The organism is Acinetobacter sp. ANC5681, assembly GCF_023488045.1.
Lineage (GTDB): Bacteria > Pseudomonadota > Gammaproteobacteria > Pseudomonadales > Moraxellaceae > Acinetobacter.
The window spans coordinates 1-57,671 of sequence record NZ_JAMFKZ010000015.1 but is presented as its reverse complement, the minus strand read 5'-3'; the positions used below and the strand labels follow the sequence as shown (position 1 = coordinate 57,671).

The 57,671-nt window shown below is 39.9% G+C and carries 50 protein-coding genes, 4 tRNA genes and 3 pseudogenes (1 of these 57 running past the window's edge); 12 read left to right on the top strand and 45 right to left on the bottom strand.

The genetic code is table 11. From position 1 onward, the window contains the following. The 12 genes from nuoM to ndhC all read right to left on the bottom strand — a co-directional run. Positions 1–1,327, bottom strand: partial view of an NADH-quinone oxidoreductase subunit M gene (nuoM, locus tag M5121_RS10100; protein WP_087536827.1) — the 5' portion only. Its footprint begins 272 nt before the window's first position; 1,327 of the gene's 1,599 nt are visible here — the first part of the coding sequence; the start codon lies at positions 1,325–1,327; its stop codon lies off the left edge, out of view. 1 nt (position 1,328) lies between these two features. Beyond that, positions 1,329–3,224, bottom strand: coding sequence for an NADH-quinone oxidoreductase subunit L (nuoL, locus tag M5121_RS10095; protein WP_005218109.1), 1,896 nt, complete (start codon positions 3,222–3,224; stop codon positions 1,329–1,331). Next, positions 3,221–3,529, bottom strand: coding sequence for an NADH-quinone oxidoreductase subunit NuoK (nuoK, locus tag M5121_RS10090; protein WP_004638057.1), 309 nt, complete (start codon positions 3,527–3,529; stop codon positions 3,221–3,223). The genes nuoL and nuoK overlap by 4 nt, the downstream gene beginning before the upstream one ends. Beyond that, the gene (nuoJ, locus tag M5121_RS10085) at positions 3,529–4,047 is read right to left on the bottom strand and encodes an NADH-quinone oxidoreductase subunit J (protein WP_171063546.1); all 519 of its coding nucleotides are present in this window, start codon (positions 4,045–4,047) and stop codon (positions 3,529–3,531) included. Before nuoJ ends, nuoK begins: the two co-directional genes overlap by 1 nt. Beyond that, a complete protein-coding gene (nuoI, locus tag M5121_RS10080) occupies positions 4,047–4,589 on the bottom strand; it encodes an NADH-quinone oxidoreductase subunit NuoI (RefSeq protein ID WP_004663751.1) in 543 nt (180 codons plus the stop codon). Before nuoI ends, nuoJ begins: the two co-directional genes overlap by 1 nt. 18 nt (positions 4,590–4,607) lie before the next feature. Further along, the gene (gene nuoH / locus M5121_RS10075; RefSeq protein WP_004663752.1) at positions 4,608–5,624 is read right to left on the bottom strand and encodes an NADH-quinone oxidoreductase subunit NuoH; all 1,017 of its coding nucleotides are present in this window, start codon (positions 5,622–5,624) and stop codon (positions 4,608–4,610) included. 3 nt (positions 5,625–5,627) lie between these two features. After that, entirely contained in the window at positions 5,628–8,312 is a 2,685-nt protein-coding gene (gene nuoG, locus M5121_RS10070; RefSeq protein WP_249571096.1) for an NADH-quinone oxidoreductase subunit NuoG, read from the bottom strand. A gap of 11 nt (positions 8,313–8,323) precedes the next feature. Then, the gene (gene nuoF, locus M5121_RS10065) at positions 8,324–9,649 is read right to left on the bottom strand and encodes an NADH-quinone oxidoreductase subunit NuoF (RefSeq protein ID WP_249571095.1); all 1,326 of its coding nucleotides are present in this window, start codon (positions 9,647–9,649) and stop codon (positions 8,324–8,326) included. Next, complete coding sequence (nuoE, locus tag M5121_RS10060; RefSeq protein WP_018677953.1) at positions 9,646–10,155, bottom strand: NADH-quinone oxidoreductase subunit NuoE; 510 nt, start codon at positions 10,153–10,155, stop codon at positions 9,646–9,648. The genes nuoF and nuoE overlap by 4 nt, the downstream gene beginning before the upstream one ends. 12 nt (positions 10,156–10,167) lie before the next feature. Next, on the bottom strand, positions 10,168–11,955 hold the full coding sequence (gene nuoC / locus M5121_RS10055) for an NADH-quinone oxidoreductase subunit C/D (RefSeq protein ID WP_004952445.1): 1,788 nt from the start codon (positions 11,953–11,955) through the stop codon (positions 10,168–10,170). Positions 11,956–12,043: 88 nt separating this feature from the next. Then, a complete protein-coding gene (locus M5121_RS10050) occupies positions 12,044–12,721 on the bottom strand; it encodes a NuoB/complex I 20 kDa subunit family protein (RefSeq protein WP_004881335.1) in 678 nt (225 codons plus the stop codon). 6 nt (positions 12,722–12,727) lie between these two features. After that, on the bottom strand, positions 12,728–13,279 hold the full coding sequence (gene ndhC / locus M5121_RS10045; protein WP_004663758.1) for an NADH-quinone oxidoreductase subunit A: 552 nt from the start codon (positions 13,277–13,279) through the stop codon (positions 12,728–12,730). Positions 13,280–13,689: 410 nt separating this feature from the next. On the opposite strand from ndhC, the pseudogene M5121_RS10040 reads away from it, so the two are divergent. Beyond that, positions 13,690–13,869: pseudogene (locus tag M5121_RS10040) on the top strand (GGDEF domain-containing protein); the annotation flags it as partial. 122 nt (positions 13,870–13,991) lie between these two features. Then, entirely contained in the window at positions 13,992–14,348 is a 357-nt protein-coding gene (locus tag M5121_RS10035) for a hypothetical protein (protein ID WP_087536821.1), read from the top strand. A gap of 88 nt (positions 14,349–14,436) precedes the next feature. Here the strand turns inward: M5121_RS10035 and bfmS are convergent, their stop codons facing one another. Then, positions 14,437–16,077 (bottom strand): sensor histidine kinase BfmS, encoded by a 1,641-nt coding sequence (gene bfmS / locus M5121_RS10030; protein ID WP_249571094.1) that lies wholly within the window; start codon positions 16,075–16,077, stop codon positions 14,437–14,439. 40 nt (positions 16,078–16,117) lie between these two features. Continuing rightward, positions 16,118–16,834: a response regulator transcription factor BfmR gene (gene bfmR / locus M5121_RS10025; protein ID WP_004655457.1), complete on the bottom strand. Its 717-nt coding sequence runs from the start codon at positions 16,832–16,834 to the stop codon at positions 16,118–16,120. A 545-nt stretch (positions 16,835–17,379) separates the two neighbouring features. On the opposite strand from bfmR, the gene M5121_RS10020 reads away from it, so the two are divergent. The 7 genes from M5121_RS10020 (at position 17,380) to M5121_RS09990 (ending at position 26,012) form a co-directional block, all read left to right on the top strand. Beyond that, positions 17,380–20,211 (top strand): ribonucleoside-diphosphate reductase subunit alpha, encoded by a 2,832-nt coding sequence (locus tag M5121_RS10020; RefSeq protein WP_249571093.1) that lies wholly within the window; start codon positions 17,380–17,382, stop codon positions 20,209–20,211. 71 nt (positions 20,212–20,282) lie between these two features. After that, positions 20,283–20,411: a preprotein translocase subunit YajC gene (locus M5121_RS10015; RefSeq protein WP_081407499.1), complete on the top strand. Its 129-nt coding sequence runs from the start codon at positions 20,283–20,285 to the stop codon at positions 20,409–20,411. 24 nt (positions 20,412–20,435) lie between these two features. Further along, entirely contained in the window at positions 20,436–20,900 is a 465-nt protein-coding gene (locus M5121_RS10010) for a hypothetical protein (RefSeq protein WP_004682967.1), read from the top strand. A gap of 41 nt (positions 20,901–20,941) precedes the next feature. Beyond that, complete coding sequence (locus M5121_RS10005) at positions 20,942–22,225, top strand: ribonucleotide-diphosphate reductase subunit beta (RefSeq protein ID WP_249571092.1); 1,284 nt, start codon at positions 20,942–20,944, stop codon at positions 22,223–22,225. Between the two features lie 335 nt (positions 22,226–22,560). Beyond that, positions 22,561–24,201 carry a malate dehydrogenase (quinone) gene (mqo, locus tag M5121_RS10000; RefSeq protein WP_249571091.1) on the top strand — a complete coding sequence of 547 codons (1,641 nt, stop codon included), beginning with the start codon at positions 22,561–22,563 and terminating at the stop codon, positions 24,199–24,201. Between the two features lie 75 nt (positions 24,202–24,276). Beyond that, entirely contained in the window at positions 24,277–25,518 is a 1,242-nt protein-coding gene (locus tag M5121_RS09995; RefSeq protein WP_249571090.1) for an MFS transporter, read from the top strand. A gap of 38 nt (positions 25,519–25,556) precedes the next feature. Next, positions 25,557–26,012, top strand: a complete 456-nt coding sequence (locus tag M5121_RS09990) for a hypothetical protein (protein WP_249571089.1) — start codon at positions 25,557–25,559, stop codon at positions 26,010–26,012. Between the two features lie 273 nt (positions 26,013–26,285). On the opposite strand, the pseudogene M5121_RS09985 reads toward M5121_RS09990, so the two are convergent. From M5121_RS09985 to rpe, 15 genes and pseudogenes are all read right to left on the bottom strand, one after another. Further along, positions 26,286–26,579, bottom strand: a pseudogene (locus M5121_RS09985) (integrase core domain-containing protein); the annotation flags it as partial. A 295-nt stretch (positions 26,580–26,874) separates the two neighbouring features. Beyond that, positions 26,875–26,951, bottom strand: a tRNA-Pro gene (locus M5121_RS09980). 17 nt (positions 26,952–26,968) lie between these two features. Then, a tRNA-His gene (locus M5121_RS09975) sits at positions 26,969–27,044 on the bottom strand. A 38-nt stretch (positions 27,045–27,082) separates the two neighbouring features. Next, positions 27,083–27,159, bottom strand: a tRNA-Arg gene (locus tag M5121_RS09970). Between the two features lie 69 nt (positions 27,160–27,228). Continuing rightward, positions 27,229–27,305, bottom strand: a tRNA-Pro gene (locus M5121_RS09965). 132 nt (positions 27,306–27,437) lie between these two features. Next, complete coding sequence (gene nadA / locus M5121_RS09960; RefSeq protein WP_004914354.1) at positions 27,438–28,502, bottom strand: quinolinate synthase NadA; 1,065 nt, start codon at positions 28,500–28,502, stop codon at positions 27,438–27,440. Between the two features lie 145 nt (positions 28,503–28,647). Continuing rightward, positions 28,648–29,868 (bottom strand): bifunctional glutamate N-acetyltransferase/amino-acid acetyltransferase ArgJ, encoded by a 1,221-nt coding sequence (argJ, locus tag M5121_RS09955; RefSeq protein ID WP_004914356.1) that lies wholly within the window; start codon positions 29,866–29,868, stop codon positions 28,648–28,650. Between the two features lie 349 nt (positions 29,869–30,217). Beyond that, complete coding sequence (locus tag M5121_RS09950) at positions 30,218–30,706, bottom strand: methylated-DNA--[protein]-cysteine S-methyltransferase (RefSeq protein ID WP_249571088.1); 489 nt, start codon at positions 30,704–30,706, stop codon at positions 30,218–30,220. An 18-nt stretch (positions 30,707–30,724) separates the two neighbouring features. Further along, on the bottom strand, positions 30,725–31,042 hold the full coding sequence (locus tag M5121_RS09945) for a DMT family transporter (protein ID WP_087547900.1): 318 nt from the start codon (positions 31,040–31,042) through the stop codon (positions 30,725–30,727). Between the two features lie 172 nt (positions 31,043–31,214). Continuing rightward, positions 31,215–31,760 carry a hypothetical protein gene (locus M5121_RS09940; protein WP_249571087.1) on the bottom strand — a complete coding sequence of 182 codons (546 nt, stop codon included), beginning with the start codon at positions 31,758–31,760 and terminating at the stop codon, positions 31,215–31,217. A gap of 2 nt (positions 31,761–31,762) precedes the next feature. Further along, complete coding sequence (locus tag M5121_RS09935) at positions 31,763–32,266, bottom strand: 3'-5' exonuclease family protein (RefSeq protein WP_249571086.1); 504 nt, start codon at positions 32,264–32,266, stop codon at positions 31,763–31,765. 82 nt (positions 32,267–32,348) lie between these two features. After that, the gene (locus tag M5121_RS09930; RefSeq protein WP_249571085.1) at positions 32,349–33,248 is read right to left on the bottom strand and encodes a copper resistance protein B; all 900 of its coding nucleotides are present in this window, start codon (positions 33,246–33,248) and stop codon (positions 32,349–32,351) included. Next, the gene (locus M5121_RS09925; RefSeq protein ID WP_249571084.1) at positions 33,235–35,175 is read right to left on the bottom strand and encodes a copper resistance system multicopper oxidase; all 1,941 of its coding nucleotides are present in this window, start codon (positions 35,173–35,175) and stop codon (positions 33,235–33,237) included. The genes M5121_RS09930 and M5121_RS09925 overlap by 14 nt, the downstream gene beginning before the upstream one ends. 68 nt (positions 35,176–35,243) lie before the next feature. After that, positions 35,244–35,663, bottom strand: coding sequence for a hypothetical protein (locus M5121_RS09920; protein ID WP_249571083.1), 420 nt, complete (start codon positions 35,661–35,663; stop codon positions 35,244–35,246). Positions 35,664–36,028: 365 nt separating this feature from the next. Continuing rightward, positions 36,029–36,715, bottom strand: coding sequence for a ribulose-phosphate 3-epimerase (gene rpe / locus M5121_RS09915; RefSeq protein WP_005158714.1), 687 nt, complete (start codon positions 36,713–36,715; stop codon positions 36,029–36,031). Between the two features lie 178 nt (positions 36,716–36,893). Between rpe and M5121_RS09910 the strand changes: the two genes are divergently transcribed. Continuing rightward, a complete protein-coding gene (locus tag M5121_RS09910; protein WP_249571082.1) occupies positions 36,894–37,169 on the top strand; it encodes a DUF2218 domain-containing protein in 276 nt (91 codons plus the stop codon). A gap of 27 nt (positions 37,170–37,196) precedes the next feature. Here the strand turns inward: M5121_RS09910 and fghA are convergent, their stop codons facing one another. The 7 genes from fghA to M5121_RS09875 all read right to left on the bottom strand — a co-directional run bounded on the left by fghA (position 37,197) and on the right by M5121_RS09875 (position 43,320). Then, positions 37,197–38,042 carry an S-formylglutathione hydrolase gene (fghA, locus tag M5121_RS09905; RefSeq protein WP_249571081.1) on the bottom strand — a complete coding sequence of 282 codons (846 nt, stop codon included), beginning with the start codon at positions 38,040–38,042 and terminating at the stop codon, positions 37,197–37,199. Then, the gene (locus M5121_RS09900) at positions 38,011–39,456 is read right to left on the bottom strand and encodes a C13 family peptidase (protein WP_249571080.1); all 1,446 of its coding nucleotides are present in this window, start codon (positions 39,454–39,456) and stop codon (positions 38,011–38,013) included. Before M5121_RS09900 ends, fghA begins: the two co-directional genes overlap by 32 nt. A gap of 202 nt (positions 39,457–39,658) precedes the next feature. Beyond that, positions 39,659–40,468: a class I SAM-dependent methyltransferase gene (locus tag M5121_RS09895; protein ID WP_249571079.1), complete on the bottom strand. Its 810-nt coding sequence runs from the start codon at positions 40,466–40,468 to the stop codon at positions 39,659–39,661. Further along, positions 40,468–41,289, bottom strand: a complete 822-nt coding sequence (locus M5121_RS09890; RefSeq protein WP_249571078.1) for an undecaprenyl-diphosphate phosphatase — start codon at positions 41,287–41,289, stop codon at positions 40,468–40,470. The genes M5121_RS09895 and M5121_RS09890 overlap by 1 nt, the downstream gene beginning before the upstream one ends. Before the next feature lie 8 nt (positions 41,290–41,297). Next, complete coding sequence (gene tsaB / locus M5121_RS09885; RefSeq protein WP_249571077.1) at positions 41,298–41,996, bottom strand: tRNA (adenosine(37)-N6)-threonylcarbamoyltransferase complex dimerization subunit type 1 TsaB; 699 nt, start codon at positions 41,994–41,996, stop codon at positions 41,298–41,300. A 145-nt stretch (positions 41,997–42,141) separates the two neighbouring features. After that, positions 42,142–42,669: a gamma carbonic anhydrase family protein gene (locus M5121_RS09880; protein ID WP_249571108.1), complete on the bottom strand. Its 528-nt coding sequence runs from the start codon at positions 42,667–42,669 to the stop codon at positions 42,142–42,144. A 36-nt stretch (positions 42,670–42,705) separates the two neighbouring features. Then, positions 42,706–43,320 carry a CoA pyrophosphatase gene (locus tag M5121_RS09875; protein ID WP_005158738.1) on the bottom strand — a complete coding sequence of 205 codons (615 nt, stop codon included), beginning with the start codon at positions 43,318–43,320 and terminating at the stop codon, positions 42,706–42,708. 120 nt (positions 43,321–43,440) lie between these two features. Between M5121_RS09875 and M5121_RS09870 the strand changes: the two genes are divergently transcribed. After that, on the top strand, positions 43,441–43,989 hold the full coding sequence (locus M5121_RS09870; RefSeq protein WP_005158740.1) for an NUDIX hydrolase: 549 nt from the start codon (positions 43,441–43,443) through the stop codon (positions 43,987–43,989). Positions 43,990–44,027: 38 nt separating this feature from the next. On the opposite strand, the gene filF is transcribed toward M5121_RS09870, so the two are convergent. The 6 genes from filF to filA all read right to left on the bottom strand — a co-directional run bounded on the left by filF (position 44,028) and on the right by filA (position 52,444). After that, positions 44,028–46,040 carry a putative pilus system protein FilF gene (filF, locus tag M5121_RS09865; RefSeq protein ID WP_249571076.1) on the bottom strand — a complete coding sequence of 671 codons (2,013 nt, stop codon included), beginning with the start codon at positions 46,038–46,040 and terminating at the stop codon, positions 44,028–44,030. Between the two features lie 19 nt (positions 46,041–46,059). Beyond that, positions 46,060–47,223, bottom strand: coding sequence for a putative pilus assembly protein FilE (gene filE / locus M5121_RS09860; RefSeq protein WP_249571075.1), 1,164 nt, complete (start codon positions 47,221–47,223; stop codon positions 46,060–46,062). Next, positions 47,223–48,887, bottom strand: a complete 1,665-nt coding sequence (gene filD / locus M5121_RS09855) for a putative pilus system OmpP1/FadL family transporter FilD (RefSeq protein WP_171063550.1) — start codon at positions 48,885–48,887, stop codon at positions 47,223–47,225. The genes filE and filD overlap by 1 nt, the downstream gene beginning before the upstream one ends. A 12-nt stretch (positions 48,888–48,899) precedes the next feature. Then, on the bottom strand, positions 48,900–50,015 hold the full coding sequence (gene filC, locus M5121_RS09850) for a putative pilus system protein FilC (protein ID WP_249571074.1): 1,116 nt from the start codon (positions 50,013–50,015) through the stop codon (positions 48,900–48,902). A 45-nt stretch (positions 50,016–50,060) separates the two neighbouring features. Next, the gene (gene filB, locus M5121_RS09845; protein ID WP_249571073.1) at positions 50,061–50,894 is read right to left on the bottom strand and encodes a putative pilus system C39 family peptidase FilB; all 834 of its coding nucleotides are present in this window, start codon (positions 50,892–50,894) and stop codon (positions 50,061–50,063) included. A gap of 353 nt (positions 50,895–51,247) precedes the next feature. Then, positions 51,248–52,444, bottom strand: coding sequence for a putative pilus system protein FilA (filA, locus tag M5121_RS09840; RefSeq protein WP_249571072.1), 1,197 nt, complete (start codon positions 52,442–52,444; stop codon positions 51,248–51,250). 518 nt (positions 52,445–52,962) lie between these two features. On the opposite strand from filA, the gene M5121_RS09835 reads away from it, so the two are divergent. Then, complete coding sequence (locus M5121_RS09835) at positions 52,963–54,312, top strand: anthranilate synthase component I family protein (protein ID WP_249571071.1); 1,350 nt, start codon at positions 52,963–52,965, stop codon at positions 54,310–54,312. Between the two features lie 13 nt (positions 54,313–54,325). Here the strand turns inward: M5121_RS09835 and hisC are convergent, their stop codons facing one another. The 3 genes and pseudogenes from hisC to M5121_RS09820 form a co-directional block, all read right to left on the bottom strand. After that, complete coding sequence (gene hisC / locus M5121_RS09830) at positions 54,326–55,411, bottom strand: histidinol-phosphate transaminase (protein ID WP_249571070.1); 1,086 nt, start codon at positions 55,409–55,411, stop codon at positions 54,326–54,328. A gap of 64 nt (positions 55,412–55,475) precedes the next feature. After that, positions 55,476–56,765, bottom strand: a complete 1,290-nt coding sequence (hisD, locus tag M5121_RS09825; RefSeq protein ID WP_005158794.1) for a histidinol dehydrogenase — start codon at positions 56,763–56,765, stop codon at positions 55,476–55,478. Between the two features lie 131 nt (positions 56,766–56,896). After that, positions 56,897–57,511: pseudogene (locus M5121_RS09820) on the bottom strand (DUF4272 domain-containing protein). Between the last annotated feature and the right edge of the window lie 160 nt (positions 57,512–57,671).

The window sequence follows — 57,671 nt, the reverse complement described above, 5'->3', positions numbered from 1 at the left end:
GACCGTAAAGACCTGCAAATACTAAACTTACTGCAGCAATGATTGTGAATGCAGGATAAGCTTTGAATGAACCCATAAGAATTAAGAATTCACCAATAAAGTTACCTAGACCAGGTACACCGACAAGTGCTGCAACAAAGAACATCAAGAAGAATGGTAAATATTGCAGTTGACCACGAAGACCACCCATTAAGCGTAGATCACGTGTGTGTAAACGCTCATACACTTGACCCGACATAATGAACAATGCAGCAGATGACAAACCATGTGCCAACATCATGATCATCAGACCTTGGAAAGTCAGAATATTACCTGCATAGATTGCAAGTAAAATGAAACCCATGTGTGAAATAGACGTATACGCAAGCAGACGTTTCATGTCTGTTTGTTGGTACGCTAAGAATGCACCGTAGAAAATACCAATCAGACCCAAAATGATTGCAATATCAGCAAACTGAGCTGAAGCTGCTGGGAAGAATGGAATTACGAAACGAAGTAGACCGTACGCTGCTGTCTTAATCAAAATACCAGCCAAGTCCACAGAACCCGCTGTTGGTGCTTGTGCATGCGCATCAGGTAACCAACCGTGTAATGGGAATACAGGTAATTTAACTGCAAAACCAACAAAGAAACACAACATAAATGCATATGCAACTTCTGGTGGTAAGTGGTTTGCAACAGCCAATAAGTAGCTGTAATCAAAACCAATCATACCTGTCATCATATATCCATAGACCACTAAGCCTAAGATACCGATTAACATGATCAAACCAGCAATTTGTGTGTATAAGAAGAACTTGGTTGCAGCATAAACACGTGAACGACCATTCGAGCCTTTATGACCCCATAACGCAATCAAGAAATAGATTGGTACAAGCATCATCTCCCAGAAGAAGAAGAACAAGAATAAGTCAATTGCAAGGAATACACCGATAACCCCACCTAAACTCCAAAGGAGGTTTAAGTGGAAGAAACCAACATTCTTTTGAATTTCACCCCATGAACAACCAACAGCAAGTACACCAAGTAATGCTGTAAGTAAAACCATGAGTAGAGATAAACCATCCACAGCCAAGTGAATGCTAATACCCAAAGACTGAATCCACGGGAGATGGAATTCAGCTGCCCACGTTGGGACTTTACCGCCCAACTCGTAGCTATATGTACCAGTTTGCCATAGTGCAATACCCAAACCAAAGGTAATGAGCATACCAATCAAGGCAATCCAGCGTGGCAAATGTTGGTCAAATTTATCAACCAACCAACAAATAAAACCAGCAATGAAAGGAACTAAAATCAGTGCGGGTAAAATTAAATTGTTTTCCATTTTATTTCCCCACAACCTGAATCACGATCAAGATCATCAATAACACCACTACACCGAGTGACATGCTTGATGCGTATTCACGCAATGAACCTGTTTGACGCGAACTTGTAAAGCTATTACCACCTTTCACAAGTGCAGGTAGCACTAACCATAAACCATCAATTGGATCACGACCTAAGATTTTCGCAATCAATAAATATGGTTTTACAAAAACGATGTCATACAAAGCATCAAAACCAAATGCGGTACGGCAAATGTGCGCTAAACCAGAACCCAAAGACGTTTGAGCAAATGATTTAACCGCACCATACGCAAAGGCAAATAAGAAAATACCAACAACCAAACCAACAAGGGCAACACCACTTGCTAAATGTTCTGCATGTGCAACGGCTTCTTCTAAAGCTTCAGGAACAACAAAGCTTGGAATACTTGCAGCGGTCAATAATTTTGCAACAGGTGCTTGTAAGAAATAACCAATACCTGTTGATAAGGTCGCAAGAATTGCAAGCGGTGCCCAGTAAGTCACGCCATGAATGGCATGTGCATGGGTTTTTTCTTCGCCAAAGAATACCACCCAGATTAAACGGAAGGTATAGATAGACGTTAAGAATGCGCCAGCAACACCGACCCAATACAACGTGTTATAAAGTGGAAGGTTTGCAATCGTAGACTGTGCATATACTGCACCTAAAATCGCATCTTTAGAGAAGAAGCCAACTGTTACGATTGGAAGTGCAGCTAATGCGCCACCACCGATGACAAAACACCAGAATACGAATGGAATCTTTTTACGTAATCCACCCATTTTGAAAATGTTTTGTTCGTGATGACATGCAAGAATTACGGCACCCGAAGAAAGGAACAATAACGCTTTGAAGAATGCGTGAGCAAGCATATGGAATAAACCAGCTTGATACGCCTCAGCACCCACCGCCATAAACATATAACCGAGCTGACTCATAGTTGAGTAAGCCAAGATACGTTTGATATCGGTTTGAACCAATGCAGCAAAACCAGCTACAAGTAAGGTTACTGCACCTGTAATCGAGATGAACTGCATTACTTCTGGTGCCATTTCCATCACAGAGAACATACGGCAGCATAAGTACACACCCGCTGTCACCATCGTTGCAGCGTGGATCAATGCAGATACTGGTGTAGGACCAGCCATCGCATCAGCTAACCAAGTTTGTAATGGAATTTGCGCTGATTTACCTGCTGCACCTAAGAACAACATCAATGCTGTCCAAATCGACAATGATGAGCTTTGCGTCATCACAGTCGCTGCATGCTCAACAATGTACTGTGTATTCAACGTACCAAACTGTTGATAGAGCAAGAACAATGCGATGAGTAAGAAAACATCACCCACACGTGTTACGGTGAATGCCTTGATTGCTGCCCAACCATTTGCAGGGTTTGAGTAGTAGAAACCAATCAAGAGGTATGAACACAGACCTACGCCTTCCCAACCTAAGAACAATAACGCCAAGTTATCGCCGAGTACCAACAACAACATGCTGGCAACGAACAGGTTGAAATAAGAGAAGAAACGTGCGTAATCTTCTTCACCACGCATATACCATGATGCAAAGATGTGAATCAGGAAACCAACACCTGTGATCATACCAGTCATCAATAATGACAAACCATCGAGGTGCAAGCTGATGCCTGGCTCAAAACCGCCAACACTGAACCACGTCCATAAGTGTTGAACAAAAACAGTTTGGCCACTGCTGGTAAATGCAAGGCCAGCGATTAAAGCAAATAAGGCAGATAAACCAACTGAACCGACACCAATAATGGCAGCGACATTTTCAGACAGTTTGTTACGCCCTGCCGCTAACAGGATAAAACCAATGAGCGGGAATAAAACGGTTAAATATAATGTACTCATCCGCGCATCTCACTAGCAGCATCCACATCCAAGTGATGGAAGCGATGATAAAACTGAAGGACGATCGCAAGACCAATACACGCCTCTGCCGCAGCAAGCGTTAGGATCAAAATGAACATCACTTGTCCATCTGGTTGAGCCCAAACACTACCTGCCAAAACAAATGCCAATGCAGCAGCATTCATCATCACTTCAAGGCTCATTAGCATAAATAATAGGTTGCGTCGCACCATTACACCGTAAAAACCGAGTGCAAAAAGGATGGTTGCAACAATCAAACCATGTTCTAAAGGGATGTGTCCCATTATTCTTTATCCTCTTCTGCACTTGGTTCACGTTTGCCAAGGTGATATGCAGCAACTAAGGCTGCAAGCAATAACATCGCGGCAACTTCTACCAATAATAGATAGTGAGTAAATAATGCTTGACCGACTGCTTTAGGACCTACAATTTCTGTACCTAATGGTGCAGAAATTGTGGTGTATTCTCCACCCAACATCCAAACCAAAACCAAGCCCAATAAGAAACTCATTAATGCAGGATATGCCCATGCATCAGAAGTTAACCATTTACGTTCTTGTTCAACCGTATCTTGTCCAAGGTTCAACATCATGACCACGAAGACGAACAACACCATGATTGCACCCGCATAAACAATAATCTCAAGTGCACCAGCAAAAGGCGCACCCACGATCATGAAAATACCAGCAACAGCAAGTAAAGAAACGATTAAACTTAAAAGAGCATGTACGGGATTCGTATTTGTCACAACACGTATTGTCGATACGATGGCCACAAGTGCCATCAAATAAAATGGCCACATCATGGTAATAAGCTCCGTACATCAACTGGTGCACTTTCTTTTTGTGCCTGACCTTTTTCCTTACCATTTACTGCCATACCAGTGACACGGTAGAAGTTATAGTCAGGATATTTGCCTGGGCCAGAAATCAATAAGTTTTCTTTTTCATAAACCAAGTCTTGGCGTACATATTCAGCAAGTTCAAAATCTGGAGTCATCTGAATTGCAGTTGTAGGACAAGCTTCTTCACACATACCGCAGAAAATGCAGCGTGAAAAGTTGATACGGAAAAATTCTGGATACCAACGTCCATCTTCTTTTTCCGCTTTTTGTAATGAAATACAGCCAACAGGACATGCAACCGCACACAGGTTACATGCCACACAACGCTCTTCCCCATCTGGATCACGCGTCAAGATGATACGACCACGAAAGCGTGGAGGCACAATTTGTTCAGCTGGTACTTCTGGATATAAAATCGTGTCACGTTTACGTGTTACATGGCTAAACACCATCCACAACGAACGGACAATCGATCCAAATCCAGCTAGAATTTTATACATTTTGTACTCCTTGCTGTCCTAGGCCTGATTCATCAGAATCACAGCACCAGTCACTAACAAGTTGACCAACGCCAATGGCAAACAAACTTTCCAACCAAAATTCATTACTTGGTCATAACGTGGACGCATCAAAGAACCACGCGCTAATACAAACATCATTACAAAGAATGCTGTTTTAATCACGAACCAAAAAACTGGTGGAACAAATGGAATTTCTAAATTAAATGGTGCAAGCCATCCGCCGAAGAATAACGTTACGATCAGTGCAGAGATTAAAACCACGTTCACATATTCCGCAACGAAGAACATCCCCCACTTCATCCCACCATATTCAACGTGATAACCTTCCGCCAATTCTTGCTCAGCTTCTGGTTGATCAAATGGATGACGATGCGTCACTGCAACACCAGCAATAACAAAGATAATGAAACCAATGAATTGTGGAATAACAAACCAAACATCACGTTGAGCTTCAACGATTTCACGTAGGTTGAATGAGCCTGCAATCGCAACCACACCCATCAATGAAATACCCAAGAACACTTCATAAGAAATAGTTTGAGCAGCAGAACGAAGACCACCGAGTAACGAGTATTTGTTGTTAGACGCCCAACCACCAAATAGCACTGCATAAACTGCGATACCCGCCATTGCCATAAAGAACAATAGACCGATACTCATATCCGCAACGCCCAGTGTAGGACTTACTGGGATGACCATAAACGAAAGTACCGCAGTTGCCATCGCAACTGCTGGTGCTAAACGAAAAGTCAGCTTGTCGGCAAACTTTGGTGTCCAGTCTTCTTTGAACATGATCTTGAGCATGTCGGCAACGATCTGGAACATACCACCCGGACCAACACGGTTTGGACCATAACGGTCTTGCCATAACGCCAAGAGACGACGCTCAATAAATGACATTAACGCAGCAACCAAAACCACCACCAACAGGATCACAACTGCTTGAATCACTGAATAAGCGATTGGCCAGTTCTCAGCCCAAAGTGGCGTTTGACGTATAATTTCTTGATTCATGAATTACACTCCTACTGCCACAGACACAGGCTCTGCCAATGAAACGGTTGGTGCTAGACCAATTGGATAACCAATATAGCCTGTTGGTAAATATTCGATGACCTGTACAGGTAAGCTGATGCTCGTTTCGCCTGCTTTCACGGTAATACGTTGACCATCTTGAACATTTAAGCGCGTCGCATCTTGTTCACCCACGGCAAACATCGCTTCAGGAATACGTGATTCCATTGCTGGTGTTTTAATGGTGAATTCACCAGAACCAAAGATATGGTGCATTGGCACAAGACGGAAACTTTCAGGGTTCACTACAACAGCAGTTGGTGCCACATAGCTACGTGCAGGACGTTTAGCTAAACGATCAAATAGACGCACACCTGAATCACCGCCTTTTAAGTGACCACCCACTTCATCTTGGTATTTATTCCAAGCTTGTGGTGAGTTCCAACCGGCAGCCCATGCGAAAGGTACTAAAGATGATGCTGTCTGATTACCCACATAACCTTCCATAGAGAATGTTAATGCTGAATCTGGGTCGGTTGGTTGTTTTGGCTCGTGAATCGATAACGGCGCACGCATTGCAGTACGACCTGAGTAACGACGTGGCTCACGTGCAATTTTCAAACCATGAACACGATAACCTGCATCTGGTGCCACATCTTGAATGGCTTCAAGCACAGGAACATTCTTCACGATGTCATCAATCACATCATCAAGCAGTGTCCAATCTACAGCTTTGCCTTTGAGACCAGTCTCAACGGCATGTAACCAACGCCATGATTCTTTGATCGCATATTCAGGCTTGTAGTAGCTTGGGTCATACACTTGATAGAAACGTTGTGCACGGCCTTCTTGACTCACTACAGTGCCATCACCTTCAGCAAAACTTGCTGCTGAAAGAACGATGTCTGCAAGTTTCACGGTCTCAGTTTCGCTGTGATCCAATACGATCACAGTTTCAGCTTTATCAAGTGCAGCTTTTACTTGAGCGACTGGCAAACGACGAGTTAGGTCATTTTCAACCACAACTATGGCATCATAGTCTTGTGCAAAAGCTTGTTCTAAACTTAAACCACCGAATAATGCTAAGCCCATTGAGTTCACTTCAGGAACAGTCAACGACAGCCCTGCATTTTCGCCGAGATTTAAAGCGACTTGAGCCGCAGCTTCCATGATCGCAGGATCTTGTAAACTCGTACCAGAAATGATCAAAGGCTTTTTCGCTGCTTTCAAGGTATCTGCAATAGTCTGTGCAAATGCTTTTGCATCATCAGCCAAACCAGAAAGCGCTTCGCCTTTAACAGCAGCCGCAACCGCGAAACCTAAACGTGCGATGTCATTTGGTGATGCAACTACTTCACCCGTTGCCACATCCGCTAAACGTGTTTGCGTTGCAGCAAGAATATAGATTGGAGATTTAGCATCTTGACCAATACGTTGTACAGGCTCTGCCAACCAATCGGGTGTACGTGTTTTAGCTGCCATTTCTTTGGCTTTATTTTTCGCTGCTTGGCGAACCGATAAAGCCATACGTGGTGCTGTTTGCGTTAAGTCTTCACCCAAGATTAGAACTGCATCATAGCTCTCAATTTCACGCATGTTCGGGTTATAAATACCCTGTGTTTGCATGATTGAAGCAGCTAACTCAACCAAGTTCTGCTCTTTTTGAGACATACCTGTTGAATAGTTGGCTTGACCAACAAGTTGGCGAAGTGCGTAGTTTGATTCCAAGCTTGCGCGTGGCGAACCAACACCTAATACTTTTTTGCCTTTTAGTTGAGCAATGACTTGATCAAGTGCTTGATCCACACTCACGGTTGTAACAGCGTCACCATTACGGAACTGTGGTTGACGTGGACGATCTGCACGATTCACATAACCTGTACCGAAACGACCTTTATCACACAGGAAGTATTGGTTTACTGAACCATTAAAACGGTTTTCAACACGACGGATTTCGCCATAACGCTCACCCGGTGAGATGTTACAGCCCGAAGAACAGCCATGACATACGCTTGGAGCATACTGCATATCCCATTTACGGTTATAACGTGCTGAATGCGTCTTATCGGTAAATACACCAGTTGGGCAGACTTCAGTCAAGTTACCAGAAAATTCAGACTCTAAAGTTCCTGATTCTGGACGACCGAAATAAACACGTGATGCATTGGCATAGACACCAAAGTCTGTACCACCCGCATAATCTTTGTAATAACGTACACAACGATAGCACGCAATACAGCGGTTCATTTCATGTGCAATAAATGAACCCAACTCTTGGTTATGATGGGTACGCTTCGTGAAGCGATAGCGACGACGGTCATGTTGCGTCATCACCGTCATATCTTGTAAATGACAGTGACCACCTTCTTCACAGACTGGACAGTCGTGTGGGTGGTTGGTCATCAAGAATTCGACGATTGATGCACGAAAATCCGTTGCTTCTTTGTCTTCAATAGAAATAAAGGTATTGTCGGCAGCTGGTGTCATACAAGACATGACTAAGCGCCCACGTGTATCTTCCGCATTATTATATTGCGTAACAGCACATTGACGACAAGAACCAACAGAACCTAAGGATGGGTGCCAACAAAAATACGGGATGTCGATACCAAGGCTGAGACATGCTTGTAGCAAGTTTTCAGAGCCATTGACTTCATACGATTTTCCATCGACATGAATTGTAGCCATAGTCGAATTCCTTAAGCTTGTTCTACGTCAAGAGCAGAAGCATGGGTTTTAACCTTTGCTTCAAACTCATGGCGGAAATATTTTAATGCGCCCATAAGCGGCTCCATCGCACCCGGTGCGTGAGCACAGAAAGTTTTACCGATCCATAATTTACGAGTCAGTTCTTGTAAATGATCGATATCTTCTTTCTTACCTGTACCTGTTTCGAGTGCTTTCAGCGCTTTGACTGCCCAAGGTAAACCATCACGGCACGGTGTACAGAAACCACATGATTCACGTGCAAAGAACTCTTCTAAGTTACGCGTTGCAGAGACCATACATTGGGTTTCATCAACCACCATCAACAAACATGTTCCTAAACGTGAACCTGCTTTCATGATGCTTTCAGCGTCCATTGGCAGGTCAATATGTTCAGCCGCCAAGAAATCTGTTGATGCACCACCTGGCAACCATGCTTTCAAAGTGAGACCATCACGCATACCGCCCGCATGATCTTCAATCACTTCGCGTGCAGTTGTACCAAAAGGAAGTTCCCAAAGTCCTGGGAATTTCACCTTACCTGATGCACCATAAATCTTAGTACCTGGATCTTTAGACTTATGTGCAGAAAGGTTGATATACCACTCTGGCCCACGCAACATGATTGCTGGCAAGTTGTTATAGGTTTCAACGTTATTCACAATCGTTGGACGACCCCAAGCCCCTGCAACTTGCGGGAATGGCGGCTTAGTACGCGGATTGGCACGACGACCTTCAAGCGAGTTAATCAATGCAGTTTCTTCACCACAGATATAACGCCCTGCACCCGTGTGAACATACATCTCAAAGTTCCAGCCCGTACCAAGGATGTTTTCACCCAAGTAACCTTTGGCACGAACTTGCTCTAATGCTTCATTTAAGTATTGAGCTGCTTCGATGTATTCACCACGAATGAAGATATAACCATGCGTTGCTTCAAGGGTATAACCTGCAATCAACATACCTTCGATCAATTGATGTGGAAGTTTTTCCATCAACAAACGGTCTTTGAATGTTCCAGGTTCCATTTCATCAGCATTACAGATCAAATAACGTGGACCACCATCATTTGGCGCCATCAACGACCATTTAATTCCAGCTGGGAAACCTGCACCACCACGACCTTTAACCGTCGCAGCTTTAATCACGTCAAGTACATCTTTTGGTGGCATGCTGAGCGCTTTTTTGAAGCCTGCATAACCGTCTAAAGCTTCATAGTCATCAGCACTACGAACAAATTCCTGTTTACTCAAACGCCAAGTGAGTGGATGAGTTTCTGGATTACCGTCGCCATAAATTGGTTTTGGTTCAGTATTCATACATACTTCTCCAATAACTGTTTAACTGATGACACATCCACTAAACCGTGAGTATCTTCATCAATCATTAACGTTGGACCTTTATCACAGTTGCCTAAACAGCAAATTGGGAGCAAGGTGAAACGACCATCTGCTGTGGTTTGTCCATACTGAATGCCTAACTCTCGCTGAAATGCTTCAGCTAAAGTTTCTGCACCCATCAAGAAACATGCAATTGAGTCACACAATAAAATCACGTGACGACCCACAGGTTGGCGATAAATACGGTTATAGAACGTTGCTACACCTTCTAAATCAGCCACGCTCATACTTAACAATTGTGCAATTGCATTCATTTGAGCATCATCTACCCAGCCATTACGGCGTTGTACACCCTTTAACGCATCAAGTGATGCTGCACGAGGGTACGGATAGTGATCAATGTGATGTTCAATTTCATGGATTTCTTCAGTCGTCAAAATCCCTTCAACATTCACACGAGGTTTTTTATCAGTCAAAATCATCATAATCGTTTGCCCCTAGCGATCCACGTCAGCCATAACCACGTCAATGGTCGCCAAATAAATGATCAAGTCAGAAACTAAACTGCCATTAATCACAGAAGGCATTTGCTGCAAATGCGTGAAGGTCGGTGTACGAATACGCGTACGGTAACTCATGGTTGACTTATCTGAAGTCAAATAATAAGTACTCGCACCTTTCACCACTTCAGTCATAAATGATGACTCACCTGCAGGCATGACAGGACCCCAAGATACGCTCAAGAAGTGCGTAATCAAGGTTTCAATATCTTGTAATGTCTTATCTTTTGGTGGTGGAACAGCCAGTGGATGATCCGCTTTATAAGGACCAGATGGCATGTTGTCCAAGCACTGTTGAATGATTTTTAGTGATTCAGTAATTTCACGGAAATGCACTAAAACACGCGCATATGCATCGCCTTCATACTCAACTGGAACATCAAAGTCGAAGTTCTCATAACCACTGTATGGACGATATTTACGGACATCAAAATCAATACCAGTTGCACGTAAACCAGTACCTGTCACACCCCAAGCTAACGCAGACTTAGCATCGTATTGCGCTACGTTACGCGTACGACCGATAAATACTGAGTTTTTAAGTGCAGCTGTGTAGTACTCGTTCAAACGTTTCGGCATCCACTCTAGCAACTCTTTAACAAGTTTTTGCCAGTTGTTTGGAAGGTCATGCGCCGTACCACCGATACGGAACCATGCTGGATGCATACGGTAGCCCGTAATCGCTTCAACGATGTCATAGACTTTCTGACGGTCTGCGAACATATAGAATACAGGCGTCATACCACCAGCATCCTGAATCGCTGTACCACAGAATAATAAGTGGTTATTGATACGGAACAATTCGTTCAACATCACACGAATCACTTGCGCACGCTCTGGTACTTTAATCCCTGCGAGTTGCTCAACTGCCATTACATATGGCATGTTTTGCGCACAACCACCTAAGTAGTCAACACGATCCGTATAAGGGATGAATGAATGCCAAGTTTGACGTTCAGCCATCTTTTCCACACCACGGTGGTGATAACCGATATCAGGCACACAGTCTTTGACTTCTTCACCGTCCAACTGTAAAACCACACGGAAAGCACCATGTGCAGATGGATGGTTAGGACCTAAGTTGAGGAACATGAAGTCTTCATCAGCGTTACCGCGTTTTAGACCCCAGTCTTCTGGTACGAAACGTAAGTGTTCTTGTTCGAAATCTTGTTTCGCTTGATCTTGCATATATGGCGTATATTCTGTCGCACGCGCAGAATATTCTTTACGCAACGGATGACCTTCCCAATAAGTCGGCAACAAGATACGACGGAGCATTGGATGCCCTTCGAAATTGATCCCGAACATATCGTAAGCTTCACGTTCGTACCAGTTGGCATTTGGCCAAATATTGGTTGCCGTTGGAATGTTTAAATCATTTTCATTCAACGCAACTTTGATACGGATATCACTATTACGCTCAAGCGATAATAGATGATAGAACACTGTGAAGTCAGATGGAGGCAACCCATCACGGTGAACACGTAAACGCTCATCAACCGCAGACAAGTCAAACAGCATCACATAAGGACGTTCCACTTTACGGAGGAACATGAGGACTTCTTGCACGCGTGCGCGCTCAACCCAGACAGTTGGAAACTCTTCACAAGTCGCCTGCACGTAGAAGTTCTCACCAAATTTGGTTTTGAGCTCTTCTACAATTGCAAATGCTGGGCGTGAATCAACCTGAGTCGATTCTGGCATAGCAATGTCAGTTTCAGCCATTGGCTTGGCTTCCTATTTAATACAAATTCTGTCAATTTCCACGATGACCATATCCAATAAGCGATATGTCAAAAACTCATCGTTTAAATTATTTAATTTCATCCATAGAGCGTAGGTTTTTTACCGCAATACGATCAGCATTTTTACGGTCACGTTCTGGCATCATCTTTGGCTTATAAACAGGCTGAAGATCATCACCAATCACCGCTGAAAGTGGACGGCGCTCTAGTTGAATTTGGTCTTGAAGTAACATCAATGCTTGGATCAATGCTTCTGGACGAGGTGGGCAACCTGGGATGTACACATCAACAGGAATAATTTTATCGACACCTTGTACTACAGAATAGATGTCGTACATACCACCAGAGTTCGCACAAGCACCCATAGAGATGACCCATTTAGGCTCAAGCATTTGTTCATACAAACGTTGAATTACAGGTGCCATTTTGACAAAGCAGGTTCCTGCAACAATCATTAAATCTGCTTGACGTGGTGAAGCACGAATAACCTCAGCACCAAAACGAGACAAGTCATGTACACCAGTTAAAGTCGTCGCATATTCAACATAACAGCATGATGTACCGAAGTTAAAAGGCCATAAAGAGTTTTTACGTCCCCAGTTCACTGCGGTATGCAACACATCTTCAAGACGTGTCATCATCACACTTTTATTCACTTCTTCCTCAAGAGGATCAGTTACGATTTGACGATCTTGTAATGGATACTGATCGGCATCTGGATTCGCACGGGTTAAAGTATATTTCATCCCGACTTACTCCTGTTCAAATGATGATGTAGTCGGTGTTTTAGACTTAACACGACCAGAAGACTGTGCTGGAATATGACCAGTAGGATCGACAACAAGCTCTTCAATATTATTGAATCGAGTAATGTCAGCAATATTCATATTCGGTGAACCAATTTTTGTTGTCACACCAGCAGATTTACGACGATCTACAGGTGCCCAATTCAGCGCGCCTACAGAAATTGCATAAACCAAAGCGATCAAAAGATCGACAACAAAAATAACGACCGTGGTAAATCCAAACCAACCTACTTCACGAACTGATGTCGACCATGCGTAGAGGTAAAGAGCTTCCAAGTCAAAGACAACGAAGAAAATTGCAACTAAATAGAATTTGGCTGACAAGCGGATACGAGCACCGCCCGCACCAACTACACCTGATTCAAACTGCTCTTGCTTCGCACGCCCCCATGCTTTACCCCCGAGGAGTAAGGGAACTGTAAGCATAAAAACGCAAAGAAATGTAACGCCGATCACGAAGGCGATAATCGCCCAATCGTATGGAGTAATGGCACTCATGCGGGGATAACTCCTGGCAGGCCTATTTTTAACAAAGAATGTATGTATTGGCCTTCAAATACACCAAACACAAAATTAATCCCGCCAATTGTACCTGATTTCTAATTTCTCATGCTAGTTGAAGCGCTTTAGTCTTTAGGATGATTTTGTTGATTAATTTCCTGATACGACCTAGATCGCTACAAATTCACCCTTAAAAATCGAATTATCAAATCGACTAACCAATGTTAATCATTTTTTTCTTTATTCTTGCGCCAAAAATATCCGCAACTTGTCATCAATGCTCAAAAATATTGCAGCATGAACTAAATCATTGCATTGATACAAATTTGTGCTGAAAATTTAAACAAAATTTATATAATAGCCCGACCTAATTTCCCCCAAAGAAAAGTGTCAGCATAGGGGCTGTTCATGCCTGTGCCGAACAGATTCGCCGACACATGAGCCAAACTCCTATTTCAATTGATCAATAGCAGCATTTTTTCATTCAGCTTAGCATTGGCCTGTGCATTTGCACGCCCGAAAATCACCAGCCGATTGAGCATTTATTCAAGCAGGCGGACAATGCGCTTTACCACGCAAAAAGATAGGGCCGAAATCAGGTTGTCATTTCGACATAATATGTTGCAATTCAGCTACATGCTTTAATTAACTTTATACACTATTTGGCTGAGAGATCGATATTCTAAAAGTAGCAAACAAGGAGAAAAATATGCATTTAGAATATACACATGACTCAGATTATTTCTTTTTTTCACAGCTGCTGATGCGGCACATTGAAAGTTATATTCGAAAACACCCTGATGCTGATAATGCAATTTTCGACCTAAGAGATATCTATGAAGTCTTTAGAGAAGACTTTGCGGCAACAACAACCAATCTTGAAAGTATTCTAAACATTGCTGATAGCTATAAAGTTGAAACATTAAATGGCGATCAACCATTGATTAAAAGTTATAAAATAGACGTAAAAAATAATTCATTACTTCTGGATTTTAATATAGATGCACTGAATGGCTTAAGGTCTGGTCATCCATTAATCGAACCTGATTCATCTATTCATGAATAAGCAATATTTATGCTTCATAAAAAATTAAAGCCAAAGCTTGATGCTTTGGCTTTCTTATATTTTTCATACAAGTTTAAATGAATTAAAACTATTTTTTTATGTTTTGTTTATAACGCTTCGCTGGCCATGTCATGGTAAAACGTGCGCCACCTAAGTTAGGGCTTTGATCTACCATAATATCTCCACCGAACCAATACGCGATACGACTCACGATTGATAAACCCAAACCATACCCACCTGATGAGCGTGTACGACTATCATCCAAACGAGCAAAGGCTTCAAAAATACGTGCGCGCTCTTGCTCTGGAATGCCTGGCCCATCGTCCTCTACACAGACATATGCCTTACCATCAGCACGAACACCACCACTAATTCGAACTTTATGATCGCAATAACGAACGGCATTTCCAACCAAGTTTTGTACCACACGATGCAAATAGCGACGTTCAGCATCTACAGATAATGACAACGGCGGTGCAATTAACTCAATTTCTTTTTGAGTCTTCAGTGCTTCAGTTTCCATTGCAACCTGATCGAGTACTTCGACCAGCACAAGGTCCTCAAAGTCCAAAGATGGTGTACCCTGCTCCAGTTTAGCATAGGTCATGATCTCATCAATCAGGGTATTGAGTGCCTCAATATCCTTATCAATCATCTCCACCTGCTGAATACGGTAACTATAGTCATCTTCTTCTGCTAGCATCTCCATACCAAAGCGGATACGCGCCACAGGCGTTCTGAGTTCATGCGACACTGCGCGCATTAATTCCCGTTGCGCCTCAATCAGGCGCTGGATATGGTCTGACATATTGTTATAACTTGATGCCAAATTTGCCATTTCATCTGTGCCTTCAATCGGAACACGTAATGACAGGTCACCCGATTTCATTTTATTCAGGGCATGACGAACCTGACGAATTTTCCGCTCAAGCGGTAGAATTAAACCGTAAACACCTAGACTTAATAAGAATAAGCTAAATAAGGTAATACCTGCTGAAAGCTGAAAAGGCATCCAATTAAACATTGGAACTGGACCTAAGATAAGAACTTGTGCAGGATGATTTGGCATTGGAGAAACAATTGAAATCGTTGTACCACGTACAGTTGCACTATCCTTATATAACAGAATACTTTGGTCTTGACGTAAACGACCGATTTGCTCTGAATCTAGATTAATATCTTTAATATTGGCAATCGTAATCGGATAGTAAAAATGTTTTTTAATTCTTTCTAAATATTCACGCTCTTGCCCCGGATAAAAAATCAAATAATCCAGTACAAAAATTGGCAATGCCTTCATTTGGCGCTCGCCGAGCTTATCCACTTTGATATAAAGATAATGTTTCGCATCATCTTTCAGACCAATAATGATATAACCCACACCATTATTGGCATCATAACGAACCACCGATTTCTGCTCAGCAATACGCTTTTTCTCAGTACGAGAAAGCTCTACACGTGCTGCATCAACATAGTAGATTGGAAGTTCTAATAAATCGGAAGCATCAGAAATCCAATCTAGCTTTTGTTGTTTTTGAGGCTGTCGAGATACCCCCTCACTGATGACATATGAAATACCATCCGTCAGATATTCACGATATTCTTGCGCGCGTTGATAGTTGATGACCTGTACCAGCAAATAACAAAATGCGGCAACAACAACAACTAAAACCACTAATCCAGCATAAATTCGCAAGAAAATGCTGTTTTTTAGTACTCGACTTACCATAAGGGAAATAAATCCAAGCTAATTTAAAGCAAGATGCAAATTATATCCCGTTAGTTTCTTTAACGAATAAATAACCTTTGCTACGCACAGTTTTGATACGTTTTGGATTTTCTGGATCATCACCAATTTTTGGACGAATACGTGAAATACGCACATCGATCGAACGGTCTTGACCATCGTATTCAATACCACGGAGACGCTCAAAAATATCTTCACGAGATAAGATGCGCCCTGCGTTTGAAGCTAGCAACCACAACAAGTCATATTCAGCGCTCGTAAAATCAACCAGCTCACCGTTTAAAGTCACTGAACGGCCACCGTTATCAATCACGAGATCATCAAACTCGATACGTTGAGCAACTTCGTCTTCAACTGTTTTATCAGTACGACGTAATAAAGCTCGAATACGAGCTAATAAAACACGTGGTTGAACGGGTTTAGCAACATAGTCATCTGCACCCATTTCTAAACCAAGTACCTGATCCATATCTTCTGTACGCGCTGTCAACATCAAGATCGGTTGATGGTAATGTGGACGAACTTCTCGACAAACGGTTAAACCATCTGCACCTGGTAACATCACATCCAAGACAACTAAATCTGGTTGCTCACTGATAATACGGCGAATCGCACGATTACCATCTGTTTCGACCCCAACTTCTAAACCGTTACGAATCAAATACTCTTGTGTTAAGCGAGCTAAACGTTCGTCATCTTCAACGATCAAAATTTTTGGTAACTTTTCTTCTTGGCTCATTTGTATGCCCCTACAATTAGAGTGAATCTATCTATAAAAATCTGACAGATACGTTGGTTTATGTTTTGCAATATACACACGTTTACATTGTAAACAAGTAGGCGTTCACCAAACTGATACACGGCTAAGCACTTTTGTTATATTTTTATTAAAATTATGAATTTTAATATATTTTTTAATTTCATCTGCTTTTTCCGACAGAATGAATTTTTAGTATAGATTTTGTGCCAATGTTAAACAATCTGTTTCTTTCTTCACCCAAAATAATTTAAGTGTTTGTTTTTTGACTTATCCACAGAGTTATCTATAAGCCTTTTTTAATGGCTTTGTTATGCTATGTGTCTGTGAATTCAGCAGTTAAGACATGAAAAAAAAATTACCAAAATGTCAAGGATTGATCTGCTGTAAAAAATCCCGTATCTTGTGTTGAAAATAAACTTTAACCACTAAGTATTGTGTTTATCCCTCAAACATCGTGGCATACATTTTGCTCGATTCAAACGGTCTATGAACATAAAAATAGATGATAATGGAGCTATGCTGACATGAGCATCATCACTTCTACTCCTGGTCAAATTCAGGTAATTAAGCGCACTGGTGAAATCGCGTCTTTTAATGCCGAGAAGATTTCTGTTGCGATCGGGAAAGCCTTTTTAGCTGTTGAAGGTCAACAAGGTGCTGACTCTAGTCGCATCCATGACCGTATCACTCAATTAACAGAGATGGTACTCAATACGTTTAATCGTCGTTTACCTTCTGGCGGTACGATTCATATCGAAGAAATTCAAGACCAAGTTGAATTAGCACTGATGCGTACAGGCGAGCAAAAAGTTGCACGTGCCTACGTTATTTATCGTGAACAACGTGCCACTGCTCGTCAGCAAGCAGGTGCGAACCATCATCCTACCCTTCAAATCACTGATGCTCATGGACAGCTCCAACCATTAGATCTCGGTGCACTCACAGCGACAATCGAAACAGCAAGTGAAGGTTTGGAGGGGATTGATGTTCAAGCGATCGTCGATGAAACCGTTAAAAACTTATACAACGGCGTAAAAGAAAGCGACATCGCAACAACCATGATGATGGCGACACGTACTCGTATCGAGCAAGAGCCAAACTACACGTATGTAACTGCACGCTTATTACGTAATGAGCTAGTGAGCACAGGTTTAGAGTTCTTAGGTCTATCTACAGACACATTGGAAAATGATGCTTTAGAAACTTTCTTGAAGAAAGGGATCGAGCTTGATCTTCTTTCTGCTGATCTTCTTAACTTCGATCTTGCAAAATTGGCAGCAGCGATCCAACCAGAACGTTCAAACCAGTTTACTTATTTAGGTCTACAAACTTTATTTGACCGTTACTTCATTCATTCAAATGGCGTACGTTTCGAATTACCGCAATTATTCTTTATGCGCGTATCGATGGGCCTATCGCTCAATGAAGAAAATAAAGAAGAACGTGCAATTGAGTTCTATAACTTATTGTCTAGCTTCGACTATATGGCTTCTACGCCAACCTTGTTTAACTCTGGTACATTACGCCCACAATTATCAAGCTGTTATTTAACAACAATTGGTGATGACCTATATGACATTTATGGTGCAATGCGTGACAACGCGATGCTCTCAAAATGGGCGGGTGGTTTAGGTAATGACTGGACACCTGTGCGTGCTTTGAACTCGTATATCAAAGGCACAAACGGTAAGTCTCAAGGTGTTGTACCTTTCCTAAAAGTTGCCAACGACACAGCTGTTGCAGTGAACCAAGGTGGTAAGCGTAAAGGTGCAGTCTGTGCTTACTTAGAAACTTGGCACTTGGACGTTGAAGAATTCCTAGAGCTACGTAAAAACACAGGTGATGATCGTCGCCGTACACATGACATGAACACAGCAAACTGGGTTCCTGATTTATTTATGCAACGTGTATTTGAAGATGGTGAATGGACATTATTTACTCCTTCTGAAACACCAGACTTGCATGATTTAACTGGTCCTGAATTTGCTGAGCGTTATGCACACTACGAAGCTGTAGCAAAACAAGAAAACATGCTGCATAAGAAAGTACGTGCGAAAGATTTATGGCGCAAAATGCTTTCGATGTTATTCGAAACAGGTCATCCGTGGATCACATTCAAGGATGTATGTAACCTGCGTTCACCACAACAACACGTTGGCGTGGTTCACTCATCGAACTTGTGTACTGAAATTACATTGAACACAAGCCAAGATGAAATCGCGGTCTGTAACTTAGGTTCGATTAACCTTGTACAACACGTTCAAGGTGGTGTGTTAGATCGTGAGAAATTAGCTCGTACCATTAAAACCGCAGTACGTATGCTCGATAACGTCATCGACATTAATTACTACGCTGTACCACAAGCGAAAAATTCGAACATGAAACACCGCCCTGTGGGTATGGGTATCATGGGCTTCCAAGATGCACTTTATGAAATGGGCATTGCTTATGGTTCAGATGCAGCAGTCGATTTTGCTGATGAATCAATGGAAGTAATCAGCTATTACGCAATCGAAACGTCTAGTAACTTGGCGGTTGAGCGTGGTACTTACGAAACATTTAAAGGTTCATTGTGGGATCAAGGGATCTTGCCAATCGACTCTTTAGAAATTGTTGCGAAATCTCGTCCAGAGCGTATGTTCGAAGTTGATCGTACACAACGTTTAGATTGGGATAGCTTACGTGCCAAAGTTCAAAAAGACGGTATGCGTAACTCGAATGTGATGGCAATTGCACCTACTGCAACGATCTCTAACATTTGTGGCGTGTCTCAATCAATTGAGCCAACATTCCAGAACTTGTATGTGAAATCTAACCTTTCTGGTGAATTCACTGTAATCAACCCTTACCTTGTTCGTGCATTAAAAGAACGTGGTCTGTGGGATACTGTGATGGTGAATGACCTGAAACACTTCGAAGGTTCAGTACAAAAGATTGCACGTATTCCTGAAGAATTAAAAGCAATCTTCGCAACTGCGTTTGAAGTGGATACACGTTGGATCGTAGATGCTGCATCTCGCCGTCAAAAGTGGATCGATCAAGCACAGTCATTGAACCTTTACATCGCTGGGGCGAATGGTAAGAAACTGGACATCACGTATAAGATGGCATGGTTACGTGGTCTTAAAACCACGTATTACCTCCGAGCTTTAGGTGCAACATCTGCTGAGAAATCAACAATTAATACTGGTGCACTGAATGCAGTAAAACCAGCGACAATTGAAGCACCTATCGTTGCGGCTCAAGCAGTTGAAGAGAAAAAACCTGAAGTTCAAGTTGAAGAGGATTTTGCTACGGCTGCGCCTGTACCATTGGCGTGTTCAATCGATAATCCAGATTGTGAAGCTTGTCAGTAATTAGATCTTGGAGAAACCCTTCTTAAATAAAGTAGGGTTTATTTAAGATTTAAAGGAAAGAGGCAAAGATTATGTTGAATATTAGCCATAACTACATGTTAGGACTAGCTGTTTTAATCTTTGCCTTTATTTTCTTTTATGTACCAATGGTCTATGCATTTTTAGCCATTCGGAAACAGCAGCGTAAGCAAGATCAATAAAGTGCTTTATTGGGAAGTAGAGCTATGCTTCAAACTGATTTAGAACGATATGCTAATGCTCCTGCTGTTTTAGTACAGATTTATGTCGATCGGATAGTACTTCATTATCCATCTTCTACAGAATATCTAACTGAATGTGCACAGTTTTCACATCCACGTTCGTTATTAGGTGATTTTAGTATCGCTGAAACTACATTAACGCAGTTACTCAAACGTGGTGGTGGCGGTTTTAAGTATTTAGCTCCTTATATGTTTATTCAAGCAATGGAGCGAATGGAATTTGGTTTAACACAAGTAGAAATACGAGCATTACAAGAGCTAGGGCTAAGTAGCGGGGCAAGAGCGATTGCCATTTATGATGAAACAGGCAAATTATTAACGCCAAACTCACTTCCCGCAACTATCAATCTCAAACGTTTAGCGATGATGGGATTGATTATTACCCTTTTTGTTTTGCTGTGTTTCTTATGCGCCATTTTCATTTTTTAAAACTGCAATGTAAATAAATTAAGATTATAGTGAGATTAAATATGTCTATCCTTAGCTGGGACGATTTTGAAGATGATACGCAAAAACCGACTGCACATGAACACAAGTCTGCGTCCCTCGACTCGCAAAAAACGGTTAATACGCAAGTGGTATCTGATTCAGAGCAACCATCGCCGCGCGTGGCAGTTGCACAACCCACTGGAACCAGTACCATCCGATCAACAAATCCAACCGATTCGTTGGCTCGAGCATCTCAAGCCTTAGAAAACCTTGATGTTGCACCAGGCTTAGAAGAGCTTGAAATGGGTGCACAGCGCGTACAAGTTGATGATAAAGCTATGATCAACTGTCGTGCCGACTTGAACCAACTTGTTCCATTTAAATACGAGTGGGCTTGGCAAAAGTATCTTGACGGGTGTGCAAACCACTGGATGCCGCAAGAAGTGAACATGAACCATGACATCGCGCTTTGGAAGTCTGAAAATGGCTTAACAGAAGATGAGCGTACCATTGTCATGCGTTCTTTAGGTTTCTTCTCCACTGCAGATTCGTTGGTTGCAAACAACTTGGTATTAGCAATCTATCGCCATATTACAAACCCTGAATGCCGCCAATACATTTTGCGTCAAGCATTTGAAGAAGCGATTCACACGCATGCTTACCAATACTGTATCGAATCTTTAGGTATGGACGAAGGTGAAGTCTTCAACATGTATCGTGAGATTCCAAGTGTTGCACGTAAAGCATCATGGGGCTTGAAATATACACAGTCATTAACTGATCCTAATTTCCATACAGGAACACCAGAAAACGACCAACGTTTACTTCGTAACTTGATCGCATTCTACTGTGTGCTTGAAGGAATCTTCTTCTACTGTGGCTTTACTCAAATCTTGAGTATGGGTCGTCGTAACAAGATGAACGGTGTTGCTGAACAGTTCCAATACATCCTACGTGATGAATCTATGCACTTGAACTTTGGTATTGATATGATCAACCAAATCAAGATTGAGAACCCTCACCTTTGGACTGCCGAATTCCAACAAGAAGTCATTCAAATGATTCTTGAAGGTACAATGCTTGAGATCGAATACGCACGTGATACGATGCCACGTGGTGTATTGGGTATGAATGCAAGCATGATGGAAGAATACTTGAAATTCATCTGTAACCGTCGTTTATCGCAACTTGGTTTACCAGAGCAATTCGCTGGTGTAACAAACCCATTTGCATGGATGTCTGAGATGATGGACTTGCGTAAAGAGAAGAATTTCTTTGAAACGCGCGTTACGGATTACCAAACTGGTGGTGCGTTAAGCTGGTAAGGTCATTTACCGAGTGGAAAAAGGCTGTCATTAGACAGCCTTTTTTAATGGTTATAAATATCAAATGTCCCTTTAAGCTACAAAACTTAGATTGACTAGAACAAGAAACAATAAGACCTATAATCTACCATTCAAAATGACTTGAATAATACATATTGCAACATTTGGTATACCAAAATCCTTTCTATTTTAAAGTAAAATTCACGAACTTTTTCTCCAAACATCAGTCAAGACAACCCTTTTACTGATGTGCCTTGATTGCGCCAATTCTTATTGAAATCCTTTCTCTCTATATTACCCATATAGGGAGTCATTTAATTTTTAAGGTAAATTGAATGAAAAAATTCTGGAAGTATTTATTAGTACTATTACTGGTACTAATAGTGATTGCTATTGCCTTTCTTTTTAGACCGATTACGTCTAAGGCAATTAAAACGAAAAATGATGAAACTGTTGTTGATGCTGTATTGGTCGGCGGTGGAATCATGAGTGCCACACTTGGTACTTACCTCAACGAGTTACAACCTGACTGGAACATCCGCATGTATGAACGTCTTGATGCAGTCGCACAAGAAAGTTCAAATGGCTTTAACAATGCGGGTACAGGACACTCTGGCTTTATGGAAATGAACTATACCGAAGAAAAAGACGGTAAAATGGACATCTCTAAAGCGGTTAAAGTGGCAAGCCAATTCGAAATTGCTAAGCAATTCTGGGCTTATCAAGTGAAACAAGGTGTATTAGAAACACCAAGTACATTCATTAACCCAGTACCACACATTGCATTCGTATGGGGCGATAACGTGAACTTCATGGAAAAGCGTTATGCTGCCATGATTCAAAATCCGTTATTCGCTGGCATGAAATTGAGTGAGGACAAAGCCGAAATTCAGCAGTGGGCACCATTGGTGATGGACGGTCGTGATCCTCAGCAAAAAGTGGCTGCAACTCGTATGGACGTTGGTTCTGACGTGAACTACGGTGCAATCACCAAGCAATTGATTAACAATCTCGAGAAAAGTCCAAACTTTAAACTCAGAACTTCGACTGAAGTCACTGGGATTAGTAAGAATGACGATAATACTTGGTCTGTTGCATTCAAAGATATCAAATCTGGTGAAGTCAGTCATGTAAAAACACGTTTCGTGTTTATTGGTGCTGGCGGTGCTGCAATTAAATTATTGCAAATGACTGGTTTACCAGAAGCGCAACAATATGCGGGTTTCCCTGTGGGTGGTGAGTTCCTTGTGACTGACAATCCTGCGGTAACAGCAAAACACACAGCCAAGGTCTATGGTCGTGCTGATCTGGGTGCACCTCCAATGTCTGTTCCACATATCGATACCCGTTATATCGACGGTAAAAAATATGTGTTGTTTGGCCCATTTGCAACCTATTCAAACAAGTTCCTAAAACATGGTTCACAGCTTGATTTGCTTGCATCGACCAACAAAAACAACGTCTTGCCTATGGCTGCAATTGGTCTACAAAATGCTGATCTTGTTCAGTATCTGGTAAGCCAAGTGTTAATGTCTAATGCAGATCGTTTCAACGAGTTGAAAAAATACTACCCTGAAGCTGATCCTAAAGACTGGCATTTACAACAAGGTGGTCAACGCGTTCAGATCATCAAAAAAGAGCCAGGCAAACCTGCTAAATTGCAATTCGGTACAGAAATCTTTGCATCTAAAGACAAGTCTGTAACTGCATTGTTAGGTGCTTCTCCGGGTGCATCTACATCACCTTACATCATGCTTAACTTGCTTGAAAAAGCATTCCCTGAGCAGACTAAAGGTGTATGGAATGACAAATTGCATGAGATCGTACGTTCTTATGGTAAAGACCTTTCAACAGATCCAGCGTTGTTAGATCAAATCCGTCAATACTCAAGTGCAACTTTGGGCTTGAATTATACGACTCCAGCAAACTTAGTTCCTGCTAAGAAAGTAGAAAAAGCTGAAGCTGTTGCTCAATAAGTAACGCTAAGTACATCAAAAAGGGAGGAGTTTTGGCTCTTCCCTTTTTCTCATTTTGTCTTTTATTTTTATACTATGCCTTCTGCTGCACCCCACTCTGCTTTTGCTGCATTTACCAGTCGTGACTTTAAGTTATTGACTCTCAATCAATACTGCCTGACTTTTGCGGTGCTGATTCAAGAGGTGCTGATTGCCTTTCATTTGTATCAAATCACCAAAAATCCACTTTTCCTCGGTTTACTCGGGATCATGGATTTTTTACCTTTTCTGGCGCTGTCTTTATGGGGTGGTTATATTGCTGATCGTTTTAATCGGCAGCGTATTTTACAAATCAGTTTTAGCTTTGCCATCCCCTTATCGATTGCTTTGTGGATCAGTTTTGATCTTTTCCACACCCAAACCATCAGTGCAAATTTATTATTAATCTCATCCTTGAGTATTTTATTTTTATTTGGCTGTATTCGCGGCATATACAGTCCCTGTTTTAATTCTTTACGTCCTTTTGTCGTACCCGAACATTTGTATACTAATGCAGCAACTTGGACCAGCATGTGCTGGCAAGCTTGCGGCATACTTGCACCCGTGGTTGGCGGTTTTCTATTGGCGCATCTAGATTTGGATATTACTTTTAGCGTCATCGTGGCACTTTTTTTAAGTGGCAGTATTGCCCTCTGGTGTTTGCAAAAACGAGATTTTCCTCAAATCCAAACAGAATCGGTAACTCAAAGTCTAAAAGACGCACTACAATTTATTTTTAAAACCAAAATTATTTTTTGGGCGATGTTTCTCGATCTCGGCTCTGTTTTCTTTGGCGGCATCATCGCACTACTGCCCATTTTTGCCCAAGATATTTTGCATGTCGGTGTCGATAATTTTGGTCTATTACGCGCTGCGCCTGCATTTGGTGGCTTGGTCATGATACTGATCTTGGTGCGTTACCCGCCCAAATCCAGACCGTGGCAGATCATGCTGATTGCCGTCACTGGCTTTGCACTATGCACCTTGTTATTTGCTGTTACCAGACACCTCTATTTTTCGATCGCAGTTCTCATTATTATGGGGGCATGTGACAGCATCAACATAATTATCCGTCAAACGATTCTGCAACTGATTCCACCCAAGGACATGCTTGGACGTGTCGCTGCCATTAATGGCATCTTTGTCACGTCCAGTAATGAACTGGGTGCATTGCAGTCCAGTGTGATGACACGCTTTTTTAGCGTGGTGCCCGCTATGTTGATTGGCGGTTCACTGTCTTTGTTCTGTGTGCTACTGACCAAGATCAAAACCAAAGATTTATTGAAGTTTCGTTTTTAATCCCCCAAACAAACAGCTATCTAAAAAACCAATATCATATGAAACATACTTTGCCCGAATCTTCAGGCCCCTCCAAATTTATTATTTTTTCCGTTTTTGTATGGCTAGTGCTGTTGTGGCTACAGTCGACCTATATTGTCATTATCGGGGGGCAAGCCTATCTGTTCTGGACTTCTTTGGGTCTGTTGATTCTGAACGTACTCAGCTTGCGCCCCAAGATCTTAAAAAATCGAATTGCTCTGGCCATCACTGCCGTATTACTGGTCTATCTGCTGTTTAACTCGCTGTTTTGTACCTATTTGATGATTGCCTTCTATTGTATTTTCTATCTCTATTCAGGCGAATATAAAAATAAACGTGCCATTAAGTTGATCAGCCTGTTTTTGATCATGATCGTTTTCGCAATCTACCAAAGCCAATCACTGCATGAACTGAAAGGCCACTATGCCCCTTACGAAACGGGCGAAACATGGCAAAAATATGGTGCGCTATAAACCCTAACATTTATGTTTTTTGTGTTCTTGATCAAATCATTTTTTCTATATGTAACCATAAACTGAAGTGTATCCTGCAAAGTCAGTTGAGCAGGTTTAGTGCCCTATAGAAATTGATATTCGTGTCCTGTAAGATTAGTTTTGTGATCAAAATATCTTGATTGCGTTACTACACCGACTTTCTGTAATTGTTTTTCTAATTCAAGTGCTTGTTATTCTGTACTAGCTCAAACCTGATCTGACAGTTACCCATTTTTTATTGTGCCTGTCAGGTTAAATTTGAGCTAAATTCTTCTCAGCCCAAATCCGTTTTCCATCAAGTAAAGTTTCAAGTGGTGTACGACCACAGCACATTTTTCCTTGATGAGTCCGTTCAGTATTATAGAATTTCAGCCAATCGTCTAGATCAACTTGTAATTCTTCCAATGAGCTATAAAGCTTCGTCCTAAACGTAATTTGATAGAACTCCTGCAAAATCGTCTTATGGAAACGCTCACATATACCATTTGTTTGCGGGGAAGCCGCTTTTGTCTTCGTGTGATCAATATCATTGACTGCCAGATACAACTAACTCATAGTCATGCTGTTCTATACTCATCGCCTAATGCTTTATCGACATGTACGGCAACCATGAGTTCACCCATCTTTCCTTTAAAATGGGGCGATTTCAAATAAGTAAGAACAGCTAAAATAATAATGATAAAAATAAAATAGAAAAGCATCTCTTCCCAATCACTTATAGTTTTTGAAGTTTAAAATAATGAATCTAATACGTTATAAATATTATATTAATAACATAACCAATTAATTCAGACGTAAAAAAACCGCTGATTAGCGGTATTTTATCTCATCTTTAAGATGATGGTCGGAGCAGTAGGATTCGAACCTACGACCCCCTGGTCCCAAACCAGGTGCACTACCAGGCTGTGCTATGCTCCGATTACTCTATAAAAGAGTGGGGTGAATGACGGGATTCGAACCCGCGACAACTGGAATCACAATCCAGGGCTCTACCAACTGAGCTACATCCACCATAACGTTTGGTTCTATGTACCAAGCTACCAACTAAATGGCGCGCCTGACAGGATTCGAACCTGTGACCATCCGCTTAGAAGGCGGATGCTCTATCCAACTGAGCTACAGGCGCATAACGATGATAATACTATCAAGCGATACTTCGCCGATCTTAAAATAATGTTTTTCAACATCTTTTAAATGGTCGGAGCAGTAGGATTCGAACCTACGACCCCCTGGTCCCAAACCAGGTGCACTACCAGGCTGTGCTATGCTCCGATTTATCTCAGCTTTTATTGTATCGCACATCGTGCGGTACGGTGTGCATTCTAGGCTTGACGTCGCATCACGTCAACACCTAGTTTTAAAAAAAATGATTTTTCCTTATCAAATGTATATTTTACAAGCATTTTAACGCTTTAGAGAAGCACTAAAGTTCAACATTCGATCGAGTGGTAATTTTGCGCGTTCAGCCAATGCTGGATCGACGTGTATTTCTTGATCAGCATGTTGTAACACGTGCAAAATACCATCCAACTCATTCATTGCCATCCAAGGACAATGTGCACACGAACGACATGTTGCACCCTCACCCGCCGTTGGCGCTTCGAATAATTCTTTATCTGGTGCTGCTTGCTGCATCTTGTAGAAAATACCGCGATCAGTAGCTACGATCATTTGTTTATGCGGTAAAGTTTGCGCTGCTTTGATCAATTGCGAAGTACTTCCCACTGCATCTGCAATATCTACTACAGATTCAGGCGATTCAGGATGAACTAAAACTGCTGCATCAGGATATAGTGCTTTCATTTGTGCAATACCACGTGCACGGAATTCTTCATGTACGATACACGCGCCATCCCATAACAACATATCAGCACCCGTTTTCTTTTGGATGTAACGTCCTAAATGCTGATCAGGTGCCCAAATAATTTTTTCACCCAAGCTATCAAGATGCTCAATAATCTCGACTGCACAGCTTGAAGTTACCACCCAGTCAGCACGTGCTTTCACAGCTGCCGAAGTATTGGCGTACACCACGACAGTATGATCGGGATGTTGATCACAGAATGCTGTAAACTCATCTACTGGACAACCTAAGTCCAAAGAACAGGTTGCCTCAAGTGTAGGCATTAATACTGTCTTTTCAGGAGATAAAATTTTTGCTGTTTCTCCCATGAACTTTACCCCAGCAACTACGAGAGTTGATGCAGCATGATCACGACCAAAGCGCGCCATTTCTAGAGAATCAGAAACACAACCACCTGTTAATTCTGCAAGCTCTTGAACATCAGGATCACAGTAGTAATGTGCAACAAGAACAGCATCACGCTTTTTAAGCTCAGCTGCAATTTGTGCGAACTTTTCTTGTTTCACTTCTGGGCTGAGGCTATGGTCCTTTGGCTCACCCAAACGATCTAAATGCGCCTGCACAATATTTTTGGCTTCGTTCGCAATTAAATTCGCATCATTCATAAAACGTCTTCTCTATCCTGCGTGCTTGCATCACAGCAAACATATAACGTGGGTATCTAGGGTGATCATTTGGGATGAATCACTTCGTCCACACATGAGTGATATAAAAAAAGCCCCACTGTGGAGGCTTTATTATAACGCATATTTACGAACGATAATCGGCATTAATTTTGACGTAGTCATAAGAAAAATCACAGGTATAAACTGTGTCTTTCGCTTCACCTCGTCCTAAATCAATACGAATCGTGATTTCTTTCTCAGCCATCACAGCAGCGCCTGCTTCTTCGGTATAGTCAGGATTCGCACCACCATCCAAGCAAATCTGTACATCACCTAACCACACTTGAACCTTACTGCTATCTAAGTTTGGAACACCTGCTTTACCAATCGCCATTACAATACGCCCCCAGTTTGGATCAGAAGCGAACAAAGCTGTTTTAATGAGTGGTGACTCAGCAACACTATAAGCAACATCACAACACTCTTGGGTATTGGCTCCGCCTTCCACCTGTACCGTAATGAATTTAGTTGCACCTTCACCATCACGAACAATCAATTGTGCTAAACGATTCATAATACGCGCAAGTACATCCAGCACTTGTTGGTAACGAGGGTCATCTTGTGACTCAATTTCTGCGCCACCAGCTAGACCTGTTGCTACAAAGATACAAGAGTCATTGGTTGAAGTGTCGCCATCAATTGTGATGCGGTTAAACGAATGCTCGACAGTCGTTTGTAAAAGTTGCTGAACAAGTACTTTTGATATTGGTGCATCTGTTGCAACAAAGCTCAACATGGTTGCCATGTTCGGGCGAATCATACCCGCACCTTTACTGATTCCAGTCATGGTGTATGTCACACCATCAAGCTCAAACTGTTCAGATGCACCTTTCGGAGTAGTATCTGTGGTCATAATGCCAGAAGCAGCTTCAGCCCAACGATCCGCATTTAAATCATTTAATGCAGGCTGAATACCTTGAACTAAACGCTCAATCGGAAGTTGCTCACCAATTACACCTGTTGAAAATGGTAAAATCTGATTCGCTTGGACACCTGCTAATTCCGCTAATTTGGCACAAGTTGTTTCTGCATTTTTATAACCTACAGTTCCTGTTGCCGCATTTGCATTACCAGTGTTAATAATCAAATAACGTGGTGTATTTTCTGCCAAGTGTTTTTTACTAAGCAAAACTGGCGCAGCAGCAAATGCACTTTGAGTAAATACACCTGCTACATTTGAACCTTCAGCAAATTCAAAAATGACTAGATCTCGTCGATTTGGATAACGTACATACGCCTCAGTTGAGCCAATTTTTACACCCTGCACCACATGCATAAGTGGCATTGTTACGTCACCAACAGCCATTTTTAAACTTCCATTCAATTTGTTATGAAAAAGAAAATGAATACATACCCTATATATGAGACTCGGAAAGTTCATCTACAACCTGCGTGGTATTTGTAATATCCCGTTTCTGCGATAGATAAAACAAATGCAGCAAGTGAACAGGTTTTGTAGATGACAATGCCTTTGGTTACTTTGGGCGAAACCAAAGTAACTCGAACCGAAGGTTATTCCTAATATTGGATTACGCTAAGCAAGACACCGCCTCGCCAATAACTGAGTTACGGTTCAAGTCATAAAATATGTGGATTCATATCTGTTAAGTAGCTTATTCCAAAAAGCAATGAAAATCGAGTATTAACAATACAGATTATGGAATTTGACTTTGCTCTAAACTGAGTAAAATCTGCTTCTTATCCAACCCACCAGCAAAACCAACCAATGCCCCACTCGAACCAATCACCCGATGACACGGCGCAATAATCGAAATCGGATTCTTACCATTGGCTGCCCCAACAGCACGCACTGCTTTTTCATTACCAATCTGAACGGCTATTTCCTTATAACTACGTGTTTCGCCATATGGAATAGTTAATAAAGTCTGCCAAACCTGTTGTTGAAAATCTGTCCCTTGAAAGTCCAAAGGTAAATCAAATTGCTGACGTTGCCCTGCAAAATACTGTTCTAATTGTTTTTTAACTCGAAGTAACATCGGATGTTGATGATCTTCTATCAGTTCAGCCAGTCGAACTCGTTTATGATCTTCATTGTCCCACATCACGGCGACCAGTGCATGATCATGAGCAACCAGTTTTAATGCACCCACAGGAGAATTCATGTACATATACACCAGTTGCATTACACTCTCCTTAAACCATTAATTTGATGACAATTTCATCAGCATTAAGCCAGATACAATTAATATTGCAGCAATCATTCGCATCGCAGTCATTGGTTCATTTAAAACCATGATGCCAACAATAAATGATCCTATCGCACCAATTCCCGTCCAAACCGTATAAGCTGTACCCAAAGGCAACGATCGCATTGCAATTGACAACAATACGACACTTAAAATCATAAAAATGAGGGTCACGATACTTGGCGTTAGCTTGGTAAAACCCTCAGACATCTTCATTGAATATGCCCAAATAATTTCAAAAATACCCGCCAAAATTAAAATTGCCCATGCCATTTTTCACACTCAACCTTAACAAGAGTTGGGTCGTCCCAACATGATGCTTTTGAAGTGAGGTCGTCCTCTTAGGAAAAGCAGTGTACTGTAAAATTTCGAGATTATGTGAAAGGTTATGTATGGATTCCAGTGCAGTATTTTAAAAATTAAAAGCTTTATCTAAAGTTAAGATTTACTGCCATGAAATCTGATCGACCTGCATTAGCTCACATGCCCCGTTTCCTGTATCTTCACGGGATAAAGAACTTTTCCAATGCCAGCCATCTTTTGTCTGGATTTCGATTAAAGAACCCTTTAAATAGACTAAATCATCTTTTTTAATTTTTTTCATTTGAGATGCGACATAAGCATTGGCAGGAACCAGATGCATATTGGCACTATGCGTTGCGATTTCTCGCAAAGAAATAGGCGGTTGATGATCTATACGCCAGTGATACCAACGATTACTTTGTGATACATCAATTTGTTTATAGATCTGCGGATTTGCCATATCTCCCCAACCAACAGCAATATCCATTGGTGAAAATTCAGCTTCACGCCCTAAATTGTAGTCTTCTCTAGAAAGCACACGAAATGCGCCTTCATAACGCTCTAATGCATTAATTTGTACGCCTTGTTGAGTGGTCATTTGACTAATATTTGGCGCTGGTTTTAATACCTGTGTCCAAACCAACCATGCGATAGCCAATCCTAGTGGGCCATACATCCATCTTGGCATGCTTAATTATCCTTCTTTCCTTGTAAGCATTTTATCCATTGCTTTAAATGATTGAAGCATGAAATTAAAAAACGACCTAAAACGCTTAAATAACTATCCTGTGACTCATTTTTATGCTCCTGTAAAGTTGCAGTATCTGTATTCAAAGTATTCATTTCTAAAGGTTCATAATGTGACAAAGTTTGTTGTAACTCAGCTCCCAAGCTCAAGCGAATTAGAGCAATTGTCACCTCATCAATTCCATAATGATGATATAAAGTTAGATGACGTGTATCCAAATCAATACTATGTTCAACTAAAATTTCAGCAAATGGCAATAATGCTTTTCGAATCCGTTGTACTTCCACCAAACTACTCATGTGTGGAATATAATAAAAACTGACTTTCATACTGCCATCACGTGGAACAGCGTCAAATTGAGTTATCAAATTTTGTGTTTTTTCTCTCCGACTTAGAGATTCATTTGCTTTATCAGTTATTAAATTGTCTTGTTGTTCTAAAGCCATTTATGCACCATGAATGACTCAAAAAAGATACTGTCAGTATAAACCAACAGTATCTCAGGGAAGTGACTTTTTAGACAAAGTATCAGAACTTTAGCGTTAATCCCGTAGCATATAACCAACCCTTTTCACTTTCAGAAGCAGCTTGCCATGGTGTTTGCTCCGCACCTTTATGATAAGCATATGCTACATCTACAAAAGGCATAAGTTTTTTATTGATCTCATAACGCGTTTGCAGGCCTATCTGAAGTTTAGATAATCCAGATTTATTTGCATAACTTGACTCATCATTGAATATTACATCTGCATTCAAATAAGGTTGAGCAATCAACTTTTGCGTAAATAATACATCCCGTGTTGTTTCTAAACTCAATTGCCAGCGTTGGTTTTGTCCTGCATAAATATAGGCTTCGGTTTCAAAAAAATACGGCGCTAGACCATGTAATCCCAATACCGCGTCCCATTGATTTTTATCATGCTTTTGCTCAGGCTGATATTGATAACGAACACCTGTTTGTACATCCCAAAAGTCAGCAACATTGCGGCTGTATAACAGCTTTGTTTCGGTTTGAGTTTTTTCCGATTCTGCTTTTTCAACATGTGCTTGAATGAATATTTTATTTTTATCACTTCCCACCCATGTTTTTAGCTCAGTACTGGCACTGCCTCGACCATTGTCATCAACGATCCATGCATTTTTAATCGCTGTGGCTTGATAAATTTGTCCACCATGTTCACGATGATGATCATGTGTATCATGTTGAATATCAGATGGTACTTGCTTTAATTCAGGTTGATGTTCTGAATGATCAACAGGAGATGATGTCTCCATCAATATATTCTGTTGTACCGACTGATCCATTTGCATCATTTGATCATGCCCCTCATGTGCAGATGCAAATACACTCAAACAAGAAACCATGCCACCAATTGCCAATAATTGTGTATAGCGTTTCATCGTAGAAGCTTGCTTAGTGATGTGCATGGCTCGCTCCTTGAGTAGGTTGAACGGACATAGTTTGTGAAACGTTACTGCCATCGACATTTGCGACAATCAATTTACTCATCATGCCCGCACTCATGTGGTATAACAGGTGACAATGAATCGCCCATTCACCGAGCTCATCCGCAGTCAGTAGAGCTGTAACAGTTTTGCCCGGCGGCACGATCACCGTATGTTTATTTGGCATATCCTGCGGTGCCTGACCATTCTCCAACTGCATAAACATGCCATGTAAATGCATTGGATGCGCCATCATACTTTCATTCACAAATTTGAGACGGATACGTTCGCCATAACGCACGGTTAAAGGTTTGAAGTCAGGATCACTAAACTTTTTACCATCAATCGTCCAGATGTAACGCTCCATCGTGCCCCCAAGACGAATCACCAATTCTCGCTCTGCTGGACGACTATAACGCTCAGGTTGTGATTGCAACGACTTCAAATCTGCATAAGTTAAGGCTTTCTGACCGATTGGTGTTGCTGCATTCGCCCAGCCCTGAACGGTATCTGAAGTTGTTTTTTCAGAAGATACCACCATCTGGTGTTGGCTATGATCTGAGGGCGTTGCTGAAGCTGACATATCCATCTGACCGTGTGCACTATGATCCATACCCGACATGTTCATCTGACCATGTGAACTATGATCCATTTTCGACATGTCCATTTTTTCATGTGAGCGATGATCCATCGCTGTTTTTTGCATCGGTGTAACTGGTGCTTTACCGTGAGGTATCTGATGCTGACTATGATTCATATTGGCCATATTCACTGGCTGATCTGAACCATGGTCCATTTTGCTCATATCCATCTGACCATGCGAACCATGATCCATGCCCATATCTTCCATCGTCAATAATGCACGTGGGCGCGCTTTAGGAATCTGAACCTTTTGCGTATTCGGTGTCATGCTATTGTGCAATGAAGCAATTGCAAAACCAGAACGGTCGATTGATTCAGCTTCAATTTGATAATGTGCCTGCTTAGGTTCCACTAACACATCATAAGTTTCTGCTGTACCAATACGAAACTCATCCACAGGAACGGGTTTCACTGGCTGACCATCGGCACTAACGACTGTCATTTTTAGGTTGGGAATACGCACATCAAAAAAAGACATGGCTGACGCATTGATAAAGCGCAAACGAATCTTTTCACCCGTTTTAAAAGCGCCTGTCCAATTTTGTTGAGGTGTTTTCCCATTCACCAAGAAAGTATAACCAGTGACATCAGACAAATCGGTTTTGAGCATCCGCATCTGGTTCCACATCGAACGATCTTGCCACGTTGCTTTTAAACCGTCTTGTTTCACCTGCTTCCAGACATCGCCCACCGTTTCACGTTGGTTTTGGTAATACTCAGCCGACTTCTTCAAATTTGCCATGATCTTGTCGCTTTCCGTTTCATGAAAATCAGACAACATCACCACATAATCACGCTCAGCTTTTTCGTATACAGCAACAGGTTGTTTGTCTTTCGGATAAATTACCAAAGGGCCATATAGGCCATCTTGTTCCTGTCCTTTACTATGCGCGTGATACCAATAAGTTCCGTTTTGACGAACTTTAAAACGATACTCAAAACTGCCATTCGGCTTAATACTTTTAAAGCCATTAAAACCAGGTACACCGTCCATCAATCCTAGCAAAAGTAATCCATGCCAATGTAATGACGTATCTTGATCTTTGAGTTGATTATGCACATGAATGACCGCTTCATCCCCTTCCTCAAACTCTAATAACGGCGCAATAAATTTGCCATTTACCGTAATACGTTTGACAGGTTTTCCAGTAACATTCACCATTCCTTGATTAATGTTCAGATGATATTCTTTTATTGCAGCCAAAGTATAAGGCGCAAAAATTAGACTTAAGCCAGCAATGACACCAGCATATATTTTTGAGGACATAATATTTTCCTAATCTGTGAACTATTTTTAAATCGCTCGTTGAAGCGAAAAAGAGCTTCTAAGACAGATTAGGTTCTAGGAGGACGTAAAATTTCTTGCCAATGACCGGCAAGATGACGAGCTTGATACGCTGTATTTTTATAAGTGTTTAGCTCAAAAAAAGGTGAAATAGACAGGCTTGGAATTTGTTGATCGAGTGCAAAATTAATCGTTTGGCAATGAGAAATATTATTACAATCGGGGCAATCTTGCTGATCTTGCATTTGCCCATCATGGCATTTAACCACATTGGTTACATCATGCGACATATCCATTTGATGATGCGGACGTGTCATCTGTTGATCATGACATGGCATCACTTGCGCTGTAGGCATCTTTTGATCAAGTTGAATCTTTTGGACTGCTGCAATAGACGCACTACCTCCCCCGATGAAAAATATCATCAGGAATACAAACCATAGATGCTTGTATTTTTTATGAAGTTGCACTAAATATCCTTGGATCAATCATCAAATGAATGCGATTTACTTAGCATAATTTCTTTCTATCTTATGCACAATCTACTTTATGTTCAATTATGCTAATTCCTTGCATTTAAGCAACAGAATTGCCGATTTATCAAACGAAAAAGAATAAAATACGTTATGAACAAAGATAAAGCAAAATAAAGGACTTGACGCACAAAAAAAGGACAAAAATTTATCCTTTTTTGATATTTTTGTTGAGAATATAAACAACTGAAATCATTTTGTTTATTTTAACAACATCTTATCCACTTGCTTATCAACACGGTTATCCACCCAGTTATAAACAAAGTTATCCACAACCTTATGTGAAAAATAGGATGAAAACACTAAATGTCTTTTGCACCAACTTGAGCTAATTCTGCACGCATTTGATCAATTACAGTTTTATAGTCAGGTTGACCAAAAATTGCCGAACCAGCTACAAACATATCCGCACCCGCTTCAGCAATTTCACGAATATTTGCTGGGCCAACACCACCATCAACCTCTAAACGAATATCAAGACCGCTGGCATCAATGATTTTGCGTGCTTGGCGAAGTTTCTCCAATGTCATTGGAATAAATTTTTGCCCACCAAAACCAGGGTTCACACTCATCAATAAAATTTGATCTACTTTATCGAGAACATAATCAAGGTAATGTAAAGGGGTTGCTGGATTGAAAACTAAACCTGCTTTAGCACCACCCGCCTTAATCAGTTGTAAAGAACGATCAATATGATCCGTTGCTTCTGGATGGAAAGTAATAATATCTGCGCCTGCCTCCAAAAAATCACCGATCATACGATCAACAGGTGAAACCATCAGATGCACATCAATTGGCGCCTTAATTCCATAATTTTTCAATGCCTTACAAATACCTGCACCAAAAGTTAAGTTTGGTACATAATGGTTATCCATGACATCAAAATGCACAACGTCTGCACCCGCAGCTAAAACTTTTTCTACATCTTCACCTAAACGTGCAAAATCAGCAGATAAAATCGAAGGAGCAATTAAATAAGGCTTGGACATGAATGACCTGGCAAACTTTGAAAAATGATAATTGAATTATAACAAATTCATCGGCTTTAGGCTGTTACAAAGATACGATTACGACATTGCAAACTTGCAACAACACGTTGCATGAATACTGTTTTTAACTGCATACGATTTTGCTATTTTTAATGGTGAAATCATATGCAGTTAAAAAATGAATAGTACGACACAAATTACAACTCACGATGGTAAACGTATCAGTAAACGTTTATTGAATCACTGGAAGCACAAATTTGAAGTATCAGAGACTAAGCAGTATTCAAAAATTTTTATGCCGACAGCAAAAGTGACGCTTACACCACAAGAACAGCATTTAGTTGTATTGATTGAAAATCAGCAAGAAGATGTTGATCGTCTAGAACAGGTGGTTATTGATCATTTAAATCGTATGGCACAACAAGAGTTTATTGTTGAGTGGCAACATCATTAATAAGAAACTCGAAAGAGCTTCTTTTTTTTAAGCCATTCCCTTTTCTAACTGAATCGCATGAAATTGCAGATGATCATCAATAAAACTTTGAATAAAGTAATAACCATGATCGTAGCCTTTGTGCTGGCGTAAAGTTAAATGTTGCCCTGCTTCTAGACAAGCTTGCTTAAACTTTTCAGGATTTAATTGAGCATAAAACTGATCTTCTAGACCTTGATCAATTAAAATTTCCGCAAAGACTCCACCCTTTTGCTGAACTAAAGCCGTTGCATCATGTGCTAACCATTGCTGTTGATCCGCACCTAAATATTGGCTAAATGCCTTTTCACCCCATGGGCAAATACTCGGCGCACAAATCGGAGCAAAAGCTGAAACCGATTTAAATTGCTCTGGGTATTTAAACGCCAAGGTTAACGCACCATGTCCACCCATTGAATGTCCAAAAATTCCAATCTGATTTTCAATAATCGGAAATGCTTGTAAAACATGTGCATAAAGTTCATCAACCAAATAAGACTCCATTTGGTAATGTTCAGCCCAAGGTTGTTGAATAGCATTGATATAAAAGCCTGCACCCTGACCAATATCCCAATGATCACCCTGCGCAACTCCCTCTCCACGCGGAGAGGTATCAGGGCTAATTAGAATCAAACTCAGCCGAGCTGCCATACGTTGTGCATGTGCTTTAATTGCAAAGGTGTCTTCAGTGCAAGTTAAACCCGCAAGATAAAATAATGCTGAGCAAGGCTTTCCTTCTAAAGCAGCAGGAGGTAAATATACTCCAACTTTGGTTAAACCTTTAAGATGCTGTGATTCCAGTTGATAAATACGCTGTTCACCTTCAAAACAACGATTTTTTTGCAGTAGCTGCATGTTGATTATCCTGTGTTTTTGTAATGTCTGTTGTTGTGATATTTTGCGTTGGGAATAAATACGGCTCAAGTTGTGGCAACATCAATTCCATGTTACGACCGATAGCCCATTGCGGCTCGGATGGTTCAAATCCTTGAGCTGTTTCCCACTGTGTCACAGTTTGTTTAGACTGATCAAATGCTTTTTTCATTGAGAATTGTTCACGCATCGCCAAATCGAAGAAAGCACGACCAAAATAAGTGTAATCCGCTTCATTATTACAACCAAAAGAGGTTTTATCTGCGGCTGAAGCAGTAATAATTAAGGTTTCAGGTGACTGTAATGCTGGAATAAAACTTCCTGAATAACACGCTGAAATTACAATCACTCGCCAACGAATACCTGATTTATCGAGCGTTTCACGTAGCCATTTCGGGTCGACTTGCCCTAATTCTAATGGTGCATTTTCGAGTTCAAAATGATTACGCTCACCGTGGGATGTCATATAAAGAAATAATACATCGCTATCACGGTTCATCTGCTGACCAATCCGACGCAACGCTAACTCAATACTGGTTTTAGACGCAATTGGAACATCTAAACGTGTCGCAGGATTATTAATCAACATAATGGAACGTCCAAACGTTCCAAAACGAGTATCAAATTGCTCTCTAATGCGCTCAATTTCAGATTTGAAAACATCAGCGTAGCTATCCCCAGCTACGCCCATAAAATACCAATGGCTTTTCGCAATATCACCATATTGGATTTGATCTAAAGCTTTGTCCAACAGATGACTTTGCGCATAAAAAGCATCTTCAGCAAAACTTGGTGGTGTTTCTTCAACTTTCCAAATCGGTTGATCTTTTACCGAAAGTTGCCAAACCACCATGGTTGCAATAGTCGCAATAAAAACTAAAGCACGCTCCCACCACGGCCAATTTAATGCCCGTGAAAACACCCAAATCACAGCCAGACTTTGCCAAACAAATAGTCCAACAAATAATGGTGGTAAGAAACCATTATAGATTGTATCGGGAATGAAATTTAGATAGCCATTTGAACCTAAATATTGGATCAAACACTGTAATAATAAGATATTGGTATCAAGCACTAACCATAATAATGCAGGTACAAGCATTAAACGGGCTTGGTTCATGCGTTGCGAAAGGAAAATCCCCACAATTAAGGCAATAAAAGGCCACAGTGCGTAACCAATCAAACCTTGAGGGTTGAACTCACCAATTTGCCCTGCTACCAACCAGCTATAAAGTGAGTTGGTACAACCACCTAAAATACCCCAAATAATGAGCTGAGTAATTGATGGATGAACAATCTGTAAGGAACGTCGAGACCCAAGGAACAACCACATTCCAGCAATTTGGTTACTTTTAAAATCATGCCAGATATTAATGGAAGGTTTGAGGTCGATCATAAAGTTCTTCGGGTATTTCTCTTTTCAAGCTTAGATTGAAAATATGTCTATCTTTTATCAAATGAATATGACTTTTCCTAAAAGGAACAACGTCTTTCCTTCATTTAAGCTCGACAAGAATTTTTTATCAATCATGCTTTTGCACTATATCACAAATCTTTACCGAGCATTCACCTAAGCTAAACAATCACTTGGATAAAAGTTAAGTTGAACTTTTGGGAAAATATGCATCAAAACGACAAGCATCACCTAGCCATTGATGATCTGGAGTTTGATCAGCCAAATAAACAGCATGTCGTGGTCGTTTTACAATAACGCGTTTAGCGATTTTACTGGCAAGATGCAGTAATTCATCACCTAAATCCATTTCACCATCTTCAGGTAATAACATATGCAATAATTGCATTTGCTTTTTGACCTGTGCCTGTTTCTTTTGTGCTTGGTGGTTTTGATCTCGCTGTGGGAACATCGGATCTAAATAAATGACATCGATCTGTTCATCTCGCTGCTTTAATCCATGTAAATAATCAGTTGAATCAGCATAAATGAGTTGAATCCGTGGCATAACAGATTGCAGAAAAGGATCTCGTTCTGCTTGGGCTTTGGTATATTCTAATAATACAAATAGGATGGGATGACGTTCAATTAAACGCACATCAGCACCCAAATAAGCCATCAATAAACTATCATGACCTAAGCCAGCTGTTGCATCAATTAAATTAGGTTTTTCACCTAATTGACATGCTCTTGCGATCATTTCGGATTTCAGACTGGCTCGTTTTAAACGAGGAATTTCAGCACGCCAATCAGGTTGCATTTTCATCCCATTCGCAGCCAGACTCAGTCCATCTTCATCTAAAACCAAGGCCATGTCTGGATTCAGACGAAGGAAACGTGCATTCGCTTTTTCAACGATTTGACCTTTTAGTTCCACATCCAAACTCGCTAAACGAGTTTGAAGTTGTTGAAATTGCTCCGCGTACTCCGTCTGATACCAACAGATCATCTGCATTACCAATGCACCCAACCTGTCCACCATGTCGCCAAAATAAATAAACCAAACACTATACGGTAGTAAGCAAAAGCGGTGAAATCATGCTTAGAGACATAACGAATTAATGCACGAATCACAATTAAAGCTGAAACAAAAGCAACAATAATTCCAACTGCTAAAATAGCCATATCATTACTATGTAATTCATGACGCATTTTATACATATCCAGTAAGCCTGCCCCCATCAATACAGGAATACCGAGGAAGAATGAAAATTCAGCCGCTGCTTTACGTGAAATACCTAAGAATAATGAACCAATAATGGTTGAACCAGAACGTGATGTCCCAGGAATTAATGCAAGACATTGAATCAAACCAATCAATGTGGCTTGCTTGAATGTTAGATCTTCGACTTCTTGACTCACGATTTGATGCTGACGGCGTTCAGCCCATAAAATAATGAAACCACCGACAATGAGCGCAATTGCAACCGTGACCGCATTAAATAAATAAGCCTTTACCACATCACCAAAGCTCAAGCCAATAATCACAATTGGAACAGAAGCGATGATTAAATTCAGGCTTAAACGACGACCTTGCTCTTGTCCTGTGAGTGCGCCAATTAATGCGCCCCACAGTTTGCCCCAATACTCATAAATTACTGCTGCAATTGCACCGATTTGGACTGCAACAGCAAACATTTCTCGCTTTTCAAGCGTCCAGAAATCTAGCAACTGCCCTGCTAGAATCAAGTGCCCTGTACTTGAGATCGGTAGAAATTCAGTAATCCCTTCCACCAAACCCATAATTGCTGCTTTAAATAGCAATAAAAGATCCATAATTAACCTTAATTCGCTTTACTTTGTTCTGGAATTTTTTTCCATGCATCATCACGTAAATACACAGGTAGTGCATGTTCAGCATCAACCCATTTTTTTTGTACAGCATAAATTCGCGCAATGGTTGCAATATCCTGCGCAGTTGCTCGAATTTCTGTTGCAGACGTTTTTAGAATGGAAACCTCTTGCAAGTCTATTTGACTTGGCTTAATCAATTCTGAACCTGAGCCAATCGCCGTAAATTTACGATATGCGGTCGCTTGTTCATAAGTTAATAATTTTTCTTCATCGACAGCATGCATAATCCCATCTTCATCTAGACTAAAATTAGCAATATAAACTTCTTGCATACGCGCATCTAAAACAGCTGTAACCTGCTGTAATCCTGTCAAACGATATGCAGCTTGCGCCAATGCTTGCAAGCTTGATACAGGAATAACAGGCAAATCTTGTGACCATGCCAGAGCTTGAGCAACCGCAGCATTAATACGTACACCACTAAATGAACCTGGCCCACGACTAAATGCAATTGCAGCTAAATCAGCCAATTGAGTTTGAGTCTGTAATAGCGCCTGTTCAGTTAATGGCAAAATGGTTTGCGTTTGTGCTTTTGGTCGCTCATCTAATTGAAAATAGAGTTCTTGAACATCATCAATTAATGAAACTGAACAGTGCTCATTTGCAGTTTCCAATGCAAGCAACTTCATGCAAAAACCTTAGCTTAAAAGAGATAAAAAACGTCGAGTATCATACCCCACTCAAGCGCCCTAAGCGAGTTATTGACTTTTTATAGATACAAAAAAGCCAAGGATATACTTGGCTCAAGAAACACACTATATCAATTCGTAATTATTAGAAATTAAACTCTTCCAATACTAAAAAATTCTTATAATATTCAGCATAATGTAAAGCACTCAAGCGTAACCGTGCAGCGCCTTGCTCATCTAAAGTTTTGATCACTTTTCCTGGGGATCCCATGACTACAGAATTATCAGGGATAACTTTACCTTCAGGAATCAATGCATTTGCACCAATAATACAATTTTTACCAATCACCGCATTATTTAAAACTACAGCATTGATACCAATTAAAGAATTCTCTCCAATCGTACAGCCATGCAACATGGCTTGATGACCGACTGTCACATAATCCCCAATATTCAGTTCAATACCTGCATCAGTATGTAAAACGGCATTCTCTTGAATATTCGAGAAATTTCCAATCCGAATTTTACAATTATCAGCTCTTACAACCGCACCAAACCAAATACTAACTTGGCGACCTAACTCAGCTTGACCAATCACCGTTGCATTCGGTGCAATCCAGCCATCCCAAGGTTCATGTAATGCTTTAGGGCTCAATCCTTGATATGTGTACATCATGACAAAATACTACTCTATTTTAATAAGACGTGATTAGAATTTAGATAATCCAAAATGAGGAGGATTAACTAAAAAAGGCCATTTTTTTTGATGTCCTAGCCCATACTGAAATAATGATACTAACATTCGAGCGGTTAAACCCCATACGATCTCATTTTCAACCTGCATACTCGGAAAATAAATTGATTGTCGAGCTAAACGCACTTCATACGGTAAAGGTGGTGCATCAATTAACTGCTGCAATGGTGCAAAAAAAATACGATCTATCTCTGTAGGTTGGGCAATTAGATCTACTTGTGCGGGAATTAATCCTACAATCGGTTTCACAGATAAACCACTACGCGCACGTTGTATCGGTAAATCTCCTAACAGCTTGACATCGAAGGGATTAAGCGCTGTTTCTTCTTGTGCTTCACGCAAAGCAACTACAATATTACTGGTATCACTCGGATCACGCTTTCCTCCTGGAAAAGACACCTCACCTGCATGTTGAGATAAATGGATTGAACGACGTGTGAGTAAGACCTTAGGTTGCTGTTCTTGTGTAATTGCAATTAAAACCGCTGCATCAGCTTGTTGGATTCGTTTGGAAAAACGCAACCGTTGTTGTAAAAGCTGTATTAACGATGGTTCTTCCATATGACTCATCTCTTTTTCTCATTTTCCTTACAAATCATCATAACTGAAATTTCAATCACAATCATAGATCATGATGCGAAGTGATCAAAATTCAGTTATGCTGAGTTATCTCTGTAGCTGATGATAATTATGAGCTTTTGCGTTGCGTGTGGACATCAAACTGAAGCAAAAATCCCGCTAGGTGATCATAAAACACGGCTCGTCTGTACACACTGTGGCAATATCCACTATGAAAATCCGAAAGTTATTTGCGGTGCATTAGCCATTTGGGATAATAAAGTTTTATTGTGTCGACGTGCCATCGAACCACGTTATGGGCTATGGACACTTCCTGCTGGGTACATGGAATTATTTGAAACCATGGAACAAGGTGCTGCTCGTGAAACACGAGAAGAAGCTGAAGCCGAAGTTGATATTGAACAACTATACTGTATGTACAATATTCCACGTATTGGACAAATTTATGTTCTATTTAAAGCACAATTGAAAGATGGTGTTTTTGGAGCTGGAGAAGAAAGTCTCGAATGCCGTTTATTTGAAGAACATGATATCCCATGGGCAGAACTCGCGTTTCCGAGTGTAGAACAAACTTTAAAACATTATTTTGCAGATCGTAAACTAGGATTATTTCCATCTCATTTAGAAACATTAGGTACACGTTTAGATCATACAGGTTAAATAAAAAGACCGCTTATCGCGGTCTTTTTATTTAACTCTTACTTTATTTTAACAGCTTTACATGCGTTTAAATTTTGATCCGCTAGTTGAATAGTCACTGGACCAGTCCAGCGTTTAGCCATTTTACGATCTTCATCTGTAGGTTTAACATAATTATTTTTATCCGTGTCTTTTAAATTATCGTATAGATTTACATACACACCCTGATAATAAGCGTAAGTGTTTGACCAATATACTGTACTACTTGTCTCAGTAAAGTCAGTTAATGTTATTTCCTTTTGTGGGGCATCACTTAATAAATTGTGAACATTAATTTTAGCGCCACCAATAGCTGTAATCGTTTCATTATAATTAACACGAACATTCAATCCAAACATCGCACCATTTAATACACCAAATTTTGGATTAGATAAAATTGCTCGGACAGATACTGATTTACTTGTAGGTGTAAAAGAGGTTGCTCCTGTAGAGCCTATACGATATTGAGTCTCTCCAAACTCATCAGTGATCGTCCCATCTGAATTAATAGATTGGATTTTTGCACACTCTCCGGACATATCACTAGATGTAGAATTTTTACGAATATCAGTTCGGATATCACCATTTTCGTCAATTACAATCCCTAACTTAATTTTTTCTGAGTCAGGAATACTATTATCAGAGAAACCAAAAATTAGAGTCGCATATAAAGGGAAAATATATTTCTGATTTGTTTTTACATTTGTACTGGTTTTAAAAACATCTTTACCTAAGTAACTTGGTGGGTTTGCTTTATAGATTTCTAAACTTCCATTATAAGCTTGACCACCTATAGTTTGCTCCCATTGCCCCAAATGTGCTGTATTTACAGGGTCAGTATCTTTAGCATTTAATAAAACTCTATAAATATATTCTGTCCCAGGGATTGTATGATCATTAATCAACTTACCTTGCTTAAATTTTAAGTCTTCTGATGGGTTGGTTGTCAAAGCAAAACGCAGCGGTTGGTTAGAGTTTATTTCACGATTAATAGGATTCAACCAAGTATTTTGAGGATTAATTTGTACTTTTTGAGCTTTGACTTTAGTAATTAATACAAGTGGTGGATAAAGTTTACCCTCTATAAAACTTGCAGGACCTCGCCATTGTTGACCTGTTCCTATTGTATATCCTTGTCGATCTGTAAGTAAAAAGACCTCCCCCATCGAATGTATAAGGTCATTACCTTTATCAGGATTTACACAATCATTATAATTTGATTGATTACAACCAAAAAAGCCATCTGGAGTCTTAACTGAAGGTGTAATTGTACCCGCCTTTAAGAAAGGTACTGTTGTTTGCCATACACCTGCATTCGATAAATTTAAGAGACGCTGAAGCAGCACCATCGCTTGTTCATCTGTTACATTACTAACACTTAACCATGGCTTTAATATATCAACGTAAGAACCATTACTCAGTTCAGCAACACCAATATCTTTAGTTAATTGAGATAATAGATCTTTCTTTTCGTTAGTAATCTGAGTAGGTTGAATATCCCCCAAAGCGTTATCTTCTTGCTCAAGACCAATACTATGGAAAATTTTTATTAATGCTATCGCTACACGAATAGTCTCATCATTTGGATCAAGTGCTGTTGGCATTTTTCCTGTCAATGCGCTTGCTAAATCAATTACTCGAAGCCGTGGTACTGGATACCTTAAGTCATTAATCTTAGAAATATCATCTAATTTCACAATACCAAGGTTAATTTTCTTAGCATCTTTACCTTGTATATAAAAAGTTGCTGTGTCGCCTAATTTACAAGCTCCACCAACAACATTTGAATCAAGTTTAGTTGCAAAGTGATTTACCTTATCGCTACTACAATCAAAATTTAAACCAGAAATAGGATAATCCATGGCAAAGGGTAGACAGTCACTACTTGTAGGCGTACAACTCGTACTAGTTGTGACGCCATTAACCACTTTATTTGGATCTTCATTAATTTTTGTACTCTCGCCTCCACAGCCTTGTAATAATGCTACTAATGTCGTTAAAGCAAAGGGTAAGAAAATTTTGTTATTTGTCATGGGTTCATCCTATTAATGCTTACTGTAAAGCAGCAATCTTAATCTGTCCTTGATTTGAAAGTTCCTGCTCTGGAACATCCACGGCTGATGCTAATGGAGTCATCATCATATAATAACTTTTAGGCGGTATCTTAATTACACCTTGAAGGGCTGCATGTTGTAATAATGTTGCTGGAATCTTCTGATTCTTAAATCCACTCACGCCTTCTAATATACAACCAGACTTATCTAAAAAAATCACTAAAGGCCAATAATATGTCGGTTTATCAGTATTAGATGCATAAGAATCAAATTGCATATATTGAATATTTTGATCAAGCTTGACCAATTCATATTCAAATTTTTCTTTTATAGGTTTCCGAGGCCATAAGCCAATTTCTTTTTCGGGAACTAAACTCTTGATTGTTTTATTTTTGCTATAACTTTCTAAGAAACAACGATCATTCTCAAATGCCAGAGATAAATCTTGTGCAGATAAACGAACATAATTATTAGATAAAGTAATTGAATTTAGACTCTGGTTTGATTTGTTTAATATTTTATCCAAAATTGATCGACTTACGCCTTTTTTACGCTCTATCGTCTCTAAACGTCCTGTACCATCAGGCATAGTATAAAAGCGCTTTTTACCCTCTAAATTAAATTCCTGATCTTCTAAATATTCATTATTCACATATTCAATACCATCTACTTGTATGAATGCAGATGAAGCAGATGATTCTGCCTCAATATTGGTTAGACTTTTACTAGCAACATTTAATTTTGGTGTTATCTTTTTATTCGTATTTGCATCAATTATTTCTTTTGAAGTATTTTGAGATTTTGGTTGATGGACTACTTCTGCGTCAGAAGCTAATTTTGATTCTGAAGATGATTGCATTTTAACTGCATTCTTAACAGCATCTTGCTTAGACATTGATATTGTTGGTAAATTTAATTTAACATTATTTCTAACAGGTAGATTTTTTTCTGATGCTGCTGGAGAATCAACATCATTAGAACGTATAACCTTATCTGTTCTATTCTCATTTTCTGTTGGTTTTTTAGGAATAATCATTGGTCTTCCATCAGGGCCAATAATTGTATAAAAACCATCTGCATATACAACCGAAGTACTTGCAATAACAGTAAAAATTACAGATATTGCAAGCTTAGATTGTTTTATTATCATAGTCGTTAACATTACCATTTTGTTCTATAGCTGATACCAAGCAAAGTTACCTTAGTATTGGTTTTAATATCTAGGCCTGCATACGGGTTTAATAAAATATTATCAACCCCTGTTTTATTTGCAAGGCTACTAGTATCTGCAGGAATATCATCACGACTCCGTAAGAAGCCAATTGAAAGATCCAAATCTGTATCTTGATCAAATCGATAACCAGCACCTAAACCAAATAATTGAGCATTATTAATAGGTACCATCGTATTTCGTTTATCGTCAGGAATCGAACTCGTGCGAGGCTCATAACCCATGCGTAACTTCAATCGATCAGTTGCAGAATATTCAAAACCAATTCCCCAGCGCCAAGATGATTGGAACTTTAAAGGTAAGGCTAAAGAACGATCCGTCACTTCAGCAGACAAAAGTTTAGCAACCTTTAATAATGATATTTGTCGATCAAATTCAAACTTAAACTTATCCCATGCAGCGAAGTCGGTCCAACCAAGATCAAAGTTCATTTGCAAGTCGGGAAATATTTTATATTTTATACCCGCTTTAAAATGTTGTGGATATTTAAAATCCATAGCTACTAAACCAGATTCCACATTAGGAATATACCCAGGGAAGCCAAGAATTGCCGCAAGAATTTGACCAGTCGCTGACGAATTTAAACCAGCTATGAGTTGTTGCGGAGCTGTCGCATTATTAATTAAATATTTACCTCGCAATCGCATTTTAGCTTCACTTTGATAAACCATACCAAAACTAAAATCATCGGTTGGCTCCCATAATACGCCCAAATTATAACTTGGACTTAATGATTGCTCTAAAGATACATCCATTGCCCCCACTTTACTAAACGGGTTCATACCTTCTTTGGCGTTACAAATACCAAATAATAGTAAATCGGTGATAATATCCCCATTATCCTTAAATGGAGTACATACCACTTCATCTACCATTCGCAATACACCAATCATTTCATTTGGAAAGCGTAGATCCGTTTTAAGTGCGATCGCTTGGTAAGACATACCAAATGATGCACCAACTGATAAATGATCATTCACTTGATAGCCAAAAGAGGGCGATAAATAGGTAATACGCTCTAATGCAACTTGTTGGCCCATATAATTACTTGGATTACCATCTTCTGCGCCAAAACCTGCAACTAATGGTGCGTACATAGCTGTCGCATAGGTTACTTTGGAACCAGGTGGCTTATAAGCAATCGCTGCAGTTGGTGCAGCTAATGGAGCATTAGGTCCTAAATCTACGATTTTTTTAAGAATCGGTACATAAATACTTGCGTATTCAACATCCCCGTGAACTGTTCCTTTAAAATCTGTACAAATTCCAGTTCTAACTTCTGGTCCGTCATTACAAACCAATGGATCATCGGAATAACCAAAAACATTATAACCAGCAGGAGCTGAATACTCACGTTGAATAGCAAAGTTAGCTAAAATACCTTGCACATCAGTTTGTAAACCATCAATTTTCGCCAGTGCTGCTGGATTAAAATGTACCGCACTAATGCCTGGTGGATCAGCAGTAACTGCATTTCCTAATGATAATGAACGTAAATCTACAGATAAGTCCTGTCCTAATTGTGCGTTAGCAATATTAGATAAGCTAGCTAAAAAAATTGCTGCCGTTAAAGGACATAATTTTAGGTATTTCACCATTACATCTCCTTAACGAACTTTTTTGCCGAAACCTATAATATCGAGTGGGAATGACAAGCCCAAGGACACATCTGGCGCATCTTCCGTTAACCCAATAGCAACCGTGCCATTTACAATTGTTTCAGGTGATACCCTTACACCCAATGCAAATGACAACATGGCACTACTTTGATCGGCCGATTGATAACTTTCATCATTCTTGAAGTAGAATTTTGCACCAGTGTTAAAACTTTGCTGATAAGACATTGTGAGTGATACGTCATAGTTAAATGAGTAAGCGAAGCCAAATGAAAACCCACCACTTAAACCTGGATCGAAACTATCCAACACTCTGCTTCCGCGTAATTGGTTAAGTCCAGATTCTTTCAGACCATAGCTCGCCGATACTGAGCTAAAAAGCACAACAGGATCGATGTATTTACGAGTACTTGCACCAAAACCAACAGAATAATAACCTTTACCAGTTGACAGCTCATCAATACCAATTTCATAAGGGCTATCACCAGTTTTCGTTGATAAACTACCAAAAAGTACTAATGGGAGACGACCTTGCTTTAATGGAAATGGCTCCCAACGAGCACCAAAAGAAACATCACCCAAACCCGCAGCAGTTTTTTGTTGCAATAAATCTTTTTTTGCTATAAGAGGAATAGATGCTGATAAGGTCAAGTTATCAAGTAAACCATATTGGGTAGTAAATGTATTTGTAAGTGTATGGTTTGCATCTTCTTCAACACGTAAGCGTTGTAAAGCACTTGTACTATCGCCCGTAGCAAGATCTAGTCTACTATCTCGATAGTATGTGTAATCAATGTCATAATAAGAAGAAATAACACCTTTTTTTATCAATGAATATTGACGTTCGTTAGATGTAAATACTTCTTGTAAATTTGTTTCTTTAGTCGCATCACCTTCTTGCTTTTGTAATGCATTTGCTGCTTGTGTTGCTTGACTATCACCAGCTTTTACATTGGACTCATCTTTCACTGCATCTGTAGCTTGATCTACTTGCGCTGTTTGTTCGGTCTGAACTTCCGTTGATTTCTGTTCTTCAGCATAAAGTGTTGTTGTTACTGCACTCATACTTAATGCCAACACACTGATATTCATCCATGGACTTTTCATTTTGCGTTACATCCTATTAATACATTAATTTTAATGATTTATAAATTACTTCCGCTTGTAATATAAGCGCATAAAAGTCGTAATTGGTTGATTGTAAGTAGCAGAGGTCGGATCTGCATCTAATACTTTACGCATCGTTGATGCCTTATCAGCCATACGTTCAAATTTTTGTGTCGGAAACTGAATTTCCGCAAGCGCGTATTTATTAACAGTTGCATCTTCTACATGGCGCATATCCGAGTCTTGCAGCGCTAATAGGTTTTTACGGTACTGCTCAGGAATATCAACGATAAAAAGCGTATTATTATCCCAAATTTGTTTAAAGCGAATTTCATCAAAACTAATATTGCCTAATGATGGATCTGCAACATACACTCGCCCATTCTTATATGCTTTATACACAACAAAATGTTTAAAGCCAGCATAGGTAATAGGAACAATTGCTGGCTGCTTCAATGAAGTTAAGTCAGAGAACTCTCCACGATAACCACCACTATTTATCCCCAATGCAGAGACAAAACGTTTCATGTCCAGTAATGAAAAACTACGGCGTTCAATAATTCGCTGATATTCCCCATATTGCAATAAACCACTCATGGTTTGCTGTTCGGTCAGACGCAAACCACCATAACCGTTTAGAAGTGTCGTTAATGCGGCTGATCCACAACTGTAGTCATAGGCCTGACGAACAATCCCCCGAAACTGGTCTTCTATAGCGGGTTTAATTGTGACCGCTTCACGATGGTTGCGAGTAAATGAAGGGTTACGAGAATCTAACGTTTCTGTGTAATACACAGTCCCCTCTGGCTTTTTTTCTATTTCGAAGGCTTGCGTTGTAAAGTAATACATCAATGCTGAGCCTAAAGCGATCTCTAACATAAGTCTCTTTTTCTAACCATGGCACAACTTGCCTTATTCGTTTTATTGTTAGTGTTCGTAAACACCCCATCCTTGTTTGTTGAAGATACCTTTTTTTATAAAAAAAAACAGCTTTTTTTTAGTTTTTTTTGACGAAATGTTGTCTTTTTTTATACTTTAGACTCATTTTTATAGTTTAATATGATAAACATTACAATATAGAAACAATATTCTTTATTTAATTCTTTTTTACTTCCTATTGCATAACATTTTCATCTGAATTTTATATTAATTAAATCCCCCCTATCAATAAAAAAGCATTAGTGTAAAAACAAAAAAAGCGCATAATGCGCTTTTTTTGCTTGGCAACTAAATTAGTGACCAGAGATTGTGATCATAGCACCAGCGCGTTCGTTCGCATTGGTAGCGCTGAAACCAGCACCATTGTTATAATAAGTTGTCATGCCTTGGATTTCAACATCACCAATTGAACCAGCATCTTTACTACCTAACTTAACAGTTGAGATGTACATATCTTGGCTATCACCAGCTTTCAAAGCTTGACCGTAAGTTGTACCAGAACCTGTTGTAATGCGTAAGAAGCCGTTATTTACCGCGCTCTTACCAAATACATTTACTTTTGCGTTCATAGTTAAGCCACCAGTCGTACCAGAATTAGCATCTTTAATTTTGATACTACCTAGATTGATTTCACCAGCAGCTGTTGTATTAACTGGAGTACCACTTACGATTGCAACAGTTTTCCCTTTGGTTGAATTATCTAAAATACCAAGGTTTGAAATTTCAAGACCACCTGACATTGTAGTATTCAATACAATCATTGCACCTTGTGGAGCAGCACCTAGCTGAATATTTGCATCCATTTTACCAGTTTTTAAAGTTAAACCTGATAAGATTGCATTATAGTTACCAGAATTATTGCCGCGTCGAACATCACCCACAACTGAAGCATTTGAAGCAGACACACCAATTTCACCGATATAGATATCTAAACCAGATACTTTAGCAGCTACGTTAAGGAATGCAGAGTTACCACCATTATCAGTACCATTACCTGCATCTGTATCGATTACAAGTTCAGCTAAAAGACCTGAAGTTAATTTACGAGTTGTGTCATAAGCGTTACCAGCAGCATTTACAGGCGCTTCAATTACGATACCTTTATTTTCAGTTTTACTACCGCTCTTACCATCAGATTTAATAACGATTGCACCCGCATTTCCTGTACCACCCAAGCTACCTGCAACTACTGTAGTAGGGTTAATATCAGTAAGAGTAAGAGTCGTGCCGTTAGCTAAGTTATAAGCGTCTACCGCTGCTTGGTCAGCAAAAACAGTACCAGCGCTACCGCCATTTAATAATGAATCCAAACCATTATTATCGTGGATTAAAACTTTATCAATTTCAATTTTAGAGATACCGATACCAATATTGATACCGTCTTGACCTGTTGCAGCGCTTAGTGCAGCATCATCCATTGACTGCATAGCCATTGCATTCGCGCTAATCGCCATTGAAGAAACTAAAGCTAGTTTAGTAAACATTTTCATTGAGCACTCTCCCAAGAGCATTTATTTTTTGACTTTCACTACTCTAAACTGTCCACGGTCGTTTTTTTCTTAATGACAACTTGAACTTCCAATCCTTGAGTAGTTCGTTTAGCAAGTACTAAATTACAGGTTTGTTATTTTATGTTCAACTACTGTTAATCGATTTTTATAAACAACCCGACAAACGGCATAATACTTTTTTCGTGCACCACTTTAATTTATATGCTCTAACATATGGAAAGCACTATAGTTTTTTAATCAGCATTTTTAGAAAATCATAGTCAAATATCCTATTTAAACCTTTTATCATCCGCCCAAATCACTGCAAAATGTAAACAATTGCGCTTTCTTAAACCAATTCATGAAAATTGCAACTTGTTTTACAATTTCAGTAGACAGAATCACAATACATTTCAGAAATATTTTTCAACTTTTATCTATAGGATAAATATCAGTAGAGTTTAGATGATTGTAGTACAATTATATTTTCCAAATGTATATGAATGTATTTTTGTTATATGTCTCATTTTCAGCAAAAACTTGACACGCAACTCACCTCTGCATTTGACCTTCTTATACAACTGAATGAACTCACTGGTTTAGTTTATTTATATGACAATCACACTCCGACAATTGGTTTTTTGCCTCAAGAATTTTTAGTATTAGAACAGTCAGAACTCAAAAAATTTTGTAAAACTCAATTTAATAAATATAAGAATGTACAAGCAACCTTACCTATTAGCGATTTTTTAAATTTTCAACCCCATTCACAAAGTTCAATGAAAACTACTTTTGGTGGTGGATATATTGGCTTTTTTAGCTATGACTATAGCGCAAATCAATTTATAAACATGGTCTCACGAAATCAACCCAGTTTTTTCTTAGGTCTATATTCGACTTTTTTAAAGTTTCAGGATGATGCTTGGTATTTTTATAGTGATGAAAATGAAGCGGAAAGTATCTATCAAAATGTCATAAATCTAATCAATCAATCAATCAATATTCAAAAAACACCTTTCTCATTATTAGAAAAATGCTATCCGCGCTGGTCTAAGCAACAATACCTACATGCATTTAATCAAGTGCAGGAATATATCAAAGCTGGTGACTGCTACCAGATTAATTTAACTCAAGAGTTTATTGCAAAAACAGAAGGCTCATTATTAGATCGAGCACAGGATTTATGGGCGCTCACCCATGCACCTTATGCTGCCTATCTCAAGATACATGATTTTGAGCTACTCAGCTGTTCTCCAGAATTGTTTGTCGAGTTTCAAACAAATCGAAAAATTAAAACACGACCAATTAAAGGTACAATGCCTCGTTTTGATGATGCCGAGCAAGACCAACAATCTAAAGATCAGCTCAGCCGCTCTGAAAAAGATCAGTCTGAAAATGTGATGATTGTTGATTTACTTCGTAATGATTTAAGTGTTTATGCAGAAACAGGATCTGTAGAAACTACAAAACTTTTCGAAATTGAAAGCTTCAACCAAGTCCATCATATGGTCAGTGAAATCACTGCAACCTTAAAAAAAGAAGTAAACCCCATGCAGATGTTATTGTCCGCCCTTCCGGGTGGTTCAATTACAGGGGCACCGAAAATTCGCGCTATGCAAATTATTAATGAATTAGAGGGTGCTCCACGTGGCGCATATTGTGGAAGTTTGGGTTATTTTAATTTTGATGGAACAGGTTGCTGGAATATCTTAATCCGCAGTATTCAAAAATATCAGGATCAATTATCGATGTGGGCAGGTGGCGGCATTACGGTTGCTTCTGATGCCGAAGCCGAGTACCAAGAATGCTTTGATAAAATTTCTGCCATGCTTGATTTGCTCAATACATGGCAAAAATCTGAGAACTAAATTTTTGTACAAATTATAAAATTTGCGTTTTAAGTGTATCGACTAGACGTTGATTTTGTTCATCGGTACCAATTGTGATACGTAAAAATTGATTAATTCTTGGTTTATTGAAATAACGCACAATAATACCATGCTCACGTAATTGTTGAGCCAGTTGAGCAGCATCGTATTGAGGATGCGTGACAAAGATAAAATTGGCTTTCGATGGCAATACATCAAAATCTAAAGCCACGAGATCACCAACTAATTTTTCTCGACTCTCAATCACTTTGGCACATTGCGCTTCAAAATAAGCTTGATCTTCAAATGAGGCTACCGCTGCGGCAATCGCAAAACGATCGATTGGGTATGAATTAAAGCTATTCTTTACAGCTTCAAGTGCTGCAATCAAATGCGCTTGTGCAATCGCAAAGCCGACACGTAATCCCGCCAATGAACGAGACTTAGATGTCGTTTGGCAAACGACTAAATTTTCGTAACGATTGACCAATTGTACCGCTGACTCTGCACCAAAATCGACATAGGCTTCATCAATCACCACGACTCGATCAGGATTTGTTTTAAGTACTTGCTCAATCTGCGCTAATCCTAATGCAATGCTGGTTGGCGCATTTGGATTAGTAATGATAATACCGCCATTTTCCTGTTCATAATCCGACACATCAATTTCGAATTTTTCATTCAATGGAATCTGCTTGGTCTGAGTTCCAAAAAACTGGCTATAAACAGGATAAAAACTATAGGTAATATCTGGGTAGAGAATTGGCTCTTTCTGAATAAAAAAAGCCTTAAAAATATGCGCTAAAACTTCATCCGAACCATTACCGACAAAGACTTGAGCAACATCAACATGCTGCTGTTTAGCAATTGCCTGCTTTAAAGCGGTCGCATCTGGATCTGGATACAAGCGCAAAGCATCGGCTTGGTGAGTTAAAACTGCTTGAACAGCTTCCACAACTTTAGGTGATGGTGGATATGGGTTTTCATTGGTATTAAGTTTTAGTAAGTTCTGAATCTTAGGCTGCTCACCTGGTACATATGGCTCAAGTTCACGAACTTCTGGACTCCAAAAACGCATTTGTTCAGTTGTAAACGTCATTGTTCTACTCCCATATATCTCAAAAAAGGGGCTTCTATCAGCCCCTATCTATTCTTCGAATTGGTTATTGATAACGATAGCGTGCCGAGCGTGCATGGGCATCAAGATTTTCTTCAACTGCCAACACATCTGCTGTTTTAGCCAAAGTTTTAACGCCCTCTTGCGAGCACATAATTAAACTTGAACGCTTTTGGAAATCATAAACGCCGAGCGGTGAAGAAAAACGCGCTGTACCCGAAGTCGGTAAAACATGATTTGGACCTGCACAATAATCACCGATCGCTTCAGGCGTATAACGCCCCATAAAGATCGCACCTGCATGACGAATCTCTTGGCTCATTAATTCAGCATCATCAAGACATAATTCTAAATGCTCTGGAGCAACCTGATTAATCAGTTTAATCGCTTCCGCACGATCCTTTACTAGTACCAACGCACCACGATTTTGAATCGAAGTTCGAGCAATTTCTGCTTTTGGCAATTCACTTAAATGCTTTTCAATGGCTGTTTCGACAGCATTTAAAAGTGCTTCATCTGGCGTAATAAAAATGGCTTGTGCAACCGTATCATGCTCAGCTTGAGACAATACATCCATAGCCAACCATTCAGCATTATTTTCCCCTTCGGCATACACCAAAATTTCCGAAGGCCCCGCGATCATATCAATACCCACCTGACCAAAGACTGCACGTTTGGCTGCTGCTACAAAACGGTTCCCCGGTCCTGTAATTTTATCGACAGCTGGAATGGTTTGCGTTCCATAAGCTAACGCTGCAACGGCTTGAGCACCGCCAATAGTAAATACACGACTTACCCCTGCTAAATATGCAGCTGCTAAAACCAATGGATTCAATTCACCATTCGGCGCTGGAACCACCATGATAATTTCAGGAACCCCTGCTACATGTGCTGGTAAAGCATTCATAAGTACAGATGATGGATAAGATGCTAATCCACCAGGAACATAAATCCCGACGCGATCAAGTGGCGTGACTTTCTGACCTAAGGTATTACCCAGATCATCAACATAAGTCCAACCTTCCTGCTTTTGTGCCTGATGGAAAGAACGAATACGTTTTGCAGCCAATTCTAAGGCTTCACGAATTTCTGTGCTTAAGCCTTCAAATGCAGTTTTAAGTTGAGCTTGGGTCAGTTCCAAATCCGAGAATTGATGCGCTGGATGTCGATCGAACTGTTGTGTTAATTTAAGTACATGATCATCACCATACTGACGAACATCAGCAATGATTTGGTCTACAGTTTGTACTAATTGAGGATCATTCACAGTTTCAAATGCTAAAAGTTCAGCAAATGCCTGTTTAAAATTTTGATCCTGAGTCGATAAACGTCGCATCAATTTACCCACAAGGCGAATAAGAGAAGGCTAAGTTTACTCTTTTTCAACACGCTTGTGGGCAAGATAACATCAGCATTTCCACCTGCTTTAATAGAAAAAATCATTTTTAGGTTTAAATATTTTAAATTTTATGTATTTAAGTCTGGATTATCCCAATCTCCATCATGCTGTATTAGCCAATTCAAAACACCATGACGTTCCACAACAACTGAAGCATTTAAATTTTCAGGCGCATCTTGTTGTTTTAAAAGAGCATCTACGCATGCCCAATCATAACGATAGGTCAAATCTGTCTGATCTAAAATTTCATCCAGATTTCTTAACTCAACTTGCTGCATAAATTCATCAAATGAGCGACAAGCAGAAACTACCTGAACTGCAAAATCACAATCTGCTATTTCATTTGGAGCATTGAGCTCTTTTACAATTCCGAGTGCCCAAAGTAAAACCTAGTAAGCCTTATATTTCCAAATCATATTCACGACATCTTGTTGAGAAACCTCTTAATTTAAAATATTTTGTTCTTTAAGGGGTAGCTCATCAAATACTTCAAATTTATTTAGCAAATCAACGATAAAGTCTTTAGCTTCTTGATCAAATTGCTGATTGTTTAAATCACATGCCACTTGGATAATGATCAAACACGCAATTGCTCGTTTGGCGATACTTTCAACTGAGCGGGCTATAACTTCATCAGCCGATTCAATATGCGGCAATCACTCGATGTAAGGAATAGATTGTATTTGTAATTTTTAAATAGACTCTTGTTTACGTTGCAAGGGCGTTTCCATGCTTATCTCTAATCACAAAACGATAAACTTGATGTGTGCTGAATTAGCAGGAGACTTTCACTTGGGAGATTCTAGGCAGCTAACCGATAAAAGTCTTCTGCCATTTGATTTG

Coding starts and splice junctions, on each gene's coding strand:
- filB (WP_249571073.1), bottom strand. CDS start 50,894: ATGTTAGAGATCGCTTTAGGCTCAGCATTGATGTATTACTTTACAACG.
- nuoJ (WP_171063546.1), bottom strand. CDS start 4,047: ATGTGGCCATTTTATTTGATGGCACTTGTGGCCATCGTATCGACAATA.
- hisD (WP_005158794.1), bottom strand. CDS start 56,765: ATGCGACGTTTATCGACTCAGGATCAAAATTTTAAACAGGCATTTGCT.
- argJ (WP_004914356.1), bottom strand. CDS start 29,868: ATGGCTGTTGGTGACGTAACAATGCCACTTATGCATGTGGTGCAGGGT.
- nuoF (WP_249571095.1), bottom strand. CDS start 9,649: ATGAATACTGAACCAAAACCAATTTATGGCGACGGTAATCCAGAAACT.
- ndhC (WP_004663758.1), bottom strand. CDS start 13,279: ATGAGTGCCATTACTCCATACGATTGGGCGATTATCGCCTTCGTGATC.
- M5121_RS09940 (WP_249571087.1), bottom strand. CDS start 31,760: ATGCCAAGATGGATGTATGGCCCACTAGGATTGGCTATCGCATGGTTG.
- M5121_RS09880 (WP_249571108.1), bottom strand. CDS start 42,669: ATGTACACATATCAAGGATTGAGCCCTAAAGCATTACATGAACCTTGG.
- M5121_RS09895 (WP_249571079.1), bottom strand. CDS start 40,468: ATGCAGATGATCTGTTGGTATCAGACGGAGTACGCGGAGCAATTTCAA.
- M5121_RS09950 (WP_249571088.1), bottom strand. CDS start 30,706: ATGCAACTGGTGTATATGTACATGAATTCTCCTGTGGGTGCATTAAAA.
- hisC (WP_249571070.1), bottom strand. CDS start 55,411: ATGACGTTTACAACTGAACAAATGCGTTTTTGGAGTCCAGAAGTTCGT.
- filC (WP_249571074.1), bottom strand. CDS start 50,015: ATGAAAAGTCCATGGATGAATATCAGTGTGTTGGCATTAAGTATGAGT.
- M5121_RS10020 (WP_249571093.1), top strand. CDS start 17,380: ATGAGCATCATCACTTCTACTCCTGGTCAAATTCAGGTAATTAAGCGC.
- filF (WP_249571076.1), bottom strand. CDS start 46,040: ATGACAAATAACAAAATTTTCTTACCCTTTGCTTTAACGACATTAGTA.
- tsaB (WP_249571077.1), bottom strand. CDS start 41,996: ATGAAGTTGCTTGCATTGGAAACTGCAAATGAGCACTGTTCAGTTTCA.
- M5121_RS10035 (WP_087536821.1), top strand. CDS start 13,992: ATGCATTTAGAATATACACATGACTCAGATTATTTCTTTTTTTCACAG.
- M5121_RS09890 (WP_249571078.1), bottom strand. CDS start 41,289: ATGGATCTTTTATTGCTATTTAAAGCAGCAATTATGGGTTTGGTGGAA.
- nuoI (WP_004663751.1), bottom strand. CDS start 4,589: ATGTATAAAATTCTAGCTGGATTTGGATCGATTGTCCGTTCGTTGTGG.
- nuoG (WP_249571096.1), bottom strand. CDS start 8,312: ATGGCTACAATTCATGTCGATGGAAAATCGTATGAAGTCAATGGCTCT.
- M5121_RS09995 (WP_249571090.1), top strand. CDS start 24,277: ATGCCTTCTGCTGCACCCCACTCTGCTTTTGCTGCATTTACCAGTCGT.
- M5121_RS09835 (WP_249571071.1), top strand. CDS start 52,963: ATGTCTCATTTTCAGCAAAAACTTGACACGCAACTCACCTCTGCATTT.
- nadA (WP_004914354.1), bottom strand. CDS start 28,502: ATGAATGATGCGAATTTAATTGCGAACGAAGCCAAAAATATTGTGCAG.
- fghA (WP_249571081.1), bottom strand. CDS start 38,042: ATGCAGCTACTGCAAAAAAATCGTTGTTTTGAAGGTGAACAGCGTATT.
- M5121_RS09925 (WP_249571084.1), bottom strand. CDS start 35,175: ATGTCCTCAAAAATATATGCTGGTGTCATTGCTGGCTTAAGTCTAATT.
- M5121_RS09870 (WP_005158740.1), top strand. CDS start 43,441: ATGAGCTTTTGCGTTGCGTGTGGACATCAAACTGAAGCAAAAATCCCG.
- M5121_RS09945 (WP_087547900.1), bottom strand. CDS start 31,042: ATGGCATGGGCAATTTTAATTTTGGCGGGTATTTTTGAAATTATTTGG.
- M5121_RS09875 (WP_005158738.1), bottom strand. CDS start 43,320: ATGAGTCATATGGAAGAACCATCGTTAATACAGCTTTTACAACAACGG.
- filA (WP_249571072.1), bottom strand. CDS start 52,444: ATGAAAATGTTTACTAAACTAGCTTTAGTTTCTTCAATGGCGATTAGC.
- M5121_RS09910 (WP_249571082.1), top strand. CDS start 36,894: ATGAATAGTACGACACAAATTACAACTCACGATGGTAAACGTATCAGT.
- M5121_RS10050 (WP_004881335.1), bottom strand. CDS start 12,721: ATGAAATATACTTTAACCCGTGCGAATCCAGATGCCGATCAGTATCCA.
- rpe (WP_005158714.1), bottom strand. CDS start 36,715: ATGTCCAAGCCTTATTTAATTGCTCCTTCGATTTTATCTGCTGATTTT.
- nuoC (WP_004952445.1), bottom strand. CDS start 11,955: ATGGCTGAAACTGACATTGCTATGCCAGAATCGACTCAGGTTGATTCA.
- bfmS (WP_249571094.1), bottom strand. CDS start 16,077: ATGGTAAGTCGAGTACTAAAAAACAGCATTTTCTTGCGAATTTATGCT.
- M5121_RS09930 (WP_249571085.1), bottom strand. CDS start 33,248: ATGCACATCACTAAGCAAGCTTCTACGATGAAACGCTATACACAATTA.
- bfmR (WP_004655457.1), bottom strand. CDS start 16,834: ATGAGCCAAGAAGAAAAGTTACCAAAAATTTTGATCGTTGAAGATGAC.
- M5121_RS09990 (WP_249571089.1), top strand. CDS start 25,557: ATGAAACATACTTTGCCCGAATCTTCAGGCCCCTCCAAATTTATTATT.
- filE (WP_249571075.1), bottom strand. CDS start 47,223: ATGTTAACGACTATGATAATAAAACAATCTAAGCTTGCAATATCTGTA.
- M5121_RS09900 (WP_249571080.1), bottom strand. CDS start 39,456: ATGATCGACCTCAAACCTTCCATTAATATCTGGCATGATTTTAAAAGT.
- nuoH (WP_004663752.1), bottom strand. CDS start 5,624: ATGAATCAAGAAATTATACGTCAAACGCCACTTTGGGCTGAGAACTGG.
- mqo (WP_249571091.1), top strand. CDS start 22,561: ATGAAAAAATTCTGGAAGTATTTATTAGTACTATTACTGGTACTAATA.
- M5121_RS10015 (WP_081407499.1), top strand. CDS start 20,283: ATGTTGAATATTAGCCATAACTACATGTTAGGACTAGCTGTTTTAATC.
- M5121_RS10005 (WP_249571092.1), top strand. CDS start 20,942: ATGTCTATCCTTAGCTGGGACGATTTTGAAGATGATACGCAAAAACCG.
- M5121_RS09935 (WP_249571086.1), bottom strand. CDS start 32,266: ATGGCTTTAGAACAACAAGACAATTTAATAACTGATAAAGCAAATGAA.
- nuoL (WP_005218109.1), bottom strand. CDS start 3,224: ATGAGTACATTATATTTAACCGTTTTATTCCCGCTCATTGGTTTTATC.
- nuoE (WP_018677953.1), bottom strand. CDS start 10,155: ATGATGATTTTGACTGATAAAAAACCTCGTGTGAATGTTGAAGGGATT.
- nuoK (WP_004638057.1), bottom strand. CDS start 3,529: ATGGGACACATCCCTTTAGAACATGGTTTGATTGTTGCAACCATCCTT.
- M5121_RS10010 (WP_004682967.1), top strand. CDS start 20,436: ATGCTTCAAACTGATTTAGAACGATATGCTAATGCTCCTGCTGTTTTA.